We start from the raw sequence: 56,049 nt of genomic DNA, 5'->3' as shown, positions 1-56,049 counted from the left end.
TGCGGATATTGGTGCCGTCGGTGGTGATCTCGATCGTCGTTGGATCGTTGACCGGCTACGCGCTGTCGCTGTGGCGCGTGCGGGGCGCCAACATCCTGTTCGGCGCGATGATGGTCGTCGCCTTCATCCCTTATCAGGTGTTCATCTATCCGCTGGTGCGGGTGTTCTCGTTTACGGGGCTCGGCCAGTCGCTTGCCACCATCGTGACCATTCACACGATCTTCGGCCTTCCGACCATGACGCTGCTGTTCCGCAACTATTTTAGCTCGCTGCCGATCGAACTGTTCAAGGCCGCGCGCATCGACGGCGCCGGCTTCTACCAGATCTATGCCCGCATCATGATGCCGATGGCGACGCCGATGATCGTCGTCGCGGTGATCCTGCAGACCACCGGCATCTGGAACGATTTCATCCTCGGGCTGGTGTTCGCCGGCCGCGACAATCTGCCGATGACCGTGCAGCTCAACAACATCGTCAACTCGACGCAAGGCGAGCGCGCCTACAATGTCGACATGGCGGCCACGCTGCTCACCGCATTGTTGCCGCTCGTGATCTATTTCGGCTCCGGCCGCTGGTTCGTTCGCGGCATCGCCGCGGGCGCTGTGAAGGGCTGAGGCAACATGGAACGCTCCAACGTCGATATCACGAAGCTGCAGATCGGCTTTGGCGGGTTGAAGGTTCTGGAGAATCTCGACCTTCACGTCGACGCCTCCGAATTCCTCGTCCTGCTCGGCCCCTCCGGCTGCGGAAAGTCGACGCTTCTGAACGCCATCGCGGGACTGATCGAGGTCAAGGGCGGCCAGATCCGGATCGGCGATCGCGACGTGACCTGGGCCGAGCCGAAGGATCGCGGCATCGCCATGGTGTTCCAGAGCTACGCGCTCTATCCGCGCATGAGCGTGCGCAAGAACCTGTCGTTCGGACTGAAGGTTGCCCGCACGCCGCAGGGCGAGATCGATAGCCGCGTCGGCGAGGCCGCAAAGATGCTGCGGCTGACCGAGCTGCTCGACCGGCGTCCGTCCGAACTGTCCGGCGGACAGCGCCAGCGCGTCGCGATCGGCCGAGCGCTGGTGCGCCATGCCGGCGTCTACCTGTTCGACGAGCCGCTCTCCAATCTCGACGCCCAATTGCGCGCCGAGCTCAGGGTCGAGATCAAGCGGCTGCACGCGCGCCTCGGCGCCACCATGATCTACGTGACGCACGACCAGATCGAGGCGCTCACCCTTGCCGACCGTATCGCCGTCATGCAGGGCGGCGTCATTCAGCAGCTCGATACTCCGAAAAAGATCTATCGCGAGCCGGCCAACCGCTTCGTGGCCTCCTTCGTCGGCTCGCCCGCGATGAATTTCCTTCGCGGCCGGATTGTCCCTGATGGCGGCCCGGCGTTCATCGCCGGAGATGTCAGGTTCGACCTGAACGGCTACGCGTTCCGTTCGCCGCTATCAGATGCCCCCGCCGTCCTCGGCATCCGTCCCGAGCACATCGAGATCATCGGCTCCGATCATCCGTCCGCCGTGACGGCACGAGTCGAGATGGTGGAACCAATGGGCGCCGACGCGCTGATCTGGTGCCGCCTTGCCGACGGGACCGCGTTCTCCTTCCGCGCCGATGCCGATGCAAAGGCAGGCGCGGGCGATGTCCTAGGCTTGCGGTTTCCAGCCGAAGCTTTCTCGCTGTTCGACGACCAGAGCGGACAGCGTCTTTAACTCCGTACCCCACCTCGCACGAGAATCCAGCATGACCACGCCGATAGACCGACTGTCCTTCCAGCTCTATTCCGCCCGTTCGATCGAACCGCTCGAGGCACAGTTCAAACTGCTCGCCGGCCTCGGCTACAGGATGGTCGAGCCCTGGGGCGCGCTGTTCAACGACACCGATACGTTGAAGCGGCTGCTTCAACACCATGGCATGACCGCGCCGAGCGCGCATGTCGGCCTCGACCGGCTGCGCACCGACGCGGCCGGCACCGCGAAGCTCTGCAAGGGATTGGGTATCGATACGATCTTTGCCCCGGCGCCGCCGCCTGGCGAACGCGAGGGTGGCGAGAAGGAGTGGCGCGGCATCGGGCGCGAGCTGGCCGCGATCGGCAAGGCGGTGACAGGCGAAGGGCTGCGCTTCGGCTGGCACAACCACCATTGGGAATATGGCCGCACCGCCAGCGGCGTGACCTATCTCGAATGCCTGTTCGAGGAAGCGCCCGAACTCGTCTGGGAGGCGGACCTCGCCTGGATCGTACGCGGCAACGGCGATCCCGTCGCCGAAATCAAGAAGCACGCGGGGCGCCTTGTCGCCTGCCACATCAAGGACCTCGCACCGTCAGGGCAATGCGCGGACGAGGATGGCTGGGCCGATCCCGGCCACGGCACCATGGACTGGCCTGCGCTTCGGGCCGCGATGAAGGAAGCGAGCGTGTCGCTGTTCGTCGCCGAACATGACAAGCCGAACGATGTCGCTCGCTTCGCGCGCCGGGCGCACGAGACCGTGACCGCTTGGACTTGAAGGACTTGGAGCTGAAAGACATGAGTGACATGAACAAGCTCGGCGTCGGCGTCGTTGGATGCGGCAACATTTCGACGATCTACCTGCGGAACATTCCGAACTTCCGCGATCTCAGGCTGGTCGCCTGCGCCGACCTGCGCCCCGAGGTCGCACGCGACCAGGCCGGGCTATTCGGCATCGAGGCCTTGACGATCGACGCGCTGCTGGCGCGTCCCGATATCCAGATCGTCGTCAATCTCACGACACCCAACGCGCATTTCGCGGTCAGCCACGCCGCGCTGACCGCCGGCAAGCATGTGTTCGGCGAGAAGCCGATCACGGTCGATGCCGCCGATGCGGCTGCGCTGGTCAGCGAAGCGGCGCAGCGCGGCCTCAAGCTCGGCTGCGCGCCCGACACGTTCCTCGGCGGCGGTGGCCGGACCGCGCGCGAGCTCATCGATGCGGGCAGGATCGGCAAGGTGCTCTACGGAACCTGCTTTCTGATGTCGCATGGGATGGAGCACTGGCATCCCGACCCCACTTTCTTCTTCAAACCCGGCGGCGGACCCATCCTCGACATGGGGCCCTATTACCTTGCGGCCCTGATCAATCTCCTGGGATCGGTGACGCATGTGCAGGGACGCGCGAGTTCCGGCTTCGCCACGCGGCTTGTCTCCTCGAAGGGGCCGATGAACGGCAAGACGATCGCAGTGGAGACGCCGACGACGGTGATGGCGCTGCTTCACTTCGAGACGGGCGCCGACATCGTCTTCACGATGAGCTGGGACGTGTGGAAGCACGGACATGCGCCGATCGAACTGTACGGCACCGAGGGATCGCTGCGCGTGCCGGATCCGAACTTTTTCGGGGGCGTGGTGCAATATACCGAGAAGGGCAGCGACTGGATTTCGCTCGCAGCCGACGACCGCGCGTTCGGCAAGCCCAATTGGCGCTCGCCGAATTGGGCCGATCACATGCCGAGCCAGGCCAATTATCGCTGTCTCGGCGTCGCCGAACTCGCAAGCTCGGTGTTGCACGGTACGCCGCACCGCGCCTCCGGAGCGCTGGCAAGCCATGCGCTCGAGGTGATGCACGCCACCCTGAAGGCGGGTGTCGAGGGCGGCGAGATCGCCGTACAGTCGCGTGTCGATCGGCCCGCAGCAATGTCCGAGACCGACGCGTTGGCGCTGTGGGCGGCGGAGACGTTCTGACGCACGGCCGACGTCGCGGCCCCGCCGTACCGTCGCTCAGGCCGCCACGCGAAACAAGTAAGAAGGAATCATTCGATGAAGATGATCAAGGGACCGGCAATTTTCCTCGCTCAGTTCGCATCCGACACCGCGCCGTTCAATTCCTTCGATTCGATCTGCAAATGGGCCGCCTCGCTGGGCTACAAGGGCGTCCAGATCCCGAGCTGGGATGGGCGGCTGTTCGACCTCAAGAGGGCGGCGGAGTCGCAAGGCTACGCCGACGAGGTGAAGGGGGTCGCCGCCGGTCACGGCCTCGCGATCACTGAGCTTTCGACCCATCTCCAGGGCCAGCTGGTCGCCGTTCATCCGGCCTATGACGCCGTGTTCGACGGCTTCGCCGTGCCTGAAGTGCGCGGCAATCCGAAAGCGCGCACCGAATGGGCCGTCGACCAGGTCAAGTCAGCGATCCGCGCTTCAAAGCGCCTTGGGCTCACGGCGCATGCGACCTTTTCCGGCGCACTGGCCTGGCCCTACATTTATCCGTGGCCGCAACGTCCTCCGGGCCTCGTCGAGGAGGCGTTCGACGAGCTCGCCAGGCGATGGCGGCCGATCCTCGACGATGCCGACGCGCATGGCGTCGATATCGCCTACGAGATTCACCCCGGCGAAGATCTCCACGATGGCGTCTCCTACGAGATGTTCCTCGAAAGGGTGAACAACCATCGCCGGGCGAACCTGCTCTACGATCCCTCGCACTTCGTGCTGCAGCAGCTCGACTATCTCGATTACATCGACATCTACCACGACCGCATCAAGGCCTTTCACGTCAAGGACGCCGAGTTCAACCCGACCGGCCGACAGGGCGTCTATGGCGGCTTCCAGAGCTGGGTGAACCGAGCCGGCCGCTTCCGCTCGCCGGGCGACGGGCAGATCGATTTCGGCGCGGTGTTCTCCAAGCTGACGCAGTATGATTACGACAGCTGGGCGGTGCTCGAATGGGAATGCGCGCTGAAGCATCCCGAGGACGGTGCGCGCGAGGGCGCCGAATTCATCAGGAACCATATCATCCGCGTCACCGAAAAGGCCTTCGACGATTTCGCCGGTGCCGGCACCGACGTCGAGATGGTCCGCAAGATGCTTGGCATCTCCTAGAGCGAGGCAACAGATGGCAATCGAGGCAGGCAACGAGGCCGGGGGGCACCGCCGTATCCGGCTCGGCATGGTCGGCGGCGGGCAGGGGGCTTTCATCGGAGCGGTGCATCGCATCGCTTTCAGGATCGATGACCAGTTCGAGCTCGTGGCCGGTGCGCTCGCTTCGGATCCCGCCCGCGCCAAAGCTTCGGCAAAGGAGCTCGGGATTGCCGCGGACCGCGCCTATGGCAGCTTTGAGGAGATGGCAAGATCGGAAGCCGCCCGCGCCGACGGCATCGAGGCGGTCTCGATCGTCACCCCCAATCACATGCATGGCCCGGTGGCAAAGGCGTTCCTCGAAGCCGGCATCCATGTGATCTGCGACAAGCCGCTGACGACGACGGTCGCGGAGGCCGAGGAACTGGCAGCGCTGGTGGAAAAGACCGGCAAGGTCTTCGTCGTCACGCATAATTATGCGGGCTATCCGATGATCCGCCAGGCCCGCGCCATGGTGGCATCAGGCGATCTCGGCGAGATCAGGCTGGTTCAGGCCGAATATCTGCAGGACTGGTTGACGGAGCGGCTGGAGGCCACGGGCCAGAAACAGGCGGCGTGGCGCACCGATCCGGCCCGCTCCGGTGCCGGCGGCTGCATCGGCGACATCGGCACCCATGCCTATCATCTCGCCTGCTTCGTCAGCGGGCTCGAGCTCGACGCGCTGCTTGCGCAGCTCTCGACCTTCGTGCCGGGTCGGCTGCTCGACGACGACGTCCAGATCCTGCTGAGGTGGAAGGGCGGCGCCAAGGGCATGCTTTGGGCGAGCCAGGTCGCGGTCGGCAATGAGAACGGATTGAAGCTGCGCGTCCACGGCACCAAGGGCGGCCTCGAATGGGCGCAGTCCGATCCGAACTATCTCTGGTTCACGCCCTATGGCCAGCCGAAGCAGCTGCTGACCCGCGGAGGCGCCGGCGCGCTACCGGACGCCGGCCGCGTCACCCGCATTCCGTCAGGTCACCCCGAAGGCTACCTCGAAGGATTTGCGACGATCTATGCCGAAGCCGCGCGCGCAATTCGCGCCGCCACATCAGGCGTCAAACCCGATCCGGCGGTGATCTATCCGACGGTGCATGATGGGCTCGCCGGCATGAAGTTCATCGACGCAGCGGTGAGATCATCGGCGGCCGACGGCGCCTGGGTCCGCGTCGGTTGATAAACTGCGCCGCTGCACGCGGTCTTGCTGCGCTTGCACACCGGGTCGAGGCCTGAAGGACGGCGCGCCATCAAGCAAATAAAGGCCATCCAGCAAATAAAGAATGCGCCGGCTTTCCCGGGCGGCGAAATGCTGTAGGCTGCGGGTTGTGCGGGCTCAGGCCTGCACTTCAATAAAAATGTACACGGGAGGGACCTATGGACATTCGGAAGCTTGCGACAGCTGCCGCGTCGGCCGTCGCCTTGTGTGGATGGTCGGGCATCGCCGCTGCCGGCCAATATGACGGCATTACGATCAACATCCTGACGCGCCCGGGACCGGTCATCGCCGGCGCAGTGTCCCAGCGGGGCAAGGAATTCGAGAAGCTGACGGGCGCCAAGATCATCGTCAACGAAGTGCCTTATGCCGAGATCTTCCCGAAGGTTCAGCAAGACTGGTCCACGGGCACGAACTCCATTGATGTCGCGGTCTTCGCCGCCGGCTGGGGCGTCGAGCTCGCGGCGGCAGGGTTGCTCGAAAACCTCGATCCCTACATTGCGAAGGACGGCAAGATCGACGTCCAGGACATCGCTCCCTATTTCCGCGAGTTTGCCCAGAAGATCGGCGGGCATACGATGGTGATCCAGGTCGATGGCGACTTCCAGATGGTCTATTATCGCAAGGACATCCTGGAAAAGAACAATCTGCAGCCGCCCAAGACCTGGGACGACTATCTCGCCATTGCCAAGGCGATCAACGGCCAGGACATGAGCGGTGACGGCAAGCCGGGCTACGGCTCCTGCATCTTCAAGAAGCGGAATGCGCAGAGCTATTTCGCCATACAGACGATCGCTTCGACGATCGTTCAGACCCAGGGTACGGCCCAGGGCTTTCAGTTCGACAACGCCACGATGAAGCCCCTCGTCAACAATGCCGGCTGGAAGAAGGCCTTTGAACTCTACAAGGAGACGAGCAAATACGGACCGCCTGAAGAGCTGAACATGGACATCGGCGACACCCGTGCCTTGTTCAAGTCGGGCCGCTGCGGCCTCCTGATCGAATGGGGCGATCCGGGTCCGCTCCAGCTCGAGGACGACGCAAAGGGGATCAAGAACAAGCTCTACGCCACCAATGTCGGTTCGAAGGAAGTCTTGGACCGCAAGACCGGCAAGCTTGTTCCCGTCAGCAAGGAGTCTGCACCGAATGCGATCGACGGCATCAACTATGCGCCGTTCTCGGCCTTTGGCGGTTGGGGTGGCGCGATCAACGCCAAGTCGGATCGCAAGGTCAAGCAGGCGGCTTACGACTTCCTGTCCTACATCAGTCAGAAAGAGCAATCCAACGTCGACGTGACCATGGGCTGGACCGGCTTCAACCCTTACCGCCTGAGCCAGCTCAAGAGCACGGACCTCTGGGTGAAATCGGGCATGGATGAGGGCCTTGCCAAGAACTACATGGGCGCCATCAACGACGCCCTCAACAATCCCAATATGGCCTCGGACCTCAAGATTCCCGGTGCGCAGCAGTACACCGGCGTCGTGCTCGACACGGAGCTGGCGCGCTACATGGCCGGCGAGATCACCGTGGACGAAGCCTTGAAGAACATCGACGCGGGCTGGGAAAAAATCACCAAAGACTTCGGTCGCGACGAGCAGATCAAGCAGATGGCACTCGCTGTCGGACCTGCAAAGTGAGCGAGCCCGATGTCTGAGGTGACAGTTACGAGCCAGCCGGGGATTTCCCCGGCTGGACTTTCTCGGGGTGAAAGCTGGGGCGAATGGTTTGACCGCCATTCGAGAACGTTTTTCATTGCCCCGGCCGTTACGCTCGTCCTGCTCTTTGCGATTTTCCCGACCTTCTACACGATCGTCTTCGCGATCAGTCATGTCAGGTTCTCGGCCACCGGTCTCAAATTCCGGATGGTCTGGTTCGAGAACTTCGCGGCCCAATTTGCCGGCAACCAGCAGGTTCACTTCCTTGGCCGCTTCACCACCATGAGCTTGACCGGCTGGGTCTTCAGCCTGCTGATGGCCGGCGCTCTCTTGTGGTGGCTCTATCGCGCTGTTGTCAGCGGAGTAAGCTGGGTGGGCCTCGCCGGGCGGTTGATCAGCGCGGCCATGGCCATGTTCATCGCGCTTCTATTCGCCGCCACGCTGCTGTCAGGCAATCAATGGGGCACGCTGCTCAACACCCTGTTCTATGTCGTCGTCGGGTGCTCCATCCAATTCGTCATCGGCTTGATGCTGGCCTTCCTGTGTTCACAGCCCGTGAGCGGCAAGAATTTCTTCCGGGTCCTGTTCTTCATCCCCCTCATGATCACCCCCCTCGGGGTCGGCTACGCCTTCAAGATGATCCTCGACGTGACCAAAGGTCCGTTCCAGCCCTTCTGGCAATTTGTCGGTCTCGGGAATTGGGCATGGTCGACCGATGCCTGGGCCGCTCGCTGGTTCGTTATCCTGGGCGATTCCTGGCAATGGATCCCCTTCATCTTCATCGTCCTGCTGGCCGCACTGGAGAACGTGCCCAAGGATCATGTCGAGGCCGCTCAGGTCGATGGTGCCTCCAGCTTCCAGATTTTCCGCGAAATCACCTGGCCGCAGATTCTTCCGGTCGCGGCAACCGTCATGCTTATTCGCATGATCGAGGCGTTCAAGATCGTGGATCTGCCGAACATCATGACGGCAGGAGGGCCCGGGATCGCGACCGAGTCGATGACGCTGCATTCGCTGTTTCTCTGGCGTGCCAACAACATGGGTGATTCCGCCGCCGTGGCCTATCTTCTCCTGATATTGACCGTGGTCGTCTGCTCCTCGTTCTTCAACTATGTGGTCCTCAAACGATTGCGCAGGGCGCGGGCATGAGCGGGGCGACTTACGGAATCTCCAAGCCGCAGCGGTCCCTCAGACAACGGCTGTTCGAGCCGCCCGCCGTGGGCAAGATGTCCCTGATGGCCAACCTTGTGGCCGGGGCCATCCTGTTGTTCTGGTCGCTGTTCGTGCTCTTTCCGATCTATTGGGTGGTCATTACGGCCTTCAAGGATGCCTGGACCGTCAACAACGGGCCGTTCTTTATCCCCTTCGTCGATTTCCAGCCGACGTTGAAAGGTTGGACTGCGCAATTCGCAACAGACCCCTATTGCGATGCCTATTCCGTCGGCCGCCAGCTTGTCCTGCTGGTCCACAATCTGTTCGCCTTCATTGTTTCGCCTGTTATCGCGATCGAAAGAATGGAGCCGCAGATTTGCAAGGTCTACCTCGCTTATACGAATTCCTTTGTGATCAGTTTCGGCGCCACCGCGCTTTGCATTGCGGTCGGGTCCATGGCTGCCTACGCATTGGCGCGTATCAGCTACAAGCCGAAGTTCGGCAACGTCGTGGTGTTCGTGCTGCTGGCCCTGTCGGCCATCGTCGCGTCCAATTATTTCGACGTTCATTGGGCGATCTCGGGCTCCGTTGGCCTCGCTTTGTTTTTCCTTCTGGCCCGCAGCCTGGGGCGCCGTTTCAAGACCACGCTCGGAAATAACGACATCCTGTTCTGGATCGTATCTCAGCGCATATTGCCGCCGATCGTCGTCATCATCCCGGTCTACATGATGTTTCAGTCGGTCCGCATGATCGACACCCACCTCGCGCTGATCATCGTCTATGCGGTCGCCAATCTGCCGATCGTGGTCTGGCTCATGCATGACTTCTTCGCCAATCTTCCCGTTGAACTGGAGGAATCGGCACAGCTCGACGGCTCGTCGCGCTTCGAAATCTTTTGGGACATCGTGTTGCCCCTGACCCGTCCGGGGCTCGCCGCAACCACCCTGCTGACGCTCATTCTCAATTGGAACGAGTATCTCTTTGCGATCTTCCTGACGACCGCTCGCGCCCTGACCATGCCGATCATGGTTGCCGCCAAGAACACGGGGGAGCGCGGCATTCTCTGGTGGGAGATGTGCGCCATCATCATGATCATGATCCTTCCGGTCATCATCATGGCCATTGTGTTGCAGCGTTATATCGCCAAGGGCGTCCTGCTTGGCGCGGTCAAGGGATGAGCGGATGAACAGTGTCATTTCGGCCGCTGCTCGTCAGGTCCCGGTCCGTTTCGAAAAGGTACGGAAATATTTCGGTAGCGTGAAGGTGCTCGAGGACTTCAACCTGGACATCGCGCCGGGCGAATTCCTGGTGCTGCTCGGCGCGTCCGGCTCGGGAAAGACAACTGCGCTGCGCATCCTCTCCGGCCTCGAGACCGCCAGCGCCGGCCGCGTCTTGATCGGAGACCGCGATGTCACCGACATCCTGCCGAAATACCGCGATATCTCCATGGTGTTTCAATCCTACGCGCTTTACCCGCACAAGACCGTGGCCGAGAATATCGGCTTTCCGCTCAAGGTTCGCCGCATTCCCGAAGCCGAGCGTGCCGCCGCGATCAAGGAGGCTGCAGCTCAAGTCCAACTCCAGACCCTGCTCGATCGCTATCCAAGGGAGCTATCCGGAGGCCAGCGTCAGCGGGTTGCGCTGGCGCGGGCCATCATCCGCCGCCCGTCGGTGTTTCTCATGGATGAGCCGCTTTCAAATCTCGATGCCAAGCTTCGCGGTCACATGCGCGCCGAGCTGAAGCACATGCAGCAGTCGCTGGGCATCACGACCATCTATGTGACACACGACCAGATCGAAGCCATGACCCTGGCGCACCGGGTCGCGATCCTGGAAAAGGGCGTCTTGCAGCAGCTCGATACGCCGGCGAACACGTACAACGATCCTGCCAATCTGTTTGTCGCCCAATTCATCGGTTCGCCGCCGATGAATATCATCCACGGGGCTCTGGACGGCACGGCCTTCATGGGCCACGGAGCCCGGCTGACGTCACCGGTGGCAGGCAAGATCGCCAAGGCCGTCCTCGGCGTGCGGCCTGAGGACTGCACCATCGTCGAACACGACAAGGGCGATCTGAAGGGCGAAATCTACGCCAACGAATTGATCGGCGACCATACGCTTGTGACGGTCAAGGTCGAAAATGACTTCATCGCCGTGAAGGCCCCCAAGCAGTTTGCCGGCAGGCAAGGCGAGCGCATCGGCGTCTCGCTGACGCCGCCACGCTCATTCGTTTTCGATGCCGAAAGCGGCGCGCGCGTGCGCTGAGAGACATCGGTGGCGCGATGTGTTATGCGAGGCCAATCGATCGGAGCTGGCCTCGTGTCGTGTGTTCTCAGACCGCCCCTGCTTGAAGAGCTGCCGGCACTCTCTGCTTTGTGCCTCCGGTCAAAAGCTGTGTGGAGCTACGACAAGGACTTCATCGAAGCCTGCCGCAGCGAGCTCACCATCGAACCCGGTGACATGCGGTCGAGTGCGATTGCCGTGGCGGAACAGGACCGCCAGATTGTCGGGATTACCCAAATTAAGGTGACCGGCGACGAAGCAGACTTGTTGAAGTTGTTCGTCGAACCGACGATGCTTCGCGGCGGTGTAGGAACGAAGCTGTTCCACTGGGCTATCAGCCAAGCGGCTCGAATGGGTGCCGAGCGCATGTCGATCGAAGCCGACCCGGATGCCGCGCCGTTCTATCGACGAATGGGCGCCAAAGACTGTGGCCTCGCCCCCTCAGGCTCGATACCTGGTAGAATGCTTCCCAAGCTGGTCAGGGAGTTGTGATCGGCCAGAGTTGCGTGTTATGCCCGACGGCCAGTCGAAACAGTTGCTGATCCGCCAGATCGCCCGATCCCGAGACGCTCGCAAACGTATTCAACGCTGTCTTCGATCGAAATTTTCGACGTGTCCAGCACCTCGAATCCACCCGCCTCAGCCTCACCGCGCAGAAATCTTGCCCAGTTCATCATATCGGGATTGGCCAAGTCAGGCTGGTTGCGTTGGTTAACGAGGCGATGCGTTCGGCTTTCATCGTCACAATGCACCAGGACGATGCGAGCCCTTGCAATCCCGGCAGCTGTCAACCCGTCCGTGATGAACGACAGCCGCATCTGGCCTTCAAATAGAACAGGGAGAGTATCAATTTCTCGCGCAATCCGGGCCAGCCACTCGATGGTCATCGCGCGCTGCCAACCGCCTCCCGGCCGCGATTCTGCGCCCCATCTCGCAATGCGTTCCTCCGGAGACGGAACTCCGATGCTGTCAAACCGGAACACGCGAGTAAGCCTCGGATGTTGCCGCTCGATCCTTTCTGCAATCGTCGTCTTGCCCGAACCCGACGCTCCTGTAAGGATGACCAGCCTCATTGCGCTGACTTCGAACCGATCGGATCGAGCGAGGTCTTGTCGAATCGCAGCTGCTTGACGCGGCCGTCGTCGATCGACATTGCATTGCACTTGCCATCGTCTGCGCACACGAACTTCAGGTTTCCGATCGGAAAGCCCGTCGAGAACGCGTCAACCCCGACAGGCTGCAGATCGAGGTCTCCCCGCGGGGTGTGCACCATCAGCACGTCCTCGCGAAGGAACACGTCATAGATGACGCCGAGCTCTGTGCTGTAGTAGTGGCCCTCGTACGCTTTGAGTCGGTCTGCTGCGGGCTTGCTGATCGTGATCCGCTTGAGAGCAAGATTGACGCCGTTCTGGTGCAGCACTGCGTTCTGAGCCGTTCCGCCTGCCGCGACTTCGTCGAAGACGATTTCGGCGGGAACGACCCTCAGTCGGAAGGCGGTGTTGGAGACAGCGTACATCGGAAAGGATGGCTGGCCGGTCGCGCGTGTGACGAGATGGTCATTGTCCTTGCTGATGGAAATGATGAACCCCGGCCTGAGTTCGTAGTCGCCAACGTAGGCATCGAGAATCTTGGGGTCGACCGCAACTTCCGGCTTGTCGTCAAGGGTCGGCTTGTCGGGAGCAGGCTTGAGCAACTCCTTGAGATAGAGGTCGGCGATCTTGAATGAGAGCGCTGCCGGGTTCAGATCTCCCGCGTTTGCCAGGATCACGACCGAGAAATGCTGGTCCGGGAATCTGAGAATATTGGTCCGGTATGCGGCATCGCCGCCGGCATGCTCAACCGTTCTGAGCCCGCGATACTTTCCGATAGATAGGCCCGATGCGTAATTGATGTTCTTGCCGTTGTTGAGTTTGCCCTTCTGCTGCATCTCGGCGAGCAGCGTCACGCCGCCGACGTCTCCGGTGTAGAAGTTCTCGTCCCAGCGCGCCAGGTCGCCGACCGTGGAAAACAGGCTCGAAGGTCCGACCGTCGAATAGGTGAGCGCGATGTATTGGTATTTGCCGTCCGGCTGCCGGGCGTAGGAATAGGCCCGGTCCTTGACGATCATGCTGTACTTGTCCTGGAAGTGTGTGTGAGACATGCCGAGAGGTTCGAAGATGCGCTCCTTCGCGAACTCCGGCAGCGTTTGGCCGGACACTTGCTTCACCACCATCGCGAGCAACGTGTAACCGCTGTTGCTGTAGAGGAACTGATCGCCGGGCGCGAAGTTCAACTCGGTTTGCTGAAACAGCAGGCGCGCAACATCGTCGTCCGTGATCTCGTCGTCCAGCCGCCACCCCGCGAGCGCCAGAAGATTCCACTGGTCGCGAACGCCGCTGGTGTGGTGAAGCAGTTGGCGAATCGTTATCAACTTACCGAAGTCGTGCAGCTTCGGAACGTATTTGCGAACATCGTCGTCCAGAGACAGTTTTCCTTCGTGAGCGAGGAGATGGATCGCGAAGGCCGTGAACTGCTTGGAGACCGATGCGAGGTGGAATACGGTTGCTGGCGTGTTGGGCACGCCATACTCCAGATTGGCCGCGCCATAGCCCTGGCTGTAGATGATCTTGCCGTCTTGCAGGACAGCGACGACAGCGCCGGGTGAGTTCGGTTCAGCCCATCGCGCGAACAGCTGATCGACGGCCCGCTCCAAGGGCCCATTGCTTGATGTGGCGGCGGGCGAGGGGACCGATTGAGCGGCGACGACAGCAGGTGTTGAAAGATACAGCGCCGCAAAGGCCGCCGTAACAATCCTGGAGAGCATGACGGTTTCCCTGATTGACGCTCAGAAATCTTCGCGGCATGAACACAGCGCTCAAGCGCGCAATGTTGGAAATTGGTGCGCTGCTGAAGGGCCTCTCGACCATTGTCATGTCACTGCAGCACGGCGGATGCCGCTCGGTCCAGTCGCGATGAGCCATCGGCTATTGCGAGTTCTCATTCGATGATTATGAATGGAATCGACGCAAAAAACATCCATAAGATGCGGTGACGGGCTGGAAATTGACATCGGGCAGGCTCTCCATTGAGGACCGGAGCGCGAACCGGGAGTTAGGCTGCCGGTTCGGTTTGAATTGGTTTGCCTATCTCTTTCAGATCAACCCAAAGCGTCGTTCGTTGTTGTGGAAGATGCCTATCGCAAGATAGAGCCCATGATCCTAGGCCTCGAAGAAGCCGGCTAATTCCTTGGCAGTTTCCGACGGAAACTCTTCAGGGAAGAAGTGACCACCAGCCACGGCATGTCCTTCCACATTTTCGCACCATCCGCGCCAGATCGCCAATGGACCGCCTTCTCCACCATACCACCTCGCCAGTCCGCCGCCGCCGCTCCAAAGCGCCAGGGTTGGGCAGACAATTTTGTTTCCGGCAGCGCGATCGGCGACATCGTGATCACGGTCGAGCGTTGCTGCTGCACGGTATTCTTCGCAAATGGCATGGAGATGTTCGCGATCTCTGAGCATTGCCGCGTAGCTTGCGCGAACCGCTTGTGGGAAGATCGAAGACGGCGAGCCCCAGCCCGATAGCGCGCCTTGAATAACGGCATCTGCCGCGACGCCGATGGTGTCCTCTGGGAGAGGAGCCGGTTGAGCAAGCAAGCTCCACGGCCAGAAGCTTAGCGCAAAGCGAGCGTCGGCCCGACTCCACGCATCCGCCGTCGGTATGATGTCGAGCACCGCAAGTTTTTGGACGATTGACGGACAATCAAGCGCCATTCGATAGGCAACGCGTCCTCCGCGGTCGTGCCCGGCAACCATGAAGCGGTCATGCCCAATCCGCTTCATGAGCTTGATCATGTCGTTAGCCATCGCACGCTTTGCGTAAGGGGCGTGATCGGGAGCCGATGCCGGAGTGCCGCTCTGCCCATAGCCGCGGAGATCAGCGCAGACCACCGTAAATTTTTGTGCCAGGATTGGCGCAATGTCCCGCCACATCAGATGGGTTTCAGGGAAACCGTGCAGCAGGAGTAGCGGCGGGCCATCTCCCGCGATCCTTGCAAAGATTGGCGTCGCTTCAAGGTTTACCAGACGGGATTCAAAGCCGACGAACATGGAGCGCCTCCTTGTTCATGTCATGCATTCTCTTCGATCGAACCGGCTGACTTGTTACAGGAACCGACGCGTATGTTCAGCGTCATGGCCGGCCACGGCCGGCAACATCCGACCAGCAGCAGCGGAATCTCGGCGCGGCGCATGCCGGCAGTTCCACGAATCCGATCCTATCAGCGATGCGCTGTTCGACGCCGACGGCAGCGCGCTGAACCGAGGCGGCACGCCGGGCGGCTGGCCTTTGACCCAAAGTGGGACACGTTCCATGATTCGCGAGGCAGAAAATCTGCCCCTGTTCACCACATTTAAACCTTAAGATTCTACGAAGGGGACTCACCATGGGCCGCAGGAACATGCCAACAGCCTTCGTACGGAAGCCATCCGTGGACTTCGGGCAATGAAGGTTTGGCAGACCAGCTGCATCGTGGCTGTCATCGCCGCCGTGGGACTTTATCTGGCTGGCGGAAACAGATCGGCCGCGACGGCGCCTGAGGTCATGCTGGAAGCGGCAGCGAACTTTGCAGCTTCTGCGAACATGGCGGCTCCCGCGAACATGGCGGCTCCCGCCAACATTATGACTCCTGCGAACATGGTGACGCCTGCGTTATACGCAGAGGCATCCGCCAGACTCGCGGCCGCGCTTCGGGCAGAACGACCAGAGCTGGGCGCCGCGACGTCAGCAGGTTCCGCGCCGTCGAGCACCGGGGCCGACATCGCCGATCGTCCGGCCGGGCCGAAGCTGGCGTCGTTGGGAGATGATATCGTCCAGTCGCTACCGGCAGCTCGCGAAGCGTCCGACGGTGCCCCCAAAGCGGCGTCGACGCCGGATTTCCGCTATCTGACCTATTACATCTGGTCCGAAGTACCGCCCGCCGAGAAACCGGCGGAGACCGTCTTGCGTGCGTTCAAGGACATCCCGCTCGGAACGCCGGCCGAAGAGATCAAGCGCGTTTCCGATGCGTTTGGTCTCGACGTCAATTTCATGATGGCGGTTGCCAAGATCGAATCCGGTTTCAACCCCAATCAACGCACCGGGTCGTATATCGGCCTGTTTCAGCTGAGCAAATATGAGTTCGGCAAGTTCGGCTCCGGGCAGATTCTCAACCCTCGGGACAATGCCGTTGCGGCCGCCTACAAGATCATTACCGAAGGCGTCCAGTTCGAATGGATCACGCACCGCAAGCCGGACATGAGCGATCTTTACCTGATCCATCAGCAGGGCTGGGAAGGTGCCGCTGAGCACATCAGCCGGCCTGCTCGGACCGCCTGGAAATCGATGTGCGCCACCGGCGAAGGCAAGGAGAAGGGCGAGAGGTGGTGCAAACGCGCGATCTGGGGCAATGCACTTCCGGCGTTCAAGCGCAGCTGGAAATCGGTAGACAACGTGACGTCAGAGGCGTTCGTCGGCATGTGGCGTGGCCGGGTCGCCGAATTCTACACGAAATATGTGGCGACCGCCGCTGCGGCGGCAAACCCGTAAGTCCGTTGTCGACAGGGCCGTTGCAGCTTCTGGCAATGCACGTGACGCCGTAAGTCGCGAAGTCGGTGAGAGGAACGGTGTGGATCGACGGCCCGGCCCTTCGCCGCGACACGATATGCAAAACCTGGATATCCGTCTCCACTTCTGACATGGTGCCGTTTGACCCCAAGCCAAAACCTCAGCAGGATCAACGCAACGCTTCACAAAGGAAGTGCCGGCTCTGTTCTTGGCGCAGTGCATAGCTCATGCGGGCGACGATATCCCGCTATCGAATCTTGCGAGACGAGCACATGTCGTTGGGATCAGACGGCTTGAGATAACTGATACGAGCAAGATCAGGATCCGGGCCAAAGGGGTGGCTTATGATGCGGTTGTCTGAAACGGTCATAGGCCAAGCCCCGCTTCTGGTTCGACTATCTGCGGCGGCTCCATAGGCGTTAGGATTCCGGATCGTTAGGGTTCCCACAGTCGAAAGCGCAATGTAATCGGCGCGTCTCAAAATCTGTTTGGCGATCGTAAATTCGAAAGGACCAAGCTGCTGCTCGGAGTGAACGACCGGAAAGGATGCCGAGATAGGATATGAGAGCTCAAGCAGCGTGACGCTGGCAGGCTCTTCTCCGAATACCGAGATGCTCAGCTCGTCGAGCTTCACATCACGCGTGACGCGCGCCGGCCAACTATTTCGTATGACCTTGAGGTTAGGAAGCGTGTAGCGACACGCGTCCCCCATGTCCTCAATGAAGATTGAGCCCTCGTAGCTCAGGTCCAGAAACGGCTTGTCAAATCTAGCGACCCGTTCAGCTTGGATGGCTTCTTCGGGCACCGCGGACGAACTGCCTGATACGAATAAATGCGCGGCCAGAGAGCAGCCAGCCAAAAATATCTTCTTAGGATTCATTGTGCTTGTGCGCCGATCATGACTTCAGCGATTAACTTGTCGTACCGAGGAATGGCAGATGCACGGGACGCAGTGCGAGCCAGAGTATTGTTGGTAGTCCGATCAGAAAACCAAACCCAAGTGTCGCCAAATTTCCCCAGAACAGGCCCGTCATAAGACCCATGAGCGGGAGTTGCGCCCACTCCCAAATTCGATCGGCTGCGTCAAGCGTACGCAAATTGGGAGCCAGCAAGCTCAAGTGTAGCAAGAAGCCAATTCCACCAATCCAAGCGTAGAACAAATCGCACAGAAGCGCGAATGAAAGCAGCGAACGAAGGCGAACTCTTTCACCCGTCTTGAGTGCTAAAAAGGACGCCGAGAAGGTGCCAAGGCCTGCCGCAGCGTAGAACCAGTAGATGGGAAGGCAGAGGGCTGTGCCAGGGCGGCAGATGTGGTGCCAGCTGTCAACGAGCGGAACGATGGCCGCGCTCAGGAGCAGCGCGAGCGCAGCCACAAGAGCCGCAAGCCGTAACCGTCCCTCATTGCGAATATCCTTCGAATTGCCGCAACTGGTCAACGCCCTTCATGACATCATCACTCTCAGTCTGTTCGGAAAATTCGCTTGCGATGATAGATCGGCACGATGATGGCGCACACGAGAAGCAAAACTCCCAGAGCGCAATAAGCAGCTTGTTGCCCGAACTGGAGGACAAAAATCACGGGGGATTCGCGATACGTCGTGTGGCCAAGAGTAAGTCCGGTACGCATCGAGATCACCTCGATGTCGCCCGTGAGATACCAATGAAATAAGGGGTACCCAAAGACGCCTGCGAAGAGCACGCCAGTACCAAAACTGATGACAGATCCGACGAGGACGGCTTTTCGCGGCGTCATTGCGGCTCGTGGGGTCATGTCCGCTCGTCGAAATTCAATCTGAGAATCGGTCAGATTGAATTAGCAACCAAAGATTGCCGAAGGCGCCATCCTATTCCTGCTATTTCATTTTGAGGGTTCATCGATCGTTAAGGTAACACGGGCCTCGCTGTCCCTATCGCTAGGGACAGACGCCAGCGGCGGAAGTCGCTAGTCTGACTTGAATCACACGAGAATTCAGGGGGGGAGCCCGCCTTGAGCACCGCGCCGCGCGTCGATATCGACCCCACTTCGTTCTGGGCCGATCCTTATCCGATGCTGGCAAAAATGCGCAAGGAGGCGCCGATCGCCTTCGTGCCGCAGCTCGGCTCGACATTGCTGACGAGCCGCGACGACATCTCGATCTCGGAGAAGCAGATCGACGTGTTCTCCTCGCACCAGCCCGCCGGCCTGATGAACCGGCTGATGGGCCACAACATGATGCGCAAGGATGGCGAGGCGCATCAAATCGAGCGCCGGGCGATGTTTCCGACGGTGTCGCCGAAGACGGTGAAGGCGCACTGGACCGCGCTGTTCCAGGCCCATGCCGATCGCATTCTTGATCGTCTCGAACCCGGAAGCCGGATCGATTTCATGGCCGACTTCGCGCTGCCGTTCTCCGGCGAATGCCTGAAGTCGATCACCGGCCTCACCAATATCGGCTTTGCGGACATGGATGCCTGGTCGCAGGGCATGATCGAGGGCATCGCCAATTACGGCGGCGATCCCGCAGTCGAGGCGCGCTGCCACGCTGCGACGTCGGGCATCGATGCTGCGATCGACGACATCCTGCCGGTCATGCGCAAGCATCCTGATCAGAGCATTCTCGGCGTGCTGCTCGCCTCCGGCATGCCGATGGAGAGCGTGCGCGCCAACGTCAAGCTCGCAATCTCGGGCGGCCAGAACGAGCCGCGCAAGGCGATTGCCGGCACGGTATGGGCTCTGCTCACCCATCCCGAACAGCTCGACCTCGTGCGCAAGGGCGAGGTGTCGTGGCTGCAGGCGTTCGAGGAATATGCCCGCTGGATCTCGCCGATCGGCATGTCGCCGCGGCGCATCGCGAGGCCATGGAGCATTCGCGATGTGTCCTTCGAGACGGACGAGCGCGTGTTCCTGATGTTCGGCTCGGCCAATCGCGACGAGAAGCATTTCGAGCGCCCCGACGCGTTCGACGTGCGGCGCGACACCTCGAAGAGCGTTGCCTTCGGCGCCGGTCCGCATTTCTGCGCCGGCGCTTTCGCCTCGCGCGCCATGATCGCCGACGTCGCTCTGCCGACCGTGTTCGCGCGCGCCCGTGGAATCGAGCTCGCCGATGACGAGCCGGTGCGGATCGGCGGCTGGGCGTTCCGGGGCTTGCTGAACTTGCCGGTTCGGTGGCAGCACTAGTCTAGCCGGGCAGGGCCATCCAGCCGAATGCCGCCATCATGCCACCCTACTCCTGTTTTGCCCGACGGGTCAAATCGATTTCGGATAATTCGTAGTCTGTCGCATTCGGACGCCCGCCTACTGTGCATGGGGTTGTTTTCGCGTTTCTTGAGCTTGCCGGTCTCGAAGGCTCGATCCTGAACCATCTTTTGTCGGCGGACGATCGTACCTAAATAGAGGGAAACCCCGCTTTGGGGACCATGCCCATGAACATAGTGCCTCGCGATCTCATGACCGAAATTCCCGTCTCGTCCGCCGATTTCCGCGGCGCCATGCGTCACCTCACCGGCGGCGTCAGTGTCATCACCGCCGGGCGGGGCAAGGACGTCACCGGCATGACGGTGACTTCAGTGACCTCGCTCTCGGTCGATCCGCCGACGCTGCTGGTCAGCATCAACCGCGATGCCTCGTCCTTCCCGCTGATCCGGCGCCACGGCGCCTTCGGCGTGAACATCCTCGCGGCCGACCAGCTCGACATCGCCGAGCGCTTTGCCGGCAAGGGTGGACTGAAGGGGGCCGATCGTTTTGCAGGCAGCCAGTGGGTCACGGCGGTATCGGGCGTGCCGCTGCTGGTCGGCGCATTGTCATCCGTCGATTGCGAGGTCGAGGACATCATCGAGCGCCATTCGCACGGCATCGTCATCGGCCGCGTCAGGGATGTCAGGAATTCGACGCGCAACGCCGCGCTCGCTTACTGGCACGGCCAATATGTGGCGATCGACCATGAGGAGGACGCAGCCCGGCTCGTCGAGGTCAGCGTCCCCGGGCCGGCACGTCCACGCCAGGTGAGCAAGCTCTATGACTAGATCGTCAGCACGGTCAGCGTGGCCGGCGTATCGATGATGACCTTGCTGTTGCGGACGCTTTGCCAGACAGCCGTGACCGGCTGTGGGGTTTGGACCAGGGGCACGCCGACGACGAGCGTGGTGGGGATGCGCCCGGTGGATTGCGGCTGGGCCTCGTTGTAGGTGAAGGTCGCCGTTACGGCCTGCACGGTGTTGCCCACCTGGATGCCAAAAGTCCCGCCGGGAAAATCATTGCCCTGTGCGTAGGGGTTTGGGACGTTCAGGATGACGATCGCGGTGATGCCGACGCCGCCGGGAAGGGTGACGGTCAGGCCTGGAATGGCCGACCACGAGCCGGAGCTGGTCGAGTGAGTCCCGCTGCTTTGCGCATAGAGAGTCATGAAATCGTCCTCCCGTTGTTTCAGCGATCCTATCAACAACAGGTTGCGCGGGGCAATCGATTTTACCCGCGTTGCGTGTGAAGAGTGCGTGACGCCGCGGTGCGGCAGAAGGTCTTGCCCGGTGGCAATTTGCCCGCTCGCGGCCTAAAAGGCCCGCCTGAGCGGGGGTCGCTCCGTCTCTCCGCAATGTGGTGTCAGGATTTGATCAAGCGTCTTGCAGTCTGGGTCTTCTACGCCGTCGGCGCGCTGGCGATCGCCTATCTGGCGCTCTACGCCTATGCGATGTCTCGCGGCCAGCCGTTCGTGCCCGGCGATCCCATCCACATTTTTCGCAAGCCCGACGCGCCGAGTTATTCGTGACGGTCTCGTAGGGTGGGTTAGCCCGCGACTGCGCGAAGCGCAGACGCTGAGCGTAACCCACCATGCTTCGGCGAACGCCGGACGAAGTTGGTGGATTACGCCTTCGGCTAACTAATCCACCCTACGGCACCTTCACCCCCGCAGAATCGCCAGTGCCAGCGTCTGCGCGCGTGGCACGATGCTGTCGAGCTCGAGATATTCCTCCGGCGAATGGGCGAGGCCGCCGACTGGTCCGACGCCGCAAATCGTCGGCGTCCCCACTGCGGCGGTGAAGCCGGAATCGGCACAGCCGCCGGAGAACTCGCCTTGCAATGTGGTGAGCCCCGCCTGCCTCGCCGCAGCCTGGTAATTTTCGAACAGTGCCTTCGAGCTTTCGCTCTGCACCACCGGCACGAACTCGCCCTTGATCGTCAGCGTCGCGGTGGTGCCGGGCACGTAAGGCGTCGCGATGATCCGTTCGATCTCGGCCATGACAGTGGCGCGATCCCTGGGGTCGACGTAGCGCATGTCGATCTGACCCTCGGCATAAGGCGCCGTCGTGTTGACCGACTGGCCGCCCGAGATGAGACCGACATTGAGCGTGATGCCCTTGGTGAGGTCGGTCAGCGCGTGGATTTGCGTGATCTTATGCGCGAGCTCGCCGATCGCGCTGATGCCCGCCGCGAAATTGGCGCCGGAATGCGCTGCCTTCCCGGTGATGGCCATATGCATGAAGATGCCGCCCTTGCGGCTGGTGACGACGTTGCCGGTCGGGCGGCCCGGTTCGGAGTTGAACACGGCGCGCGCTGAGCGCCCCTCACGTTCGATCACCGGCCGCGAGGAGGGCGAGCCGATCTCCTCGTCCGAGGTGATCAGCAGCTTGATCGGATGCGGGTTGCCGCCGAATTTGTGGAAGGCGGTGGCCACGAAGATGTTCATCACAACGCCGGCCTTCATGTCGGCGACGCCGGGCCCATAGGCGCGCTTGTCCTTGATCGTGAACGGGCGCTTGCCGGCCTCGCCCTTGCCGAACACGGTGTCGCGATGCCCCATCAACAGCACCGGCTTCTCGTTGCTTCCGGGCTTGGCCACTTCGGCATGGATGGCATCGCCAAACGTGCCGTGGCTCTCGCGCCGGAACGGAATGCCGTGCTCGGCAAAGTGCCGCTCGAACCGCGCACCGACCGCATCGACGCCTTCCTTGTCATAGGATCCGGAATCGATGTTCACGACGTCGCGCAACAGATCGATCATCGCCTGCCGCTGCGACGCCAGCCAATCGGTGATTTGAGCTTCAGACATGTGTTTCCTCGCGTGGTTCTCGCGAGCGTTATAGGGCCTCGCGCGGCGACGACCTAGTCGCCGGATGCGGTGCGGCCATGTCGTGTGCTGCGAGTTGAGACCCTCATCGTCGTCCTGGCGAAAGCCAGGACGACATCGAGGGTGTGGCGGGCGGGTGAGCCTCCAAAAGAAAATGCCCGGGACTGACCCGGGCATTCGTTCGTCAGCTTTATGTTCTAAGGGGCCCTACGCCCCGATCATCGGCATCCGCGGATACTCACCCGGCGTGCCGGCCGGCGTGACCGGGATGCCGCCGTCGGCATATTCGTTGAGCTTGTTGCGCAGCGTGCGGATCGAGATGCCGAGGATGTTGGCGGCATGGGTCCGATTGCCGAGGCAGTGCTTGAGCGTCTCCAGGATCAAATCGCGCTCGACGTCGGCGACGGTGCGGCCCACCAGCGCGCGCGTCACCTGCTCGGCGGCCATGGTGGCATGCGCCACGGCGGGCGGCGTCTTGGCGAGGTCGAGGCGGTCGCCATCCGGGGTGAGGATCGCATCGGGGCCGATCTCGTCGCCCTGCGCCATCAGCACCGCACGGTGCATGGTGTTTTCCAGCTCGCGAACGTTGCCCTGCCAGCGGTTGGTGGAGAGCACGCGCTTGGCTTCGGCCGAGATGGGGCGCATCGGCACGCCGTTGGCCTCGGCGTATTTCTTCACGAAATGCTGGGCGAGCTCCATGATGTCGGCGGGACGCTCGCGCAGCGGCGGGATCTTCAGGTTCACGACGTTGAGGCGGAACAGCAGGTCCTCGCGGAACGTGCCTTCGCGCACCGCGTCGGCGAGGTTGCGGTTCGAGGTCGCGATGATGCGGATGTCCACCGGCACCGGCTTGGTGCCGCCGACGCGGTCAATCACGCGTTCCTGGATGGCGCGCAGCAGTTTCGATTGCAGGCGGACGTCCATCTCGGAGATTTCGTCCAGCAGCAGCGTGCCGCCGGTCGCTTCCTCGAACTTGCCGATGCGGCGGGCGATCGCCCCGGTGAAGGCGCCCTTCTCGTGGCCGAACAGCTCGGACTCCAGGAGATGCTCGGGGATCGCGGCGCAGTTGATCGAGATGAACGGACGCTTGGCGCGGGCCGAGCGGGTGTGGACGTAGCGCGCCAGCACTTCCTTGCCGGTGCCGGATTCGCCGGTGATCATCACCGAGGCATCGGAGCCTGCGATCTGTTGGGCGAGCTTGATCACCCGCGCCATCGCGTCGTCGCGATAGACCAGTTCGCGGGAATCGTTGGCGACGGCGGCCAGCACCGCTGCGATCAGCTCCGGATCCGGCGGCAGAGGGATGTATTCCTTGGCGCCGGCGTGGATCGCGGCGACCGCGGCGCGGGCATCGTTGGTGATGCCGCAGGCGACGATCGGAGCGTGGATATGCTCGGCCTCGAGCCGCATCACGAGGTCGCGAATGTCGAGGGCGACATCGACCAGCAGGAGGTCTGCGCCCTTGCCGCCGCGCAGCACGCGCATCGCCTGCTCGTGATCCTCGGCATGGGTCACGGTGGCGCCATTCTCCATCGCGATCTTGGTGGCGGTGGTGAGCTGGCCCTTCAATGTGCCAACGATGAGAAGCCGCATGTCAGTCTCCTGTCCGTCTGGTCGCGCTGCCGCGCGTCTATTCTTGCGCTACTAGCTGCGTTCGGTCTTGATGATTTCGGTCATGGTCACGCCGAGCTTGTCCTCGACGAGGACGACTTCGCCGCGGGCGACCAGCTTGTTGTTGACGTAGATGTCGATCGCCTCGCCGACGCGGCGGTCGAGCTCGAGCACGGTGCCCGGTCCGAGCTTGAGCAACTCGCCGACATCCATCTTGGAGCGGCCGAGCACGGCCGAGACCTGCACCGGCACGTCGAAGACGGCTTCGAGATCGGCGGCGACGCGCGAGGCATATTCGTCCTCGTTGTAGCCGACGTCGGCGCCGGCAGGCGGCAACGGGCCGTTGAGATCGGGCAGCGGGACCTGTCCGTCGTTCTCGCTCATGGCTTAGTTCCCCTTGCGGGACGCGATATAGCGTCCGACCATGTCGTCGATCTTGGCCGCGATTGCGCTGCGTTCCAGCACGACGCCGCCATCGGCCCATTCGATCCGGCAGTCGCCGGTGGCAATTTCGGGCTCGGCCAGGATCACCAGCCGGCCTTCGAAGCCGCTCTGCTTGGCGAGCCGCTCCATCTTCTCGCGAGCGACGTCGTAGAGCGCGTCGTTGATGCGGACCACGAGATGCGGAGTCGCGACCAGGTGCGAGAAGCAGTCCTTCACCAGCGCCATGATCTCGCCAAGCGGCTCGGCGGCAACCAGGTCGGCGCACAGCTTTCGCGCCACCGCGACCGCGACGTCGACCGCCTCGGTCTCCATCTTGCTCTCGATGTTGCCGATGCCTGCGGCAATGCCACGGACCGCAATGTTGATCTCTTCCATGGCGAGGGCGACGCGGCGGTCGCTTTCCGCCTTGGCCTCGCGCTGGCCCGCCGCAAAACCGTCCTGATAGGCGCGCGCTTCGGCTTCCGCGACCTTTTGCGCGATCTCTGCCGCGGTTGCGGCCTTTTCGCGCGTCCGGTCGGGCGCGGCGAAGTCGGTATCGAACAGGAATTTGGCCGGGGCGCCCATCAGTATACCAGCTCGTCGTCAGCGCGGTTCTTGGTCAGCATGATCTCGCCCTTGGCGGCGAGGTCCTTGGCGAGGTTGACCAACAGCGCCTGGGCCTCGTCGACGTCGCGCAGGCGGACCGGTCCCATTGCCGCCATGTCGTCCTGCAGCATCTTGGCGGCGCGCGAGGACATGTTGCCGAAGAAGAAGTTGCGGACGTCCTCGTTGGCGCTCTTCAGCGCCACGCCGAGCTTGTCCTTGTCAACGTTGCGCATCAACGTCTGGGCCGAACCGGAATCGAGCTTCACGAGGTCGTCGAAGGTGAACATCAGCGCCTTGATGCGCTCGGCGGATTCGCGGTTGTCCTCTTCGAGCGAGGTGATGAAGCGGGTTTCGGTCTGGCGATCGAAATTGTTGAAGATTTCCGCCATCACCTCGTGGGCGTCGCGGCGGCGGGTCTGCGACAGGTTCGACATGAACTCGGTGCGCAGCGTCTTCTCCACGCTCTCGATCACCTCCTTCTGCACCGCTTCCATCTTCAGCATGCGGTTGACGACGTCGAGCGCGAGGTCTTCGGGGAAGATGCCGAGCACGCGCGCGGCATGCTCCGGCTTCAGCTTCGACAGCACCACCGCGATGGTTTGCGGGTATTCGTTCTTGAGGTAGTTGGCGAGAACCTCTTCCTGTACGTTGGAGAGCTTCTCCCACATGTTGCGCCCCGCAGGGCCGCGGATCTCGTCCATGATGCCGTTGACGCGCTCGGGCGCAAGATATTGCTGCAGCAGTCGCTCGGTGGCGTCGAAATTGCCCATCAGCGCGCCGGAGGCCGACATGCGCGAGACGAATTCGAGCAGCATGTCCTCGACCGTGTCGACCTCGACGGTGCCGAGCGTCGACATTTCCAGCGAGAGCTGGCGTACCTCGTCATCGTCGAGCAGCGACCAGATCTTGCCGCCATATTGCTCGCCGAGCGCCAGCATCAGGATCGCGGCGCGCTTCGGCCCTGCCACGACCTCGGTCTTGCCGCTGCTCGCCCGGCTGCCCGCGCGCTGGCCAAGCGTGGAGATCACGCTGGTGATGTCGTTCGAGTTGGCGTTTTGCAGATTGCCGGCCATGTCAGTTCACTCGATCATTTCGCGGGTTCGGTCAGCCATTGACGGATGATGGCGACGGTTTCGTTGGGGTTGCGCTCGGCGAGCTCGCCGACGCGATGAACGGACTGGGCATGGACCTGGCCCTGGACGGTGGCGACGTCGATCGCGCTCGCGGTGCCGCTCGGTATCAGCGCCTGGCCGCCGGCCGGTGCAGCCTCTTCGGAAGCTGCGGGGCCCGCCAGGACGCCGCTGATGGCGGCCGCGACCTCGTCGGAGGCGAGGATGCGCTTCACCAGCGGACGGATCACCATGAACATCACGACCAGGCCGAGCATCATCATCACGCCGAGCTCGACGAAGTACATGATGTCGTCCTTGGTGAACTGCAGCATGCCGAGGAAGCCAGACGGTTCGGCGATCGGGGTGGTGGAGGGGGCGTCGGCAAAGCGCAGATTGACGACCTCGACCTGGTCGCCCCGCTTCTGATCGAAGCCGATCGCCGAGCGAACCAGGGTGGCGATGCGGTCGAGCTGCTCCTTGGTGCGGTCCGTGTAGGCGAGTTCGCCCTTGTCGTTCTTGGTGTAGATGCCATCGACCAGCACCGCGACCGAGATGCGATTGACTCTTCCGGCCTCGGTCACCTCGGTCTTGGTGGTGCGGGAGATCTCGTAATTGTTGGTTTCTTCGCTCTTCTTGCTTTGGTCCTTCGCTGCCACGCCGCTGTTCTGCTGCTGGCCGGGGAGCTCGTTGTTGACCGTGACCTGGCCGTTGTTGTCGGCGGTCATGCTCTGCTCTTCGCGGGTCTGGGTCGAGCGCAGCACGCGGCCTTCGGGATCGAACTTGTCCGAGGTCTGGGTGATCTTGTTGAAGTCGAAATCCGCGGAGAGCTGGACGCGGGCGCGGCCGGAGCCGACCACGGAGGAGACGATGTCCTCGACCTGCTTGCGCAGCCGCTTTTCGAAGGCGACGCGCCGGTCGTCGCCTGCAGCCTGCTCCGGATCGGTCTGGGCACCGTCGGCGAGCAGCTGGCCGGCCTCATCCACGATGGAGACCCGCTGCGGCTTCAGGCCGTTGACGGCAGAGGCGACGAGGTGGCGGATGGCGCGGATCTGCTGGGCTTCGAGCGAGCCTCGGACCCGCACCACGATCGAGGCCGACGGCTCCGGCGCCTCGCGCGCGAACAGTGGGCGCTCGGGTAGTACTAGATGGACGCGGGCGGCCTGGATCCGGTCGATGGCGCGGATGGTGCGGGCGAGCTCGCCCTCGAGCGCGCGCAGATGATTGATGTTCTGGACGAAAGAGGTGGTGCCGAGCGCATCCGACTTGTCGAAGACCTCGTAGCCGACGCCGCCGCCCTTGGGGAGGCCGCCCTCGGCGAGCTTCATGCGCAGGCGAGTGACCTTGTCCTTCGGCACCATGATGATGGTACCCTCATTGCGCAGCTCGAACTGGATGCCCTGGCGTTCCAGGTCTTTGATAATGCTGGAAGAATCTTCGACGCTGAGGTCGGTGAACAGCGTCGTCATCTGCGGCGTGGTGACGCGCATGATGACGAAGGCAAAGAAGCCGACGAGCGCGGCGGTGACCGCGATCATCGCCCCGAACCGGGCGGCGCCAATACCCTTTAAGAAGTCCGCAAGACCTTGCAAGCAACCGCCCCGACAGATTCGGCTGCTTTCACTGGAAAGGCCGACTGGGCAATTATTGCCTAGGTGATGGTTTCGATATGGTTAACGAAGGTTAAGAGCTCGGACAAAAGTCGCGCCAAACGCAAATATGAAAAAAATCGACCTCGCGGGGCGAGGCCGATTTTCGTCAAAAGCAGCAGATTTCCGGATCGCTTACTGGCGATATTGCTGGATGCGGGTGGTGCGAAGACCCGCCAGACCGTGCTGGTCGATGGAAAACTGCCAGGAGAGGAATTCGTCGACCGTCAGGGTATAACGGCTGCAGGCCTCCTCGAGCGAGAGAAGTCCGCCACGAACCGCGGCTACGACTTCGGCCTTGCGTCGGATGACCCAGCGTTTGGTGCCGGGTGCGGGCAGATCTGCAATCGTCAGCGGACTGCCGTCCGGCCCGATGACGTATTTTACCCTCGGGCGATGGGGTTCTGTCATGGCGTACTCACAAACTCTCAACCACTGAACTCACGCCGTAACCCTACGCGTGCCGGCTTAAAAATCCGCTAAGCCTAAGGCTTCAATACAATTCTCGTTGAATCCGGCTGGAACGAAGCCGGCCCGGCGGGCTGAGAACGCGCTTTCAGCCGGCTGAGCGGGGTCTTCGTAAATACTTTACTAACGAACGGGGCCTGCGTTGACGTCGCAAGGGCCTCAATTGTCGTCCTGACGAGAGTCAGGACCCATGAGCCCAAGGAGTAGTTTGACGAAGACGTGGGGTTACATCCTCGCCTTGAAACGATCTTCGGTGGCTATGGATCCTGGCTTTCGCCAGGACGACACCAAGTTTGTAGAAGCACTATTCAGCCTCTGCCTCAGCTGCCGCTGCTGCTGCTGGCCGCCACCACGCTCTTCACCTGGCTCAGCGTGTAGCTGTTGCCGTCGATCGAGAGCAGCGGTGGCGATTGGGTCAGGTCGACGGAACTCACCGTGCCCTGCACCTGCGCGGCGACGCCGACAGAATTGCCCGAGGCGTCCTTGCCGGTCGCCGTGATGGTGTACTTGCCGTCAGGCCATTGTGTGCCGTCGTTGCCCTGGCCGTTCCAGGTGAAGGGAATGTCGCTGCCTTGGCCGGCGGTATATTGGCCGGTGAAGACGGTCTGGCCGGTGGAATTGGCGATGGAGATATTGACCGTGGCGCTGGAGGGCACGTTGAGGTGCCAGGTCACCGAGGACTGCGACATCGTCGCGGTGGTGCCGTCGACCACCGCGGTCTTGCCGACGAAATCCAGCGCCTGCGTCGCCTGCGTGGTCTGTTGCAAGGTGACGAGCTGCGACAGCGAGTCGTTGGTCTTCAGTTGTTGCTCGACGCCGGCGAACTGCACCAGCTGCTGGGTGAACTGGTTGGTGTCGAGCGGATCGAGCGGATTCTGGTTCTGCAGCTGCGTGGTCAGCAGCGTCAGGAAGGTCTGGAAATTGCCGGCGAGCGTTGCGCCCGTGGACGAGCTCAGGCTCGAGTTCGACGAGGATGATGACGAGGTCGGCGTCGTACCGGAGACGACTGACGGTGCGGTGGCGGCATTCGTGGTGGTCATTGCCTGATACTCCTCACACTCTGATATCGACGCCGCTGCTCGATCCGAGCATGCGGCCATAGCTGCGGCCGACGGGGGCGCTCGCGGCCTGATCGTCTTCGCTGATGATCAGCCGGCGCGAATTGCTGCCATTGTCGTTGTTCTGGCCGGCGTTCTGGCCCGACGAGTTCTGGTCGCGCAGGCTGAAGGAGAGCCCGTTGCTGCCGGTCTTGAGGCCGGCATCGTCGAGCGCCCGCTGCAATTGCGGCGCGTCCTGCCGCAGCATCTGCAGCGTCTCCGGCTTCTCGACGGTGAGATGCGAAGTGACCTGGCCGTTGCGGTCGACATTGATGCGGACGTCGATACGGCCGAGATCGACAGGATCGAGGCTGATGTCGAAGCGAGTCTTTCCGGCGCGCGCGGCAGCGGCGATCTCGACCGGGATGCCGGCGATCGGCACGGCGTTCGGATTGGCCGCGGTCGCGGTGAGTGTCGCGGTGGAAGCGGTGGCCATCGATGTCGTCGTGGTCAGCGGCGTCTGCACGGCGTTCGCTGCCTGCGTGCTGACGTCGGTGGTCGCAGCGGCAACCGCTTGCGTATCGGCATGCGCATGTGTGGTGGGCGCGGCCGGCACGGCGTCAGCGGTGCGATTGGCCGCATCGGCCTTCGCGTCGGTCGCGGCCGCGTCAGTCTGCGGCTTTGAGCCTTGCGGATGCGCGGCGGCGTTGGTCGCCGCGATCGTCGCGGTTGCGGGATTTTGGGCCGTGGTCGCGGCCTGTGCGGTGTTGCCGGCGTCCTGGCCGATATTGGAGACGTCGGTCTGGCCTTGCGCAGTCGCGACCGCCTTGAACGAGGTCTTCGGCGTGCCCTGGTCGACCGCGGTGACCTGCGCGGCCTTCGCCGTGACATCGGTTGCGGTGCCGTCGGTGTTCGCAACCGCCACCTCGGTGAGTGCGGCCTTCGCATCGGTGGTCTTGCCATCGCCGGTCTTGGCGATCTTGCCGGACGCGTCCGTCTTGGTGCCGGCGATCTGCGCCGTGGTCGAGGCGCTGGCGGCGATGCCGGCAGCTGCAATCGTCAGCGGCGAAGAAACAGCGTTGGCGGCCTGGTTCGCCGCGGCATTCGGGTCGACCGGCACCGCGGGCGCGGCAACCGGAACGGCGGTCGGATCGGGCGTTGCGGCCGGCGTCGCGGTCTGCGCGGCGGCCGAGGCGTCCACCGCGGCGGCGAGGCCGTCGGTGCTGTCGGTCTTGGTGTCCTTGGTGCCGTCCTTGGTGTCGCCCGACTTATCGCCCGACTTGGCGGTGGAAGCGTCGGCCTTGTCCTTGGCCTTGCCATCGGCCTTGGCCGGAGCGGCCGACGTGTCGCTGGCGGCCGTCGTTGCCTGGGAATTCGTGTCGTCGCTCGCCTTGCTCTGCGAGGATTGGTCGGTCGAGGAGCTGTTGCTCCGGTCCGACGAGGAGGACGACGACGACGTGGACGACGCGTCGCTGTGCCGCGGCGCGTTGTCCTGGCTGGAGGATTGGGCGCTGTTGCTGATGGCCTGGGTGTTGCTGTCGACCAGGTCGCCGAAGGAGGAACTCGGCGCCTGGTCCTTGGTCTGCGGCCGGGCAGGCTTCTGCTGCACGCTGGAGACCTGCGCACTTGCCGCTACGTCTGATGTACTACCGACCACAGGCGACCCCTTGAAAACATCTTCGGGTCAGGAGATCAGCAAGGAGCGGGCCAATCCCTCGCGCTGAAAAATTATATAGTAGAATCAATTATTTACTCAATTATCCCGGCCGCCACCACCCCGCCTCTGGCCCCGTCATTTCTGCCGCCCCGGCAAGAATTGCCTGAAAGCGCGGGGCCGGCATGATTGCTTCACCGGAAGGCCGCCTATATTAAAGGGTGCTCTCAGCCGCTTTCGACCGGGCCAGCCAGTGCCCCCGAGGGAACCAAGGGGTTCCCGGGGACCGCTGCCGTCCCGGTCCAAGCGATCGGGAAGCGCAACAGGAATCGCGGGAAACGCCGCCGTCACGTCAGCTTAAGCCCATGCTCAACAGTCTGGATCTCGAAGGCCGTCCTGAGGATACCAGGGTCGTCGTTGCCATGTCGGGCGGCGTCGACTCCTCGACGACGGCTGCGCTGCTCAAGGCCGAGGGTTACGACGTCGTCGGCATCACGCTCCAGCTCTACGATCATGGTGCGGCCACCCACCGCAAGGGCGCCTGCTGCGCCGGCCAGGACATCCACGACGCGCGCGACGTCGCGGCCAAGCTCGGCATTCCCCATTACGTGCTCGACTACGAGGACCGCTTTCGCGAGTCCGTCATCGACAACTTTGCCGACTCTTACGCGCTCGGCGAGACGCCGGTGCCGTGCATCGAGTGCAACCGATCAGTCAAATTCCGCGACCTCCTCAAGACAGCGCGCGAGCTCGGCGCCCAGGCGCTCGCCACCGGCCATTACGTCGCCTCGCGCCGCCGCGAGGACGGCTCGCGCGCGCTGGTCTGCGCTGCTGATGCCGATCGCGACCAGAGCTATTTCCTGTTCGCGACCACGCAGGAGCAGCTCGACTTCCTGCGCTTCCCGCTCGGCGACATGACCAAGCCCGAGACGCGCGAGCTCGCGCGCCGCTTTGGTCTGTCCGTCGCCGACAAGCACGACAGCCAGGACATCTGCTTCGTGCCGACGGGCCGCTACACCGACATCATCACGCGCCTGCGTCCGAACGCGATGGACCCTGGTGACATCGTCGATCTCGACGGCCGCGTGCTCGGCCAGCATCACGGCATCGCCAATTTCACCATCGGCCAGCGCCGCGGCCTCGGGATCGCGGCCGCCGCGCCGTTTTACGTGGTGCGGCTCGATGCCGCCAATCGCCGCGTCGTCGTCGGCCCGCGTGAGGCTCTGAAGATGCATCGCATCACCTTGCGCGACGTCAACTGGATCGGCGGCGGCGATATCGACAGCGCCATCGGAGCCGGCCTCGAGCTGTTCGTCCGCGTGCGATCCACTCGCGCGCCGCAGCCGGCGTGGCTGCGCGGTGCAAACGGCCATTACGAGGTCGAGCTCGTCGCCGGCGAAGAGGGCGTCTCGCCGGGACAAGCCTGCGTGTTCTACGACGCAGCCAGCGGGCAGGCGCGCGTGCTCGGCGGCGGCTTCATCCAGAGCGCTGCCGCAAAGGTCGCTACGAGCACGGCGAGGCCGCTCGTCGAGGCGGTCCGCGGCTAAAAAAATTCCGGGGCAGGGGGCATGGCAGCAGACATCTCGCGGGCCGGGGTCGAGAAGGCCTATGGCCGCTGGGCGCCGGTCTATGATCTCGTATTCGGCAAGGTGTTCGATGCCGGAAGGCAGTCGACCATCGCGGAGGCCGACCGCATCGGCGGCCGCATCCTCGACGTCGGCGTCGGCACCGGTCTTTCGCTGTCGGATTATTCGCGCACCACGAGGATCTGCGGCGTCGACATCTCCGAGCCGATGCTGCGCAAGGCGCAACAACGCGTGCGGAGCATGCGCCTCTCCAATGTCGAAGTGCTCTCGGTGATGGACGCGAAGAACCTTGCGTTTCCCGACGCCTCCTTCGACGCCGTGGTGGCGCAATATGTCATCACCGCCGTGCCCGATCCCGAAGGCACGCTCGACGAATTCGTGCGCGTGCTCAAGCCCGGCGGCGAGCTGATCCTGGTCAACCACATCGGCGCGGAAAAGGGCCTGCGCAAGCTCTCCGAGCTTGCCTTCGCGCCGCTCGCCCGTCGCCTCGGGTGGCGCCCGGAATTCCCGTGGCAGCGCCTCGTCGACTGGGCCGCCAAGCACGGCGGCGTCACCCTGGCAGAGCGCCGCCCCATGCCGCCGATGGGGCACTTCTCGCTGATCCGCTACCACAAATCGTAATGTCGAGCATGATCCGGAAAAGTGTGAAGCGGTTTTCCGATCAGATCATGCTCAAAACGAAGACGAAAGCGCGATCACATCGCGCTTTTGGGTGGGAACAGCGCGCGGGCTCCGCGCGTTTCCCTCCCATGCGCACGACAGCAAACATCATCCTGGCAAGCCTCGTGATCGCAGCCTTTGGGCCTGCGATCGCGCAGGCCCCGCCCGCCCCGGCGACGCCGCCGCAAATGACCGCGCCGCCATCCCCGCAACACGTCGCCGACTGCGCCCCGCAGGACCGCCCGAACCGCGCCACCGCGCCGGACGGCACCACCACCGGCCAGTCCCGGGAACCGCTCGGCGACAAGCTCGCAAAATCCGACGGCGTGCTCTGCCCACCCGCCGGCGTGGACCCCGAAATGCACGCTCCGGCGCCGAGCACCGACGGCAGCATGCCCGTCGTCCCGCCCCCCGGCAGCCCCGGCGGCGACCAGACGGTCCGGCCGAAATAGGGGATTTCTTCCTTCGCCTCTCCCCGCCCGCGGGGAGAGGCCGGAATCCGCGCAAGGCGCGGATTCCGGGTGAGGGGGACTCTCCACGAGTCCGGTGGCCAAAGGTCGGATTCCGCTGCCAAATCAGCCAAGTCACATCTCAAGCGACCTTGGCTTGACTTCCCACCGCCCCCCTCATTATATGCCGCGCGTTCGCGAGATCGGCCGTTTTCGGCCTCCGCGATCCCTGTGGCGGGGTAGCTCAGCTGGTTAGAGCACGGGAATCATAATCCTGGGGTCGGGGGTTCGAGTCCCTCTCCCGCTACCAATCATCTCCCCAAGTTCCGACTTGATAACTTGATAGGCCTTACCCGAACCTGATGCAGGGCACCGGGTCTGTTTGCATGGAGCGTCGGTTCTGACGTTGACGCACGAACGCGCCGCATCCCGCGCACCTCCGCTCGTCGCGCCGTTGCCGGTTAGGCCGTCGTCCACAGGGCCACGCGTGCTGTTGACCATCAGCGGTCACTGATATCGATGCGGCGTGCTCCGCGCTTCGGGAAATCGGTGTCGATCTGCTCACTGGCCCGATCGATCGTCCATGGGGACGGCGAACCGCATGCTTCGCCGACCCTTCAGGATGAGGCGTGCACTTGCGAAACCCATCATCCCTCGTCCGCGGACAGACCCTTGTTGGGCTTCGCTTCGCTCTACCAATCCTACATACTACACACTGATCAAATCCGGAGCGAACCGATTCCCCAGCTCATCTTCGGCCTGGCCTACCTGCTGATCCTGACGCGCTTTATTTGGCCGCTACAATTGCCGCTCTCGATCAAGATCGTGGCGGCGGCGCTCATCTTGGTCGCGTTGCAGTTTCACCGGTGGAGCAAGCTCTCGTCGGGTTCAGTGTTCTCTCCGGAGTTTCCGCGTCCAGTGGTCGCTCTCTTCAATTGGGCGTTCGGCGCGATCGTCCTGCTGGCGCTGCTGCAATTGCTGCTCGATGCCGGACTTCTGGTCGGAATGCTGATCCATGGCGGCATCGTGAGCGCGCCTGATGGCGTCCGCTACGGATTGGCGGGGCTGGCCGGCGTCGCAGCGGCAATCGGCGTCCATCAGGCGATGCGGATTCCGCCGCTGAAAGACATCGAAGTCGGTATCCGCGGACTTCCGCGGCAATTCGACGGATACACAATTCTGCAATTGACCGATCTCCACATCAGCCGGCTGTTTCCCGCCTCATGGGCGCGCGCCGTCGTCGAGCGGTCGAACAAGCTCGGCGTCGATCTGATCGCGATCACAGGGGACCTGATCGACGGCACTCTCGATGCGCGACGCGCCGACATTGAGCCACTGCGGGATCTGAAGGCGACCGACGGCGTCTATGTGATCTCGGGCAATCACGAGTACATCTTTGGCTACGGCCCATGGATGGCGCGCTTCGCCGAACTGGGACTGCTGTCGCTCGAAAACACGAGCATCATTCTGGATCGCGACGGTGGCCAACTGGCTGTTGCAGGGATCACCGACCGGGCGTCGCGCCACAGAGGGCCTGTCAGGGATCATGCTGCCGCTCTCGAGGATGTTCCCAACGGCGTCCCCGTCATCCTGCTCGATCACCAGCCGAGCGACGCGCGGCACGCTGCGAAGCTCGGCGTGGCTCTGCAACTGTCCGGACACACGCACGGCGGATTGATCCTCGGGATCGACCGGCTGGCCGCACGCGCCAACGCCGGCTTCGTATCGGGTCGTTACGATGTCGACGGGATGACGCTTTATGTGAACAACGGCACCGGCTTGTGGCCGGGCTTTGCGCTGCGACTCGGTCGCCCCTCCGAGTTGACCCGGATCACGCTGCGCCCAGCGGGCGCCACCTGACCGTAGACGTTCGGCCACTGCAATCTTGGTTCGTCGGGCAAAACACCCGCCACCCTGTCAATCGTCTCAACGACGGGCAGATCTGATAGTCACGGCACAACCAGCTTCTTGCGGATGGCATACCGGACCAGTTCGGCCGTTGACGACATCCCGAGCTTGCGCATTGCCGAGGCACGATGAGTCTCGACCGTCTTCACGCTCAGCTTCAGAATGACGCTTATGGATCTGTTGGTATGCCCTTCCGCAATCAATTGGACGATGCTTTGCTCGCGCGACGTTAGCAGCATGCCCGACTTGCCCCGCTTGTTGAGCTGGTAGTCGTGCAGGAGCTTCTCCACAAGGGCGCTGGTAAAATAGGGTCTCCCGTCGAGCAGCGCCTCGATTGCGAAAATGAGGTGCTTCTTGGCATCCGACTTGAACAGAAAGCCACGTACGCCGGCCAGAACAGCTTCCGTCAGCAGTTCCTCATCTTCATGCATCGTCAAGATCAAGACTTCCGTACGCTGATGAAGCGCCCTGAGACGGCGACTGACCTCCAGTCCGTTGATGAGGGGCATCGAATAGTCGACGATCACGATGTCGGGCCTCGCCTCCAAAGCCAACGCAATGGCCTGCTCTCCATTGCTGGCTTCGCCCGCAACAATCCAGTTCGACTGCATTTCAACGATTGCGCGAAGCCCGGAGCGCACGACTTCATGATCATCCGCAATCAAGATGCGTTTCACGGGCGTCGTTCTCGTTTTTCCAGTCACAATCGAGCAGATGACCGGCGGCGGCAAAGTCGAACGATCCTATCGATCGTCCGCCGCAGGGTTATCCTACAAAACCCTGAAATGCCTCTGCGAATGTACTCAGCTGGCGCGTTTGCCCCTGACATCTCCGGGGCCAATGCGCCCTCACGCCTCGACGAGTGACGCCCGTACGGCGTATCGGACCAGGCCGGCAGTTGAATTCACGTCCAGCTTGCGCATAGCCGCCGCCCGATGCGCCTCTGTCGTCTTGACACTGAGGTTCAGGATCGCGCTGATGCTCTTGTTGCTGTAACCCTCGGCGACCAGCTTGACGACGAGCTGCTCGCGCGGAGTGAGCCCGTGATACTTGTCGGCATTGCCGCAGGATGCCCGGTTCGCCCCATTCGGGCAACTCACGCTGCAAAACCGCCTGTGCACCAGAAGCGATTCGACGGCCGCCAGCAGCAATCTGTTCGCATCCGATTTGACCAGGAACGCGCGTGCACCGGCCTCGAATGCCTGCTCTGCAAGCAGGCCGGAGTTGTGCACCGTGAAGATCAAGACTTCCGTCTGCAACGGATATTCTCTGATCCGCCTCGCGACCTCCACGCCGGTCATTCGCGGCATTGAGAAATCCACGATCGCGACATGCGGCTGACTTTCGATTGCGGCGCTCAACACCTTGCCGCCGTCGTTCACCTCGGCGACCACTTCCCAGTCCGTTCGTTGTTCGAGCACCGCTCGCAAGCCCGATCGCACGGCATCGTGATCATCAGCGATAAGAAAACGCTTCATGTCAGAGGACTCCAGGGTCATTCACACGGCGGCCCGGCTTGAACTGCTCTATTTTCGCTTGCCGCCGGTGTTCAGTGTTCTTCTTCCCTCATAGCGTTCTTGTGGTTCTCGTATGCCAGTGCTGGCCTTTCGCTTGTTGCGCCTGTTCGTCGTCAGTCCATGTGGAAACACCGCGCGAAGTATCGTGCCGGAGCGGCGCGCTGTCGTATCGGAGCAAATGTCGAGCGAACCTCCGATTTGCTGGAGTCTCGCTCTCATTGCGGGAATTCCAACGCCGATCGATATCGCCTTCGCGCCCGGCTTGGCGTGGTCCGCGTGAAGCCCGCACCCGTTGTCGCTGATCGTCAGCCGAAGTTCGCTCTCGGCCACATCAAGGACGATACCCACTTCCGTCGCCTTCGCATGACGAAACACGTTCGTGAGGGCCTCCTGAACGACTCGCAGGATCGAGCGCTGCTTTTCGTAAGGCAACAGATCGACGTCTGACGCGATTCTGGTCGTGACCCGCAGCGACGTGCGCGCCGCGAAACCATCTGCGTAGTGCTCGATCGTGGCCTTCAGCCTCTCGAGCGTCAGATCCTGCGGATGCAGCAGATAGGCAAAGGCGCGAATTTCCCTCAGCGCTTCGTCGATCGATGCGTCGATCTCCTGGCAAAGCCGCTCGGCCCTCACCGGATCGCCCAGGCTCCGCCGGATTCGCATCAGGCCCAGGCTCGCAGCGATCAAATGCTGGCATGTCGAATCGTGCAGATCGGAAGCAATCCGCTGCTGGATATCCTCCTGAATGGACGCCAAATTGAAACTCGACGGCGTGCCCTCCACGCGTCCGGTCGCGTTTTCGAAGGCGCCATTGCGCACGAGGCGATGGCTGCCGATCAACCGGGTGGCCGTAGACCCGGTCAGGGAATCCGTGACCGGAACGATGGTTGTCTCCATATTCTGCCGCTGACTGCCGAATCCAAGACGATGACAAGTCCTGACCTCCGTTCCTTCTGCGAGACAGGTGCGAAGGGTTTTGCAAACCGTTCTGGCGTCTTCCTTGCTCAGGCAATCGGAGACGTCCATCTCCCGGATGGCTTCCGACGAAATACCGAGCTGAGCCTCAAACGCCGGATTGATCCCCTCATACACGAAGCCGCCTCCAGGCGAGGGACGTACTGCAAAGAGAAGATCGGCTGAGGACATCCAGTACAGGCGGTCGCTGGTATGTTCCGACCCAAGCCGCAGCCACTCCCTGACGCCCGGACGATCGATCTCGCTGGAGGAAGAGCTATGTGGCTTCACGGCACGCACTCACGTCCCCGGCGACGTTCGACACTGAATCTCAATATCGAGCGTCTCCTACCTGCCCAATTGGGCGAAGCGAACGAATGCGCGCCCGTGGGGCACCGCTGTTATACACCGTTAGGTTGATGATACAAATAAAGTTGCACTGCTGCAGGACCGAGTTCTCGAATCTGTGACATCCGTCAGGTTCGAGTATGCAGTTTGTGCCGCAGTCCGACAGTGAAATTCAAATGCGATGAAATAGACGCGCAAGTGCTGCAAATGGTCTTCGCGAACGACACGCGGAGATGGTGCGCTCCGCTGCATGCCGAAGCAGCGCGCGGCCGTAACACCCCGGCCACGGCCGATCCCATGCGATCCGCCTAATAGTCCACCGCGTCCCTGGTAATCGGACAGGTCATGCAGTGTCCTCCTCCGCGGCCCCGCCCCAACTCGGCGCCGACGATGGTGATCACCTCGATCCCCTCCTTGCGCAACAGCGTGTTGGTATAGGTGTTGCGGTCATAGGCGAACACGACACCCGGCGACGCGCAAACAAGGTTGGCTCCGCTGTCCCACTGCGTTCGCTCGCGCATATAGGCGTTGCCGCCCGTCTCGACAACGCGCAGCTTCTTCAGGCCGAGCGATTCGGCCACGACGTCCACGAACGACTTTTCGTCCTTCCGCAGTTCGATGCCGGTGGCATTGTTGGCCGGCCGATAGGAGTACGCCGTGATGTTGTTGACGATATCAGGATAGAGCAGCACGCAGTCGCGGTCGGCGAAGGTGAACACGGTGTCGAGATGCATCGCGGCGCGCAACTTCGGCATGGCAGCCACGATGATGCGCTCGGCTGCCTTCTGCTTGAACAGAGCCGCAGCGAGCTGGCTGATCGCCTGACGCGAGGTGCGTTCGCTCAAACCGATCAGCACATTGCCCTTGCCGATCGGCATCACGTCGCCACCTTCGAGTGTGGCCAGTCCGTGATCCCTGGTCGGATCGCCCCACCAGACATTCACCTTCCCGGCGAAGTCCGGGTGGAACTTGTAGATCGCCGTCGTGAGGATCGGCTCTTCGTGGCGCGCAGGCCAATACAGCGAGTTGAGCGTGACCCCGCCGTAGATCCAGCAGGTCGTATCTCGCGTGTACAGCGTGTTCGGCAATGGCGGCAGCAGATACTCGGTCATGCCCGCCGCTTCGCGGACCAGCTTGAGCGTCTCGCCGCCATGCGCGTCCGGGAAATCATGGGTCGACACGCCGCCGATCAGCGTTTCCGCAAGGTCGCGCGGCTTGAGGCCTTCGAGGTAGGAGCGGAGCTCGTCGACGAGACCAAGACCGACCTGATCGGGAACGACCTGGTTGTCGAGAATCCACTTCCTGGCCTCGGGGATCGCGACCGTTTCCGCCAGCAGGTTGTGCATCTCGACGACGTCGACGCCGCGGTCGCGCATCTTCTGCACAAAGTCGAAGTGATCGCGCTTCGCGTTTTCGACCCACAGCACGTCGTCAAACAGCAGGGTGTCGCAATTCGACGGCGTGAGGCGCTGATGGGCGCGGCCGGGCGAGCAGACCATCACTTTCCTCAACTGGCCGACCTCTGAATGGACCCCGAACCGAACCGAGGTGTCCGATGTCTGCTTTACCATGGGGAGTCTCCCGGGTGTTGCCTGCTCAAATGGTGATGTAGCCAGTGACCAATCCGTGGATCCCAACAGCAGCGCCGGCTGCGACTGCGACGAAGATGCCCCACTCGACGGCGGTAAAGACCTTCGCCTTCTGCTCGAAGCGCGCCCAGAAATACAGCGCCGTGCCGGGGGCGTAGAGAATGGCAGCCAGCAGCAGGTATTTCATTCCGGCTGCATAGATCAGGAACAGCGTGTAGATGACGGCAATGCCGGCGAAGATCATGTCACGTCTGCGGTGATCAGCGTCCTTCTCATAGGTCTCACCCCGCTTGACCAGCAAGAGACCGTAGGCGGCGACCAGAAAAAACGGAATGAGGTTCATGACGCTCGTCAAATTGAGCATCAGCGCAAAAGCGTCCCGGGACCAATAGGTGCTGATGACGAAGAGCTGGACGATCACATTCGTCAGCCACAGTGCCGCAGCCGGCACCTTGTTCGCATTCTCGGTGCCGAACAGGGCAGGCATGTCCCTGGTCCGGCCGGCCGCCGAGAGCACCTCGGCGCAGATCAGGGACCAAGCGAGATAGGCCCCGAGCACCGAGACAAGCAGCCCGATGCTGACGAAGACCGCGCCCCAATGCCCGACCACCGCCTCGAGCACCGTCGCCATGGACGGCTGCCGCATCTCGGCGATTTCCGCGCGGGGAAGCACCGCGTAGGGCAGCATGGTGACGAGCACCATGAGACTGGTGACGATCACAAAGCCCAAAATCGTCGCCGCGCCAACGTGGGATCGTTCCTTGGCGTAGCGTGAATAGACGCTGGCGCCTTCGATCCCGAGGAACACGAACACCGTGACCAGCATGGTCGCGCGGATCTGGTCGAAAAGACCCTTGTCAGGCATGCCTTCGCCGCCCCAGAAATTGGCGCGGAACATGTCGCCTTTGAACGCAAACACGAGAATGACGATGAAGACCAGGATCGGCACGATCTTGGCGACCGTGACGACGGTGTTGATTGCCGCGGCTTGCTGCACACCGCGCAGGATCATGAAGTGAAACAGCCAGATCCCGACCGATGCCACGATGATCGCGACGACGGTATTGCCGTCGCCAAACACCGGAAAGAACGCGCCCAGCGTCGATTTGATCAGGACCCAATAGGAGACGTTGCCAATGCAGCTTCCCGTCCAGTAGCCGAGCACGGACAGGAATCCCGGATAATTGCCGAATCCTGCCTTCGCATAGGCATAGACACCGGCGTCGAGATCGGGTTTTCGTTCCGCCAGCGACTGGAAGACGCGGGCCATTGTGTACATGCCCCCGCCGGCAATGCACCAGGCGAAGATGGCGCCGAACGGGCCGGTGGCGATGCCGAAGGTGCGGGGCAACGAGAAGATGCCCGAGCCGACCATCGAGCCGACCACCATCGCGGTCAACGCGAGCAGAGAGAGTTTTTGGATTGACGGCGTCCCACTCATGGGAAGACCTCGCGACACGCGGGTTCGCAACATCCTGGCCGATTGACTAGCCCGGTCGCTGCACCATGCGCCTTGGGGGGAGCCTGGGAATATCGGGTGATCACCTAGTCGAGGGCCGGGATTTCCCTCGCCGCAAAACAGCAGCTCAAGACGACGACGGTACGGGTGCCCCGGCGCGTTCCTTCTCGCCGAAACAGGTCACGTATCACTCGCCTGTTCTTCGCGGATCGGAAAAACATCCATCGTATCAGGGGTTTTGTCGGATGCCGGGTCGGCGGCTCACACTCTATTCTCGATTTCGCGCTGTGCGGTCGGGACCAGTCGGTCCTGAGCGGACCTGTCCTAATTGAAACGGAGGTCTCAATGTCCGATCTAGTCGCGATCGTGTATCCGTCCGAAGCGAAAGCCGAAGAGGTACGTCAGCGCCTCCTCAAATTGCAGAAAGAGTATCTGATCACGATAAGCGACGCCGTGATCGCCGTGAAAACGGATTCCGGCGGCATCAAGCTCAATCAACTCGTCAACACGACGGCGATGGGCGCGATGACCGGGAGCTTCTGGGGTCTTCTGATCGGCGTGATTTTCCTCAATCCGATCCTTGGTGTCGCGGTCGGCGCGGCATCCGGCGCACTCGGCGGCGCGCTGACCGACTTCGGCATCGACGACGCCTTCATGAAGGAGCTGTCTGGCTCACTGCACACCGGCAACGCCGCCCTGTTCGTCCTGATCAAGAATATGACCGCCGACAAGGTGCTGAAGGAGATCAAGGACGCCGGCGGGACGGTGCTGAAGACGTCGCTGGACGATGCCAAGGAACAGGCTCTGCGCGACGCGCTCGCAAGCGCCGCCGCGGAGCGGCCAGCGGCCTGAACGGATGCCTTCAGCCGTTCAGCGCCGGCCGCCGAGCAGGCGTAGCATCATCATGAACAGGTTGATGAAGTTGAGATAGAGCGACAGCGCCGCAATAACCGACTTGCGGCCTGCCGAGGTTTCATCGTCACCGGCATCGTACATCGCCTTGATCCGCTGCGTGTCGTAGGCCGTAAGCCCGGCGAAGACGCCGACGCCTACGACCGAAATCAGCCAGTCGAGTCCGGTTGACTGCAGGAAGATGTTCACGAGGCTCGCGATGATGACGCCAATGAGCCCCATGAACAGGAAGGTGCCGAGGCCGGAGAGGTCGCGCCTCGTCGTGTAGCCGAAGACGCTGAGCGCCCCGAACGTCGCGGCAGAGATGAAGAATACGCGTGTGATCGAAGCGCTCGTATAGATGTGGAACAAGGTCGAGAGCGATACGCCGACCAGCGCTGCATAAATGAAGAACAGCAGGCGCGCCGTTGATACCGAAAGCGTGTTGATGCGCGCGCTGATGAAGAACACCAGTGCCAGCGGCGCCAGGATAAAGACCCACATCAACGGGTTCTGCAGCAACGCCGGGCCGGTGAGCTGGTAGGTCAACCACGCGGCGACAGCGGTGAGGCCGACACCCGCAGCCATGTAGTTGTAGATGCGCATCATGTAATTGCGCAATCCGGCGTCCACCGCAGTCGTGCCGCCACCGATCGCGCCTGATCTCGAAAGGTTCTGATCGAAGTTGGTCATAGCTTGCCTCCTCCTGAACTCGCGGAGCCCGGCCAAGCTAGCCTCCACACCCGCGCGACGGCATCGGACAATCACCCGAGTGCCGGTGGCGAAAACCACGTATGCGGCTGCAACCGCCCGCGGCCCCGCCCTTCGCGGCAGCCATCCCGCTCATTACCAATGCGCAATCCGGCGCCGTTTCTCATCCCTTTGGTGTAGGTCTCTTACGGCTTTGTCACTTGGAAGCCGGCCGCGATCCGGCTTAATTCGGCGGCATGCGCTTCTTCTTCCATATCGTCGACAAATACGGTCTTTGTCCCGATGGCATCGGATGTGACCATGTCAATCATGACGCAGCCGTTCTGCACGCCCAGCGGATCGCCGCCGAGCTCGCGAAGGCCGGCGAATTCTTCCGCGCCGGTGTCGTATTCGTAGCTCGTGCCGCTCTTCCCGGATCGCCATCATGCTGTCGCGATGAGGGCCCGGCTGCCGCGCCGCCAAGATCTGATGGCCGCTCACAGAGCTCCGGCACGGGCCGATTTCCGGCTCTGGCTTCTACAGAGAATCCCTGATGTCCGAAGGTGAGGGGTGCCTCTAGGCTCTTCACCGGGATTGGCCGGCATCCGTGCCGGCTTCCGTCCCGGATTTGGAAGGCCGTCCTCATGGCTCCTTCGACGAACGAGGCCAATCAGAAGCTCTCCCGCAACGCGCTCATCGCCCTTGTGATCGGGTCGATGGTCGGTTCTGGCATCTTCGCATTGCCAGCATCCTTCGGACGAGCCACTGGCGCATTCGGAGCGATCATCGCCTGGGCGATCGCGGGCACCGGCATGCTCATGCTGGCATTGGTGTTCCAATCGCTGTCCCAGCGCAAGCCTGACCTTGATGCCGGCATTTACGCCTACGCCAAGGCTGGATTCGGGGAGTATATCGGGTTCGCTTCGGCCGTTGGCTACTGGATCGGCTGCTGTCTTGCAGACGTCGCCTGCCTCATTCTGATCAAGGCGACCCTGGGGACGTTCTTCCCGGTCTTCGGCGACGGCTCGACACCGATCGCCATTGCCTCCGCAACCGTGCTGCTGTGGAGCGTACACGTGCTGGTGCTGCGCGGCATCAAGGGCGCGACCGCGCTCAACACAGTGGCGACCTACGCCAAGGTCATCCCGATATTCTTGTTTATTATCGTGGCCGCGATCACCCTCGACGGCGATTTGTTCGCCGGGAATTTCTGGGGAACGGCAACGCCGGATTTCTCTGACGTGTTCAACCAGGTCCGCAGCACGATGCTGCTGACCGTATTTGTCTTCGTCGGTATCGAGGGTGCAAGCGTATATTCCCGCTATGCCCGGAACCGCGCCGACATCGGCTTTGCAACCGTGGTCGGGTTTCTGACTGTTCTCTGCCTTCTCGTCCTCGTGACGCTGCTGTCGTACGGCGTACTGCCACGACAACACCTGGCGGGCCTCCCGACGCCGTCGATGGCGGGCGTCATGGAAGCGATGGTTGGTCGCTGGGGCGGCGTGTTCATCAGCGTCGGATTGTTGATCTCGATCCTCGGCAACTATCTTTCATGGTCGCTGCTGGCTGCCGAGGTCCTGCATTCTGCGGCTGTCAATCGAACCATGCCCTCCTTTCTCGCCCGCTTAAACGTGCACGACGTTCCCTCCGGTGCGCTCTGGCTCACCAACTGCGTCATCCAGCTCTTCCTCCTCGTGACCTGGTTTGCGGAATACGCCTTCACGCTCGCCTTGAAGATGACGAGCGCGATGACGCTGGTTCCGTACTTCCTTGTCGCGGCCTATGGCCTGAAGCTGGCCTCGCGCGGCGAGACCTACAAGGCCTTCGAGCAGGCGCGTGTCGTTGACTGGATCCGCTCGATGATCGCGACGCTTTACGCGGTCGGCATGATCTACGCCGGCGGGCCCAAATTTCTGCTGCTGTCGTCCATTCTGTACGCGCCCGGCACCTTGCTCTTCTTTCTGGCGAAGCGTGAACGCAAGGAAGCGACCTTCACACCGCTCGAGGCCATCCTGTTTGCGGCGATTGCGATCGCCGCGTGCGCCGGCATCTATGCACTCGCGACCGGAGCCATATCGATCTGAATTCCAGCGACCTCTGATCATTGGGAGGCGAACATGAAAGTCACACTCTACGGGGTCCTGATTCTGGTCGGGATGGCGGCGGCTACACCGCCGACCCTGTCCTTGGCCCAGTCGAATGCTCCCGCCACATCCGCTGCGCAGGACACTGGCACGTCCGCGCCCAAATCCGAGATGAAGTCAGAGACGAAGACCGCGACGCCCAATACCAATATGACCCCGACCAAGCACCGTTACTGGCGTCATCGCGGCGGCACGCATCCGCATTTTGGCAGCCGCCGCGTCCGCAGCCAGGTTCAGGCGCCGCAATAGGACCAGCGCATTGGTCGACCCATGAACGACGCGCGTACAGGCGAGAGAGATTCCGAGGTCACACGGCGCGACGAGCCGGTTGATCGTCCCCGCGATGCCGGACCGCGCAGCATTTTGGGGACGGGACTGAGCCTGCTTGCCGCTGGCGTCGCGCTGTTCCTGATCTGGCAGACGGTCTCCAGCCTTCTCCTCATCTTCGCGGGTGTGCTGTGTGCGGCGTTTCTCGATGCGTCAGCGCGGGCCCTGGCGCCGGTCATCCCGCTCAATCGTGCCTGGCGGCTGACGCTGGTGCTGTTGCTGCTATCGGCCATCGCGGGGTTTGGCCTCGACTGGGGTGCGGGCAAGCTGCCGGAGCAGACGCGGAACTTGATCAAGGTGATGGATACCCAACTCGACATCGTCCAGGCGCATTTGCTGTCGTACGGCGTGGAGCTGCTTGGTCCGGAAGGCGGCCGCAATTTCTCGCAATGGCTTTTCTCCGACCAGGGCAGGTTCATCAGCCACGCCCAGATCGTGCTGGGCGGAGCATCGAGCCTGCTGACCGGCGCTCTCGTGATCCTGTTCCTCGGGATCCTGTTTGCGTTTGATCCGACCAGCCACCGCGACAGCCTCGTCATGCTGATGAAGCGATCGTATCGCGCGCGGGCAAGCGCTGTCATGGACGAGATGGGCGCCGTCATGCGGCTATGGTTCGTCGGGCAATTGATCCGCATCATCCTCATGACGCTGTGTGTGTGGATCGCGCTCTACTTGATCGGGCTCCCCGGTCCCTTCGTGCTCGGATTGCAGGCGGGTCTGTCCAATTTCATCCCGTATCTCGGGCCGATCGTGGCCGCGATTCCGATCGCCCTCGTGGCGATGCCGCTCGGCGCCTCACTGCTGATCTGGGCCATCGTCGTCTACACCATCATCCAGTCGGTCGAAGGCTATGTCATTGGCCCGTTGATCCAGCGCCAGGCCGTCGAAATTCCTCCTGCCTGGACATTGGTTGCGATCGTCCTGCTGGGCGCGATGTTCGGCGTCATGGGCATCGCGCTCGCCATGCCCCTGGTCGCCGTCGGGCGGGTTGCGATCATCCGGTTCTACGTCGAGGACTGGCTCGACGCTGATCCCAAGCAGACGTTGAACGCCAAACATTTGTAAGTGGATGATCATGAGCGACGTCGATGTCGAACGTAACGATGGCATGGAGAGCCCCGCATCGCGTTCGGGGATGGCTCACTTCCTGTGGCAGCAATTGCCCTATGTCGTGGCGCTGGTGCTCGCCATCGCGGGCGTCGCCTATACCAACGTGTCCCACCAGCCTCTTGTCGGCTACTGGGAATTCCTGGCGCTGTCCATCGGCGTGGTCTGCGTCGTCACCAAATGGCCGGAGACCGAGAGCAAGGAGGCCCAGCTCCGATTGATCTGGACCCAGGCGCTGCATTGGGTTGCCGTCCTGGTCACCATGAACATCATGCTGGTGGCGGGCGTGCAGCAGTTGCTTCCGACGCCCGCAACGGGCCTCGTCCTGCTGACGTTGCTCGCCCTCGGCACGTTCCTCGCGGGCGTCAGCCTTCTGTCGCTGCAAATCTCCTTCCTCGGCCTTGCGATGGGCGTGGCCGTCCCGGCGATATCCTGGCTGAAGCAGTCCGTCTTCTTCTTCCTGCTGGGTGCCGTGCTGCTGATCGGCCTCGGCATTACGTTCTGGCTTCGCCAGGACAGACCGCCAGCGACAAGGGCCATCAACAACCAAAGGGAGGCTTGAATGCGAACAATGCGGCTCTTCTTCATCGGCACGTTCGTCTTGTTGTGCACCGTCTTGCCCGCCCGCGCCGACGCATTCCGGGTCGGCCGACTGTTGTGCTTCAGCGAGCCGCGCGTGGGGCTGGTCCTGGGATCGGCGCAATCGCTGCGCTGCGTGTTCTACGCGAGAAGGTCACAGCGGCAGTATATCTATGAGGGACGCATAAGGCGCATCGGTCTCGACCTTGGCGTGACCTCCGCAGGCACCTTGTCGTGGGCCGTCCTCGCCAGGAATTCCCGGATCGGCCCCGCCACCCTGCGCGGCAACTACGTGGGAGCGAGCGGCGCCATCGCCCTTGGACCCGGCCTCGGAGCCAACGTTCTGATTGGCGGTTCGCGCCGAAGCATCATGCTGCAACCGCTGTCGATCGAGCGGTCGATCGGGATCAATCTCGCGGCCGGCGTCACCAATCTGACGTTGGGTCCACGCGGCACGCGATAGCAGAGCGACTGCGAGCGACGTTGGTTGGATTTCCCGCTTCCTTGCTCAGGGTTTCGTCGGATGTCGAGGGTGCGAGTTCGAAGTTACCATGCCAGGGAGATGATCGCGCGCATCAGGAGGATGGCATGACGGTCTACGACAGCCGGTCCGGCATCGAAGCGCTGGGTCCTCCTCCACTGTGGGTCTGCGTCCTCCTCGGCATCGTGATGATCGGTGCTGGTGTCGCGGCGCTCGGCGATGTGGCGTTCGCGACTGTCATCAGCGTCAAGCTGATCGGGTTGACGGCAATTGCAGCGGGCGCGTTCGAGATCGCCCATGCCTTCTGGACCAGGGGGTGGGGCGGGTTCCTGTGGCAGATTCTGCTCGGCACGCTCTATGTCGCCTTCGGACTTGTGCTTCTGACGGAGCCCGCTTCCGGCGCCCTGATCCTGACCTATTTTCTCGGCGCCGTGCTGTTCGCATCGGGCGCCATCAGATGCGTGCTGAGTTTCGCCTATTGGCGGCAGAACGGCTGGATGATGCTGGTCTCCGGTCTCTTCGCACTCCTTGCCGGGCTGCTCATCCTGTTTGGCTTTCCCACCATCAGCGCTTGGGCGCTCGGCTTCCTGCTAGGCGTCGATCTGATCTCGCACGGCTTCGCCTGGCTGCTCTACGCGCTTCACGCTGTGCGAAGGACTGCGTAACAAGAGGAGAAAGATGATGGACACTCCCAACCGTCGAGCTTTCCTTGGCTTTGCCCGGAACGCCGTTGCCGCCGCAGCGATCGGCGCGATCGGGGTTCGTTTCATCGAGGCAGCAGAAGCGATGCCGATGGCTCTCGACCTTGCCAAGGCCGCCACGCAGTCGGACCCCCTGACGCAGGCGCAGTGGGGACCCGGTCCTGGTTGGGGTCCAGGCTGGGGACCTGGTCCCGGCTGGGGCCCCCCGCCGCCGCGCCGGCGCCAGCGTCGCTGGGTTTGCTGGTGGCGCCGCGGTCGTCGTCATTGCGGATGGCGGTGGCGATAGGAACGCTGTCGCGAAGGTCTCAGATCCCGGCGGCAGATATGTCACGGAGTTTGTGCGGATCCTGAGTCACTATGACGGAGGCAATTGTGCGCAACACGAAGCATTGGCTCCTTTCTGCGGCTCTGGCAGCTCTTCTTGTTCTGGCAACCTGGTACTGCGCGTCGGTGTGGCAAGCCACGTCACCAATGCCGCTTTACCGCAATGTCATCCTCGGAGTGGCTGCCATCCTGATGCTTGTGATCGGCGTCGGCCTGACAGCACTGATGTTCTATAGCCGCCGCAAGGGTTACGACGAGCCCGCACGCAGCGATCGGACACCGCGGGAGTAACGAGGCGCGGGTTAAGGACCTGAGTTGTCGACCGCGCCTTCGCGAAGCGGAATCACGTTATCGAGGAGGGGATGCAGCCTCCTCGATCCGCCGATGTCGGGCCAGAAAGGGATTGTCGCTACGATCGAGCAGCTCAGCCGGCCGTCGGCGATGCTGCGGGTCCAGGCACTGGTCGGGATAGCGATCGAGCCCGCCGTGCATCCAAGATGGAATACAGAGCGACGATCAAGACGTTGGGTACCCACGAGGTAAACGCCAGGACCGGAGACATGCTGGCATAGCTGGCGTACCCCAACGCGTAACCGATCGGAATCTGCAGGCGAAGGACAACGGCTCCAAAAGTCATCGCGTAGCTGAAGCGCACGAACAGGCGATGCCATTCGAGCCTTCCTCGCACGGCTGAAATCCAGGCGGCCACGGTCGTGCCGATCCACACGACCGCGAGGATGCCGAAGCCGAGACCAGCCACCCATCCGCCCGAGGCAAATGGTGACGTCGCCAATGCGCCTGCTCCGGCCACGACGCATGCCAGAACGTAAGCTCGGCCGGACCAGCGATGCAGCGCCGGATGGCGGGCGCGGAGCCCCGGCAGGAATTGGAGCGGTCCCAGCAGCAAGGCGGCAGGAGCTATCAGCATATGCGTTAGCGCTTGCAGGGGCGCCCGCAACATGACGGCCTTGATATCAGGATCGACGCCGAGCCAGACGTTTTCCAACGTGGCGTAGTATCGCAAGGCGTGCACCGCGACGAGCGTGGCGAGCACGGCCATCATGCCCTGCCCAATTCGGGGGATGTATCCTGCCTGCATCTGTCTCGCACCCTGCCGCTGCTGCTGGTCAAACCGTTGGTCCTACCGCCGGTCTCTCCCGGAGAGGGAAGCCCGACTGTGATCGAACCGTTCGGGCGGACAAGGATTGGGGGGCCGCCGGCTCCGGAGCAGGGATGAAGGAACGCGTGCTGGGACGAATGGCGTTGTCAGCGGGACGAAAAGCGTTCGATTTGGGCTAGACGCCGTCGGCGCAGGTTCGCCCCCATACAAGATTCCTGTTGTCGCGCGACTCCGGCGCCTCTAGCATCCCGTCAAACAAAAGGCGTCGGGACGAAATCTGCCGCGAGGACATCATGCGCTGTATCAGTGCATTGCTGCTGGCCGCTTGTGTGCTGGGATCGCTGCTGTTCGCATCAGTGGAACCTGGTCATGCGCAGGGTATTCCGCAAAACATTCCGAGGAAGGAACTGCTGATCCTCGAGAACCCGGAAGGCACCGTCAAGAATGCCGGCTGGTTCAACATCTGGGTGATCAACGCCAGCGCGCAGTCCAATGGGCTGCAGCAGGTTGCGCTTGATACGCTCTGGTACATCGATCCCGAGAGCGGTCTCGACGGCGTCTGGGACAACTCGCTGGCCGCCGACAAGCCGCAATACAACGCCGACTTCACTGAAATGACGGTCAAGCTGCGCAGCGGCATCTTTTGGAGCGACGGCGTCGAGTTTTCGGCCGACGACGTCGTCGCAACCGTGATGACCCAGATCAAGCATCCGGCCATGCGCTTCAGTGCGGTGCTGACGAGCAACGTCGCCTCCATCGAGGCGCCGGATGCGCACACCGTCGTGTTCAAGCTCAAAAAACCCAACTCGCGCTTCCACACCAATTTCACGGTGCGCTGGGGCGCGGTGTGGATCCTGCCCAAGCACATCTTCGACAAGGTCGAGGATCCCGTCAAATTCGATTTCAACAAGCCGGTCTCGCTCGGCGCCTATGTGCTGCACAGCTATGATCCCGACGGCAAATGGTACATCTGGCAGCTCCGCGACGACTGGCAGCGCACCACGCTGGCGCGCTTCGGCAAACCGGGTCCGAAATATCTCGCTTATGTCGATCCCGGGCCGCCCGACAAGCGGGTGATCGCTCAACTCAACCACGAGCTCGACGTGATCCACGATATGGCGCCTGAGGGCATGTTTGCCCTCGCCAAGCAGAGCAAGACGACGCGGGCCTGGTTCAAGGGATTCCCCTATGGCCATCCCGATCCGACGCTTCCCGCGGTGATCTTCAACACCCAGAATGAGAACTTCAAAAATCCTGATGTGCGGTGGGCGCTGGCGCTGTTGATCGACATCAAGGCCGTGGCGATGGCGGCCTATCGCGGCGCTGCCACCATATCGGCGATCGGCGTGCCGCCGACAGGAACCCATCCGGCCACCTATCACGCGCCGATGGAAGACTGGCTCAAGAATTTCGAGATCGATACCGGAAAACGCAAGATCAAGCCGTACGATCCGACCATCGGCAAGCAGATTGCCGACATGCTGCGGCCGTCCATGGGCGAGCAGATCCCGACCGATCCGGCAGAGATCGCCAAGGCGTTTGGCCGGGGCTGGTGGAGGACGGATCCGGTCGCGGCGCAGGAGCTTCTGGAGAAGGCCGGCTTCAGCAAGCGCGGCGGCGCCTGGATCACGCCTGATGGAAAGCCCTTCAGTGTCCGCGTCATGGTCGAGGGCGATTTGCGTCCGGTGATGACGCGGGCCGGAACGATGATCGTGCAGCTGTGGAAGCAGGCGGGCATCGACGCCAAGATCGACGTCGTGCAAGGCACGCTGCCGACGCGGCGGGCCGCCGGTGATTTCGACACTTTCATCGGCTGGAGCGTCGAGACCTTGGGCGGCCACCCGGACCTGTCCTACTTCCTCGACAGCTGGCATTCGCAATTCGTCGCCGAGCCGGGCAAGCCGCAACCGCTGCGCAACTGGCAGCGCTGGTCCAGTCCAGCACTCGACAAGATCATCGAGGAAATCCGTACCGTTGGTTTCGACGATCCCAAGTCGATCGAGCTCGGCAAGGACTACATCAAGCTCGCGGTGAAGGAGATGCCGACCATTCCGCTGATGGCCTACAACGTGTTCACCGCGATGGACCAGACCTACTGGACCGGTTTCCCGACCTCGGAGAATCCCTACACCAATCCCGTGCCGAACTGGGGCAATTCGCGCTACATGTTCGTCCGGCTGAAGCCGGCAAGCTAGGACGCGATGATTCCGCAGCGCCCGCATCTGCCGTGGCGACCTTGTCGAGCATCGCAGGTGCTGCCATGAGCGGATACGCCGGCTATGTCGGCCGCCGGCTCGCGCAGTTCCTGCTCGTTGTTTTCATCGGCATCAACATCGCCTATGTCGTCACGCATGCATCGCCGATCGATCCGGTCGAGCAATCGATCTCGGCGGTGACCTCCTTTGGCAACACGGCGCCTGATGCGATCGAGCAGATGCGCAAGTCCTTGCGCGAGCTCTATGGTCTCGGCGGCACGCCCGTTCAACAATATCTGACGTTCTGGAAGCGAATCCTGAGCGCCGATTTCGGCCCGTCGCTGTCGGCATTTCCGACCCCCGTCGGCACTTTGATTGGACGTGCGCTGCCCTGGACGGCGGGCCTGCTCACGGTTTCGACCCTCATCGCCTGGGTGCTTGGAAATCTGTTGGGGGGGCTTGCCGGCTATTACCGGCAGAGCCGCGGGCTGAAGCTGATGGGGGTGATCGCCATGGGCCTTCATCCGATCCCCTATTACATCCTGGCCATGCTGCTGCTGATCCTGTTCGGCTTCATCTGGCCGGTGCTCCCGATCAGCGGTGGGGCGACGATGAATCTGCCGCAGACCCTGACACCCGAATTCGTCTTTAGCGTGCTGCAACACGCCGTCCTGCCGGCGCTCTCGCTGATCCTGATCGGCGTGGGGAGCTGGTTCCTCGGCATGCGTTCGCTGGTCTCCAATGTCCTCGCCGAGGATTACGTCGTCTATGCCGAGCTTGCCGGTGTGAACTCCTGGCGCATCCTGACATCCTATGTGATGCGCAATGCGCTCGTGCCGCAGGTGACGGGCCTCGCAATGTCGCTCGGTGGAATCTTCAACGGGGCCGTGATCACCGAAAAGGTGTTCGGTTATCCAGGTCTTGGCTCGCTCCTGGTCGATGCCGTCTATGCCGGTGATTACGGCCTGGTCCTCGGCGTCACCACCATCTCGATTCTCAGTGTATCCGTTGGCGTGCTCGCGATCGATCTCTTGTACCCGCTGCTTGATCCCCGGGTGAAGGTCAGCTGATGGTCGCCTTTATCCGCGAGCTCCTGCGCTACAGGACCGAATTCCGGATCGGGCTCGCGCTGGTTGCCGTCGTCCTGCTGCTGTCCATGATGGCGAGCTTTTCGCCATATCCGCCTGACAGCGTCTACGTGGTGCCGCCCGATTTACCACCGTCGCTGACATACTGGTTCGGCACCACGTCGCGCGGCCAGGACGTGTTCTGGCAGGTGAGCTTCGCCATCCGGAATACGCTGCTGTTTGGCGGGACGGTGGCCCTGGTCAGCCGCCTGGTGGCGCTCGCGGTCGGGCTCGTCAGTGGCTACAAGGGCGGCTGGGTCGATCGCGCGCTGATGTCCGTCAACGATACCTTCATCGTCATCCCGCTGCTGCCGATCCTGGTGCTGTTCTATTTCGTGATGCGGGACCGCATCTCCTGGCTGATGCTGGCGCTGATCATGGCCTGTTTCGGCTGGGCTTACGATGCGCGGCTGATCCGTTCGGTGGTGATGAGCTTGCGGCAGCGTGAGTTCACCCAGACCAGCCTGTTCTCCGGAATGACCACGCGGCAGATCCTGACTGAGGAGCATCTGCCCTATGTCGTGCCGATCCTGTTCTCCACCACCATGAACAACATGGTGTGGTCGATCGGGCTCGAGGTGACGCTTGCCGTGCTCGGCTTCACCGACATCAACACCCCGACGATCGGCGGCATGATCTATTGGGCCAACCAGCACACGGCGATGGTTGCGGGCATCTGGTGGTGGATCGCCTTTCCGACCATCGCGGTGATCATGGCGTTCATCGGGCTGTTCCTGCTCGCGGTCTCGGTGAACGCCCATATCGATCCGAGAAGCCGCCTCTGGAGCACGGGAGAGGCTTCGTGATGCACGCGAGCGTCGAGCAGCCGCACGGGGATCAAGAGGCTCAGCCGCTTCTCGTCGTTCGCGATCTGCAAGCCTATTATCGGACCAGCCATGCCGGCGTCAGGCGCGGCATCCGGGCGGTTGATGGTGTCAGCTTCACCGTGCGCCGCGGCGAGATCTATGGTCTGGCCGGGGAATCGAGCTCGGGCAAGACCACGCTGATCAAGAGCATTGCCGGTGCGATCAAGCCCCCGCTCGAGATCGTGGGCGGCAGCATGGAGTTTGCGTTTCTCTCAGGCTATGGCGGATTGCACCGTGCAGCGCGGGCGGAATTGGAGCGGATTCGCTGGCGGCACCTGTCCTACATCATGCAGGGTTCAATGAACGTTCTGAACCCGGTGCGTCGTGTCAGATCCTCGTTCGTCGATTTCGCCTATCCGCATATCGGCGGCAGCCTAAAGCAGTTCGAGCAACTGGTGGTCGCCCATTTGGCTCGCGTCAAACTCGATCCGTCAGTGCTAACAGCCTTTCCACACGAGCTCTCGGGCGGGATGCGGCAACGCGCCGCGCTTGCGCTCGCGACGATTTGCCGTCCCGGATTTATCATTGCCGACGAGCCGACCACCGCGCTCGACGTGGTGGTGCAGAAGGAGGTGCTCGGCATGATCCGCGGCATTCAGCGCGAGACCGGCTCGTCGGTTCTGTTCGTCACGCATGACATGGGCGTACATGCGCATATCACCGACCGTCTCGCCATCATGTATGCCGGACGCCTCGTGGAGGAGGCCGCGACCGCGGAGATCTTCCGGAACCCGCTGCATCCTTACACCAAGAACCTCATCTCCAGCCTTCCGCGCATCGGCGAGGACGCGCCACGCGCGGGGCTTGCCGGCGCTCCGCCAAATCTGGCCGATCCCCCGTCGGGCTGCCGCTTCCATCCGCGATGTCCGCTCGCAAGCGAGATTTGCTGCCGTGAGGTTCCTGTCATGCGTGAAGCGAGCTCCGGGCATCGCGTGGCGTGCTTCGCCGTCAACGGGGGCGACGGCGCATGAATGACCTGCTGCTCGATGTCATGGAGGTCAGCAAGACTTTCGCCCGCGGAAGGCTGCTATCGCGGGAGAAGATCGTTGCGGTGAACAAGGTGAGCATGCAGCTTGCGGCCGGGCAGCCGGAGATCCTGGCGATCATCGGCGAATCCGGTAGCGGCAAGACGACGCTTGCCCGAATGATCCTCAACATGGAGACACCGACCAGCGGCAGACTGGTGCTCGACGGCACTGATCTTGCGGCGATGGGCGGCAATGCTGCTCGGTTGGCATTCATGCACAAGGTGCAGCCGATCTTTCAGAATCCGTTTGAATCCTTCAATCCGCTGAAGCGGGTTGAGCGGTATCTACTTATGACGCGACTTCGATTTACTGGCGCGGCAGGTGAGAGCACGGCTGCGGTGGCCGTCGATGCGGCGCTGCACAAGGTGGGCTTGTCGCTCAAGGAGGTGGGTGGCCGGTACCCGCACGAGCTGTCCGGCGGACAGCTTCAGCGGGTCGCGATCGCCCGTGCGCTGCTGGCCGAGCCGAAATTGATCGTGGCGGACGAGCCGGTCTCCATGATCGATGCGTCCTTGCGCATGTCCATCGTCAATCTGTTCAGGACGTTGCGGGATGAGCTGGGGATATCGATCATCTATGTCACGCACGATCTGGCGACCGCCTACTACATCAGCGATCGTATCATGATCATGCAGAAGGGCAGCGTCGTCGAAAGTGGTGATGCGCGAACGGTGCTGAAGGCG

At 62.3% G+C, this 56,049-nt stretch carries 56 protein-coding genes, 1 tRNA gene and 1 pseudogene (2 of these 58 cut by a window edge); 35 read left to right on the top strand and 23 right to left on the bottom strand.

The window, feature by feature from the left end:
* From L6639_RS16855 to L6639_RS16805, 11 genes are all read left to right on the top strand, one after another.
* Positions 1–614: the 3' portion of a carbohydrate ABC transporter permease gene (locus L6639_RS16855; RefSeq protein ID WP_237862855.1), read on the top strand. It extends 271 nt beyond the left edge of the window; 614 of the gene's 885 nt are visible here — the last part of the coding sequence; its start codon lies off the left edge, out of view; it ends in the stop codon at positions 612–614.
* A 6-nt stretch (positions 615–620) separates the two neighbouring features.
* Positions 621–1,706 carry an ABC transporter ATP-binding protein gene (locus L6639_RS16850; RefSeq protein ID WP_237862854.1) on the top strand — a complete coding sequence of 362 codons (1,086 nt, stop codon included), beginning with the start codon at positions 621–623 and terminating at the stop codon, positions 1,704–1,706.
* A 31-nt stretch (positions 1,707–1,737) separates the two neighbouring features.
* Positions 1,738–2,499 carry a sugar phosphate isomerase/epimerase family protein gene (locus L6639_RS16845; RefSeq protein ID WP_237862853.1) on the top strand — a complete coding sequence of 254 codons (762 nt, stop codon included), beginning with the start codon at positions 1,738–1,740 and terminating at the stop codon, positions 2,497–2,499.
* A gap of 20 nt (positions 2,500–2,519) precedes the next feature.
* The gene (locus L6639_RS16840) at positions 2,520–3,689 is read left to right on the top strand and encodes a Gfo/Idh/MocA family protein (RefSeq protein WP_338076540.1); all 1,170 of its coding nucleotides are present in this window, start codon (positions 2,520–2,522) and stop codon (positions 3,687–3,689) included.
* A 75-nt stretch (positions 3,690–3,764) separates the two neighbouring features.
* Positions 3,765–4,820, top strand: a complete 1,056-nt coding sequence (locus tag L6639_RS16835; RefSeq protein ID WP_237862852.1) for a sugar phosphate isomerase/epimerase family protein — start codon at positions 3,765–3,767, stop codon at positions 4,818–4,820.
* 13 nt (positions 4,821–4,833) lie between these two features.
* Positions 4,834–6,009, top strand: coding sequence for a Gfo/Idh/MocA family protein (locus L6639_RS16830; protein ID WP_237862851.1), 1,176 nt, complete (start codon positions 4,834–4,836; stop codon positions 6,007–6,009).
* Between the two features lie 197 nt (positions 6,010–6,206).
* Positions 6,207–7,682 (top strand): ABC transporter substrate-binding protein, encoded by a 1,476-nt coding sequence (locus tag L6639_RS16825; protein WP_237862850.1) that lies wholly within the window; start codon positions 6,207–6,209, stop codon positions 7,680–7,682.
* A gap of 9 nt (positions 7,683–7,691) precedes the next feature.
* Positions 7,692–8,849, top strand: coding sequence for a carbohydrate ABC transporter permease (locus L6639_RS16820; RefSeq protein ID WP_237862849.1), 1,158 nt, complete (start codon positions 7,692–7,694; stop codon positions 8,847–8,849).
* An 86-nt stretch (positions 8,850–8,935) separates the two neighbouring features.
* Positions 8,936–10,030: a carbohydrate ABC transporter permease gene (locus L6639_RS16815; protein WP_237862848.1), complete on the top strand. Its 1,095-nt coding sequence runs from the start codon at positions 8,936–8,938 to the stop codon at positions 10,028–10,030.
* Between the two features lie 4 nt (positions 10,031–10,034).
* Positions 10,035–11,117 (top strand): ABC transporter ATP-binding protein, encoded by a 1,083-nt coding sequence (locus L6639_RS16810; RefSeq protein ID WP_237862847.1) that lies wholly within the window; start codon positions 10,035–10,037, stop codon positions 11,115–11,117.
* A 129-nt stretch (positions 11,118–11,246) separates the two neighbouring features.
* Complete coding sequence (locus tag L6639_RS16805; RefSeq protein ID WP_237862846.1) at positions 11,247–11,627, top strand: GNAT family N-acetyltransferase; 381 nt, start codon at positions 11,247–11,249, stop codon at positions 11,625–11,627.
* Between the two features lie 17 nt (positions 11,628–11,644).
* Here the strand turns inward: L6639_RS16805 and L6639_RS16800 are convergent, their stop codons facing one another.
* From L6639_RS16800 to L6639_RS16790, 3 genes are all read right to left on the bottom strand, one after another.
* Entirely contained in the window at positions 11,645–12,208 is a 564-nt protein-coding gene (locus tag L6639_RS16800; protein WP_237862844.1) for a P-loop nucleotide/nucleoside kinase family protein, read from the bottom strand.
* A complete protein-coding gene (locus L6639_RS16795) occupies positions 12,205–13,938 on the bottom strand; it encodes a serine hydrolase (protein WP_237862843.1) in 1,734 nt (577 codons plus the stop codon). The genes L6639_RS16800 and L6639_RS16795 overlap by 4 nt, the downstream gene beginning before the upstream one ends.
* A 394-nt stretch (positions 13,939–14,332) precedes the next feature.
* Positions 14,333–15,223, bottom strand: coding sequence for an alpha/beta fold hydrolase (locus L6639_RS16790; protein ID WP_237862841.1), 891 nt, complete (start codon positions 15,221–15,223; stop codon positions 14,333–14,335).
* Between the two features lie 394 nt (positions 15,224–15,617).
* On the opposite strand from L6639_RS16790, the gene L6639_RS16785 reads away from it, so the two are divergent.
* Positions 15,618–16,700, top strand: coding sequence for a transglycosylase SLT domain-containing protein (locus tag L6639_RS16785; protein ID WP_237862840.1), 1,083 nt, complete (start codon positions 15,618–15,620; stop codon positions 16,698–16,700).
* A gap of 265 nt (positions 16,701–16,965) precedes the next feature.
* Here L6639_RS16785 and L6639_RS16780 read toward each other — a convergent pair whose 3' ends face one another.
* On the bottom strand, positions 16,966–17,598 hold the full coding sequence (locus L6639_RS16780) for a hypothetical protein (RefSeq protein ID WP_237862839.1): 633 nt from the start codon (positions 17,596–17,598) through the stop codon (positions 16,966–16,968).
* Between the two features lie 579 nt (positions 17,599–18,177).
* A complete protein-coding gene (locus tag L6639_RS16775; protein WP_237862838.1) occupies positions 18,178–18,489 on the bottom strand; it encodes a hypothetical protein in 312 nt (103 codons plus the stop codon).
* Positions 18,490–18,705: 216 nt separating this feature from the next.
* Between L6639_RS16775 and L6639_RS16770 the strand changes: the two genes are divergently transcribed.
* Together L6639_RS16770 and L6639_RS16765 are read left to right on the top strand one after the other, a co-directional pair.
* On the top strand, positions 18,706–19,875 hold the full coding sequence (locus L6639_RS16770; protein ID WP_237862837.1) for a cytochrome P450: 1,170 nt from the start codon (positions 18,706–18,708) through the stop codon (positions 19,873–19,875).
* A gap of 245 nt (positions 19,876–20,120) precedes the next feature.
* On the top strand, positions 20,121–20,720 hold the full coding sequence (locus tag L6639_RS16765; RefSeq protein ID WP_237862836.1) for a flavin reductase family protein: 600 nt from the start codon (positions 20,121–20,123) through the stop codon (positions 20,718–20,720).
* Here L6639_RS16765 and L6639_RS16760 read toward each other — a convergent pair.
* The gene (locus tag L6639_RS16760) at positions 20,717–21,100 is read right to left on the bottom strand and encodes a hypothetical protein (protein ID WP_128949975.1); all 384 of its coding nucleotides are present in this window, start codon (positions 21,098–21,100) and stop codon (positions 20,717–20,719) included. The two genes, L6639_RS16765 and L6639_RS16760, sit on opposite strands and share 4 nt — an antisense overlap.
* A gap of 201 nt (positions 21,101–21,301) precedes the next feature.
* On the opposite strand from L6639_RS16760, the gene L6639_RS16755 reads away from it, so the two are divergent.
* A complete protein-coding gene (locus L6639_RS16755) occupies positions 21,302–21,460 on the top strand; it encodes a hypothetical protein (RefSeq protein ID WP_237863369.1) in 159 nt (52 codons plus the stop codon).
* Between the two features lie 132 nt (positions 21,461–21,592).
* On the opposite strand, the gene L6639_RS16750 is transcribed toward L6639_RS16755, so the two are convergent.
* The 9 genes from L6639_RS16750 to L6639_RS16710 all read right to left on the bottom strand — a co-directional run bounded on the left by L6639_RS16750 (position 21,593) and on the right by L6639_RS16710 (position 31,319).
* Positions 21,593–22,741, bottom strand: coding sequence for a M20 family metallopeptidase (locus L6639_RS16750; RefSeq protein WP_237862835.1), 1,149 nt, complete (start codon positions 22,739–22,741; stop codon positions 21,593–21,595).
* A 225-nt stretch (positions 22,742–22,966) separates the two neighbouring features.
* Positions 22,967–24,352, bottom strand: coding sequence for a sigma-54-dependent transcriptional regulator FlbD (gene flbD, locus L6639_RS16745; protein WP_237862834.1), 1,386 nt, complete (start codon positions 24,350–24,352; stop codon positions 22,967–22,969).
* A 51-nt stretch (positions 24,353–24,403) separates the two neighbouring features.
* The gene (fliN, locus tag L6639_RS16740) at positions 24,404–24,754 is read right to left on the bottom strand and encodes a flagellar motor switch protein FliN (protein WP_237862833.1); all 351 of its coding nucleotides are present in this window, start codon (positions 24,752–24,754) and stop codon (positions 24,404–24,406) included.
* Between the two features lie 3 nt (positions 24,755–24,757).
* Positions 24,758–25,378 (bottom strand): FliH/SctL family protein, encoded by a 621-nt coding sequence (locus L6639_RS16735; protein WP_237862831.1) that lies wholly within the window; start codon positions 25,376–25,378, stop codon positions 24,758–24,760.
* Entirely contained in the window at positions 25,378–26,472 is a 1,095-nt protein-coding gene (gene fliG, locus L6639_RS16730; RefSeq protein ID WP_237862829.1) for a flagellar motor switch protein FliG, read from the bottom strand. The genes L6639_RS16735 and fliG overlap by 1 nt, the downstream gene beginning before the upstream one ends.
* A gap of 14 nt (positions 26,473–26,486) precedes the next feature.
* On the bottom strand, positions 26,487–28,100 hold the full coding sequence (gene fliF, locus L6639_RS16725) for a flagellar basal-body MS-ring/collar protein FliF (RefSeq protein ID WP_237862828.1): 1,614 nt from the start codon (positions 28,098–28,100) through the stop codon (positions 26,487–26,489).
* A gap of 192 nt (positions 28,101–28,292) precedes the next feature.
* A complete protein-coding gene (gene sciP, locus L6639_RS16720; RefSeq protein ID WP_002714638.1) occupies positions 28,293–28,568 on the bottom strand; it encodes a CtrA inhibitor SciP in 276 nt (91 codons plus the stop codon).
* Positions 28,569–28,945: 377 nt separating this feature from the next.
* Complete coding sequence (locus L6639_RS16715) at positions 28,946–29,665, bottom strand: flagellar hook assembly protein FlgD (protein WP_237862826.1); 720 nt, start codon at positions 29,663–29,665, stop codon at positions 28,946–28,948.
* A 13-nt stretch (positions 29,666–29,678) separates the two neighbouring features.
* Positions 29,679–31,319: a flagellar hook-length control protein FliK gene (locus L6639_RS16710; protein ID WP_237862825.1), complete on the bottom strand. Its 1,641-nt coding sequence runs from the start codon at positions 31,317–31,319 to the stop codon at positions 29,679–29,681.
* Positions 31,320–31,681: 362 nt separating this feature from the next.
* Here L6639_RS16710 and mnmA point away from each other — a divergent pair, with 362 nt between their 5' ends.
* From mnmA to L6639_RS16680, 6 genes and pseudogenes are all read left to right on the top strand, one after another.
* Entirely contained in the window at positions 31,682–32,863 is a 1,182-nt protein-coding gene (gene mnmA, locus L6639_RS16705) for a tRNA 2-thiouridine(34) synthase MnmA (RefSeq protein ID WP_237862824.1), read from the top strand.
* A 21-nt stretch (positions 32,864–32,884) separates the two neighbouring features.
* Positions 32,885–33,523 (top strand): class I SAM-dependent methyltransferase, encoded by a 639-nt coding sequence (locus L6639_RS16700; protein ID WP_237862822.1) that lies wholly within the window; start codon positions 32,885–32,887, stop codon positions 33,521–33,523.
* A gap of 128 nt (positions 33,524–33,651) precedes the next feature.
* Complete coding sequence (locus L6639_RS16695) at positions 33,652–34,014, top strand: hypothetical protein (RefSeq protein ID WP_237863339.1); 363 nt, start codon at positions 33,652–33,654, stop codon at positions 34,012–34,014.
* A gap of 230 nt (positions 34,015–34,244) precedes the next feature.
* Positions 34,245–34,321, top strand: a tRNA-Met gene (locus L6639_RS16690).
* A gap of 117 nt (positions 34,322–34,438) precedes the next feature.
* A pseudogene (locus tag L6639_RS16685) lies at positions 34,439–34,637 on the top strand (VOC family protein); the annotation flags it as partial.
* Between the two features lie 112 nt (positions 34,638–34,749).
* Complete coding sequence (locus tag L6639_RS16680) at positions 34,750–35,871, top strand: metallophosphoesterase (protein ID WP_237863338.1); 1,122 nt, start codon at positions 34,750–34,752, stop codon at positions 35,869–35,871.
* An 89-nt stretch (positions 35,872–35,960) separates the two neighbouring features.
* Here the strand turns inward: L6639_RS16680 and L6639_RS16675 are convergent, their stop codons facing one another.
* From L6639_RS16675 to L6639_RS16655, 5 genes are all read right to left on the bottom strand, one after another.
* Positions 35,961–36,596: a response regulator gene (locus L6639_RS16675; RefSeq protein WP_237862821.1), complete on the bottom strand. Its 636-nt coding sequence runs from the start codon at positions 36,594–36,596 to the stop codon at positions 35,961–35,963.
* Positions 36,597–36,767: 171 nt separating this feature from the next.
* Positions 36,768–37,397, bottom strand: coding sequence for a response regulator (locus tag L6639_RS16670; RefSeq protein WP_237863337.1), 630 nt, complete (start codon positions 37,395–37,397; stop codon positions 36,768–36,770).
* 48 nt (positions 37,398–37,445) lie between these two features.
* Positions 37,446–38,690 (bottom strand): sensor histidine kinase, encoded by a 1,245-nt coding sequence (locus L6639_RS16665; protein WP_237862819.1) that lies wholly within the window; start codon positions 38,688–38,690, stop codon positions 37,446–37,448.
* A gap of 356 nt (positions 38,691–39,046) precedes the next feature.
* Positions 39,047–40,309, bottom strand: a complete 1,263-nt coding sequence (gene arcA, locus L6639_RS16660) for an arginine deiminase (protein WP_237862818.1) — start codon at positions 40,307–40,309, stop codon at positions 39,047–39,049.
* 25 nt (positions 40,310–40,334) lie between these two features.
* The gene (locus L6639_RS16655) at positions 40,335–41,768 is read right to left on the bottom strand and encodes a basic amino acid/polyamine antiporter (RefSeq protein ID WP_237862817.1); all 1,434 of its coding nucleotides are present in this window, start codon (positions 41,766–41,768) and stop codon (positions 40,335–40,337) included.
* Positions 41,769–42,131: 363 nt separating this feature from the next.
* Here L6639_RS16655 and L6639_RS16650 point away from each other — a divergent pair, with 363 nt between their 5' ends.
* Positions 42,132–42,638, top strand: coding sequence for a DUF1269 domain-containing protein (locus L6639_RS16650; RefSeq protein ID WP_237862815.1), 507 nt, complete (start codon positions 42,132–42,134; stop codon positions 42,636–42,638).
* Positions 42,639–42,656: 18 nt separating this feature from the next.
* Here the strand turns inward: L6639_RS16650 and L6639_RS16645 are convergent, their stop codons facing one another.
* Both L6639_RS16645 and L6639_RS43065 read right to left on the bottom strand, forming a co-directional pair.
* On the bottom strand, positions 42,657–43,370 hold the full coding sequence (locus L6639_RS16645; RefSeq protein ID WP_237862813.1) for a Bax inhibitor-1/YccA family protein: 714 nt from the start codon (positions 43,368–43,370) through the stop codon (positions 42,657–42,659).
* Between the two features lie 203 nt (positions 43,371–43,573).
* On the bottom strand, positions 43,574–43,699 hold the full coding sequence (locus tag L6639_RS43065) for a hypothetical protein (RefSeq protein WP_271604423.1): 126 nt from the start codon (positions 43,697–43,699) through the stop codon (positions 43,574–43,576).
* Between L6639_RS43065 and L6639_RS43465 the strand changes: the two genes are divergently transcribed.
* The 8 genes from L6639_RS43465 to L6639_RS16610 all read left to right on the top strand — a co-directional run bounded on the left by L6639_RS43465 (position 43,643) and on the right by L6639_RS16610 (position 49,321).
* Complete coding sequence (locus L6639_RS43465) at positions 43,643–43,921, top strand: hypothetical protein (protein ID WP_377803186.1); 279 nt, start codon at positions 43,643–43,645, stop codon at positions 43,919–43,921. The genes L6639_RS43065 and L6639_RS43465 overlap by 57 nt on opposite strands.
* 90 nt (positions 43,922–44,011) lie before the next feature.
* Positions 44,012–45,451, top strand: a complete 1,440-nt coding sequence (locus L6639_RS16640; protein WP_237862812.1) for a basic amino acid/polyamine antiporter — start codon at positions 44,012–44,014, stop codon at positions 45,449–45,451.
* Between the two features lie 33 nt (positions 45,452–45,484).
* Positions 45,485–45,760 carry a hypothetical protein gene (locus L6639_RS16635; protein WP_237862810.1) on the top strand — a complete coding sequence of 92 codons (276 nt, stop codon included), beginning with the start codon at positions 45,485–45,487 and terminating at the stop codon, positions 45,758–45,760.
* Positions 45,761–45,781: 21 nt separating this feature from the next.
* Positions 45,782–46,903, top strand: coding sequence for an AI-2E family transporter (locus L6639_RS16630; protein ID WP_237862809.1), 1,122 nt, complete (start codon positions 45,782–45,784; stop codon positions 46,901–46,903).
* A gap of 10 nt (positions 46,904–46,913) precedes the next feature.
* Positions 46,914–47,507 (top strand): hypothetical protein, encoded by a 594-nt coding sequence (locus tag L6639_RS16625; protein WP_237862808.1) that lies wholly within the window; start codon positions 46,914–46,916, stop codon positions 47,505–47,507.
* Positions 47,508–47,987: a DUF992 domain-containing protein gene (locus L6639_RS16620; RefSeq protein WP_237862807.1), complete on the top strand. Its 480-nt coding sequence runs from the start codon at positions 47,508–47,510 to the stop codon at positions 47,985–47,987.
* 125 nt (positions 47,988–48,112) lie between these two features.
* Positions 48,113–48,670 carry an HdeD family acid-resistance protein gene (locus L6639_RS16615; protein WP_237862806.1) on the top strand — a complete coding sequence of 186 codons (558 nt, stop codon included), beginning with the start codon at positions 48,113–48,115 and terminating at the stop codon, positions 48,668–48,670.
* Between the two features lie 408 nt (positions 48,671–49,078).
* Positions 49,079–49,321, top strand: a complete 243-nt coding sequence (locus L6639_RS16610; RefSeq protein ID WP_237862805.1) for a hypothetical protein — start codon at positions 49,079–49,081, stop codon at positions 49,319–49,321.
* A 133-nt stretch (positions 49,322–49,454) separates the two neighbouring features.
* On the opposite strand, the gene L6639_RS16605 is transcribed toward L6639_RS16610, so the two are convergent.
* Entirely contained in the window at positions 49,455–50,090 is a 636-nt protein-coding gene (locus tag L6639_RS16605; RefSeq protein ID WP_237862804.1) for a DUF2306 domain-containing protein, read from the bottom strand.
* A 353-nt stretch (positions 50,091–50,443) separates the two neighbouring features.
* On the opposite strand from L6639_RS16605, the gene L6639_RS16600 reads away from it, so the two are divergent.
* From L6639_RS16600 to L6639_RS16580, 5 genes are all read left to right on the top strand, one after another.
* A complete protein-coding gene (locus L6639_RS16600) occupies positions 50,444–52,345 on the top strand; it encodes an ABC transporter substrate-binding protein (RefSeq protein ID WP_237862803.1) in 1,902 nt (633 codons plus the stop codon).
* A gap of 65 nt (positions 52,346–52,410) precedes the next feature.
* A complete protein-coding gene (locus L6639_RS16595) occupies positions 52,411–53,415 on the top strand; it encodes an ABC transporter permease (protein ID WP_237862802.1) in 1,005 nt (334 codons plus the stop codon).
* Positions 53,415–54,278 carry an ABC transporter permease gene (locus tag L6639_RS16590; protein WP_237862801.1) on the top strand — a complete coding sequence of 288 codons (864 nt, stop codon included), beginning with the start codon at positions 53,415–53,417 and terminating at the stop codon, positions 54,276–54,278. The genes L6639_RS16595 and L6639_RS16590 overlap by 1 nt, the downstream gene beginning before the upstream one ends.
* On the top strand, positions 54,278–55,309 hold the full coding sequence (locus L6639_RS16585; RefSeq protein ID WP_237863336.1) for an ABC transporter ATP-binding protein: 1,032 nt from the start codon (positions 54,278–54,280) through the stop codon (positions 55,307–55,309). The genes L6639_RS16590 and L6639_RS16585 overlap by 1 nt, the downstream gene beginning before the upstream one ends.
* Positions 55,306–56,049 carry the 5' portion of an ABC transporter ATP-binding protein gene (locus L6639_RS16580; protein WP_237862800.1) on the top strand. The gene runs 126 nt beyond the window's last position, so 744 of the gene's 870 nt are visible here — the first part of the coding sequence; it begins with the start codon at positions 55,306–55,308; the stop codon falls past the right edge of the window. The genes L6639_RS16585 and L6639_RS16580 overlap by 4 nt, the downstream gene beginning before the upstream one ends.

It is taken from the genome of Bradyrhizobium zhengyangense (assembly GCF_022012555.1).
Lineage (GTDB): Bacteria > Pseudomonadota > Alphaproteobacteria > Rhizobiales > Xanthobacteraceae > Bradyrhizobium > Bradyrhizobium zhengyangense.
This window is presented reverse-complemented; position numbering and strand designations above follow the sequence as displayed.

Excerpts from the sequence above, each read along its gene's own strand:
- L6639_RS16780 (WP_237862839.1), bottom strand. The coding sequence starts at position 17,598 with ATGAATCCTAAGAAGATATTTTTGGCTGGCTGCTCTCTGGCCGCGCAT.
- L6639_RS16835 (WP_237862852.1), top strand. The coding sequence starts at position 3,765 with ATGAAGATGATCAAGGGACCGGCAATTTTCCTCGCTCAGTTCGCATCC.
- arcA (WP_237862818.1), bottom strand. The coding sequence starts at position 40,309 with ATGGTAAAGCAGACATCGGACACCTCGGTTCGGTTCGGGGTCCATTCA.
- L6639_RS16695 (WP_237863339.1), top strand. The coding sequence starts at position 33,652 with ATGCGCACGACAGCAAACATCATCCTGGCAAGCCTCGTGATCGCAGCC.
- L6639_RS16620 (WP_237862807.1), top strand. The coding sequence starts at position 47,508 with ATGCGAACAATGCGGCTCTTCTTCATCGGCACGTTCGTCTTGTTGTGC.
- L6639_RS16820 (WP_237862849.1), top strand. The coding sequence starts at position 7,692 with ATGTCTGAGGTGACAGTTACGAGCCAGCCGGGGATTTCCCCGGCTGGA.
- L6639_RS16700 (WP_237862822.1), top strand. The coding sequence starts at position 32,885 with ATGGCAGCAGACATCTCGCGGGCCGGGGTCGAGAAGGCCTATGGCCGC.
- mnmA (WP_237862824.1), top strand. The coding sequence starts at position 31,682 with ATGCTCAACAGTCTGGATCTCGAAGGCCGTCCTGAGGATACCAGGGTC.
- L6639_RS16825 (WP_237862850.1), top strand. The coding sequence starts at position 6,207 with ATGGACATTCGGAAGCTTGCGACAGCTGCCGCGTCGGCCGTCGCCTTG.
- L6639_RS16600 (WP_237862803.1), top strand. The coding sequence starts at position 50,444 with ATGCGCTGTATCAGTGCATTGCTGCTGGCCGCTTGTGTGCTGGGATCG.
- L6639_RS16735 (WP_237862831.1), bottom strand. The coding sequence starts at position 25,378 with ATGGGCGCCCCGGCCAAATTCCTGTTCGATACCGACTTCGCCGCGCCC.
- L6639_RS16645 (WP_237862813.1), bottom strand. The coding sequence starts at position 43,370 with ATGACCAACTTCGATCAGAACCTTTCGAGATCAGGCGCGATCGGTGGC.
- L6639_RS16640 (WP_237862812.1), top strand. The coding sequence starts at position 44,012 with ATGGCTCCTTCGACGAACGAGGCCAATCAGAAGCTCTCCCGCAACGCG.
- L6639_RS16830 (WP_237862851.1), top strand. The coding sequence starts at position 4,834 with ATGGCAATCGAGGCAGGCAACGAGGCCGGGGGGCACCGCCGTATCCGG.
- L6639_RS16605 (WP_237862804.1), bottom strand. The coding sequence starts at position 50,090 with ATGGCCGTGCTCGCCACGCTCGTCGCGGTGCACGCCTTGCGATACTAC.
- L6639_RS16655 (WP_237862817.1), bottom strand. The coding sequence starts at position 41,768 with ATGAGTGGGACGCCGTCAATCCAAAAACTCTCTCTGCTCGCGTTGACC.
- L6639_RS16840 (WP_338076540.1), top strand. The coding sequence starts at position 2,520 with ATGAGTGACATGAACAAGCTCGGCGTCGGCGTCGTTGGATGCGGCAAC.
- L6639_RS16635 (WP_237862810.1), top strand. The coding sequence starts at position 45,485 with ATGAAAGTCACACTCTACGGGGTCCTGATTCTGGTCGGGATGGCGGCG.
- L6639_RS16625 (WP_237862808.1), top strand. The coding sequence starts at position 46,914 with ATGAGCGACGTCGATGTCGAACGTAACGATGGCATGGAGAGCCCCGCA.
- L6639_RS16800 (WP_237862844.1), bottom strand. The coding sequence starts at position 12,208 with ATGAGGCTGGTCATCCTTACAGGAGCGTCGGGTTCGGGCAAGACGACG.
- L6639_RS16775 (WP_237862838.1), bottom strand. The coding sequence starts at position 18,489 with ATGACCCCACGAGCCGCAATGACGCCGCGAAAAGCCGTCCTCGTCGGA.
- L6639_RS16760 (WP_128949975.1), bottom strand. The coding sequence starts at position 21,100 with ATGACTCTCTATGCGCAAAGCAGCGGGACTCACTCGACCAGCTCCGGC.
- L6639_RS16810 (WP_237862847.1), top strand. The coding sequence starts at position 10,035 with ATGAACAGTGTCATTTCGGCCGCTGCTCGTCAGGTCCCGGTCCGTTTC.
- L6639_RS16630 (WP_237862809.1), top strand. The coding sequence starts at position 45,782 with ATGAACGACGCGCGTACAGGCGAGAGAGATTCCGAGGTCACACGGCGC.
- L6639_RS16650 (WP_237862815.1), top strand. The coding sequence starts at position 42,132 with ATGTCCGATCTAGTCGCGATCGTGTATCCGTCCGAAGCGAAAGCCGAA.
- L6639_RS16845 (WP_237862853.1), top strand. The coding sequence starts at position 1,738 with ATGACCACGCCGATAGACCGACTGTCCTTCCAGCTCTATTCCGCCCGT.
- L6639_RS16765 (WP_237862836.1), top strand. The coding sequence starts at position 20,121 with ATGAACATAGTGCCTCGCGATCTCATGACCGAAATTCCCGTCTCGTCC.
- L6639_RS43065 (WP_271604423.1), bottom strand. The coding sequence starts at position 43,699 with ATGATTGACATGGTCACATCCGATGCCATCGGGACAAAGACCGTATTT.
- L6639_RS16750 (WP_237862835.1), bottom strand. The coding sequence starts at position 22,741 with ATGTCTGAAGCTCAAATCACCGATTGGCTGGCGTCGCAGCGGCAGGCG.
- L6639_RS16790 (WP_237862841.1), bottom strand. The coding sequence starts at position 15,223 with ATGTTCGTCGGCTTTGAATCCCGTCTGGTAAACCTTGAAGCGACGCCA.
- L6639_RS16715 (WP_237862826.1), bottom strand. The coding sequence starts at position 29,665 with ATGACCACCACGAATGCCGCCACCGCACCGTCAGTCGTCTCCGGTACG.
- L6639_RS16785 (WP_237862840.1), top strand. The coding sequence starts at position 15,618 with ATGAAGGTTTGGCAGACCAGCTGCATCGTGGCTGTCATCGCCGCCGTG.
- L6639_RS16590 (WP_237862801.1), top strand. The coding sequence starts at position 53,415 with ATGGTCGCCTTTATCCGCGAGCTCCTGCGCTACAGGACCGAATTCCGG.
- flbD (WP_237862834.1), bottom strand. The coding sequence starts at position 24,352 with ATGCGGCTTCTCATCGTTGGCACATTGAAGGGCCAGCTCACCACCGCC.
- L6639_RS16615 (WP_237862806.1), top strand. The coding sequence starts at position 48,113 with ATGACGGTCTACGACAGCCGGTCCGGCATCGAAGCGCTGGGTCCTCCT.
- L6639_RS16850 (WP_237862854.1), top strand. The coding sequence starts at position 621 with ATGGAACGCTCCAACGTCGATATCACGAAGCTGCAGATCGGCTTTGGC.
- L6639_RS16795 (WP_237862843.1), bottom strand. The coding sequence starts at position 13,938 with ATGCTCTCCAGGATTGTTACGGCGGCCTTTGCGGCGCTGTATCTTTCA.
- L6639_RS16595 (WP_237862802.1), top strand. The coding sequence starts at position 52,411 with ATGAGCGGATACGCCGGCTATGTCGGCCGCCGGCTCGCGCAGTTCCTG.
- L6639_RS16585 (WP_237863336.1), top strand. The coding sequence starts at position 54,278 with ATGCACGCGAGCGTCGAGCAGCCGCACGGGGATCAAGAGGCTCAGCCG.
- fliG (WP_237862829.1), bottom strand. The coding sequence starts at position 26,472 with ATGGCCGGCAATCTGCAAAACGCCAACTCGAACGACATCACCAGCGTG.
- sciP (WP_002714638.1), bottom strand. The coding sequence starts at position 28,568 with ATGACAGAACCCCATCGCCCGAGGGTAAAATACGTCATCGGGCCGGAC.
- L6639_RS16670 (WP_237863337.1), bottom strand. The coding sequence starts at position 37,397 with ATGAAGCGTTTTCTTATCGCTGATGATCACGATGCCGTGCGATCGGGC.
- fliN (WP_237862833.1), bottom strand. The coding sequence starts at position 24,754 with ATGAGCGAGAACGACGGACAGGTCCCGCTGCCCGATCTCAACGGCCCG.
- L6639_RS16815 (WP_237862848.1), top strand. The coding sequence starts at position 8,936 with ATGGCCAACCTTGTGGCCGGGGCCATCCTGTTGTTCTGGTCGCTGTTC.